A 57671-nucleotide genomic window follows, 5' to 3' on the forward strand; every position below is an offset into this window, starting at 1 on the left:
CCCAGGATCAGCCCCGAGGTCGGGACCCCGGTCCCGGCCGTGACCAGGACATGAGCGGGGCTCCCGGCCTGGTTGACCGAGGTGCCGCGGAGCTGGCGGACGGCCTCGGCGATGCCGTTCATGCCGTGCAGATAGGCCTCGCCGAGCTGGCCACCGTGGGTGTTCAGGGGGAGGGTGTCCGCGGCGACGAAGTCCGAGGCCTCGCCCGGGGCGCAGAAGCCGAACTCCTCCAGCTGCATCAGCACGAAGGGAGTGAAGTGGTCGTAGAGGATCGCGACGTCGATATCGGCGGGGGCAAGGGCGGCGGTGCGCCAGAGCTGGCGGGCGACCACGGTCATCTCGGGGAGGCCGGTCAGGTCGTCGCGGTAGAAGCTGGTCATCTGCTCCTGGGCGCGGCCCGCGCCCTGCGCCGCGGCCGTGACCAGCGCCGGCGGGTGGGGCAGCGCGCGGGCCCGCTCGGGCGAGGTCACCACGATCGCCTGGGCACCGTCCGTCTCCTGGCAGCAGTCCAGCAGCCGCAGCGGCTCCACGATCCAGCGGGAGGCGGCGTGGTCGGCGAGGGTGATGGGCTTGCGGTAGAAGTACGCGGCCGGGTTGCGGGCGGCGTGCCGCCGGTCGGTGACCGCGACCGGGCCGAAGGCGTCCGGGGTCAGCCCGTAGGTGTGGAGGTAGCGCTGGGCGGCCATCGCGACCCAGGAGGCGGGGGTGAGCAGGCCGAAGGGGAGGTTCCAGCCGAGCGCCGCGCCCTCCGCGGTGGGCTCCCGCTGCTGTACGCCGGAGCCGAAACGGCGGCCCGAGCGCTCGTTGAACGCGCGGTAGCAGACGACGACTTCGGCCAGGCCGGTGGCGACCGCCAGGGCCGCCTGCTGGACGGTGGCGCAGGCCGCTCCGCCCCCGTAGTGGACCCGGGAGAAGAAGGACAGCTCGCCGATGCCGGCCGCCTGCGCGACGGTGATCTCGGGGTTGGTGTCCATGGTGAAAGTGACCAGGCCGTCGACGTCCGCGGGAACCAGCCCGGCGTCGTCCAGGGCGGCGCGTACGGCCTCGACGGCGAGCTTCAGCTCGCTGCGGCCGGAGTCCTTGGAGAACTCGGTCGCGCCGATCCCGGCGATGGCGGCCCGGCCGCCGAGGGAGTCGGAGCGGTGGACGCTCATGCCGTGCCCTCCGGGAGGCTGACGGTCACCGTGCCGGTGACGTGGTGGCCGATGCCGTTCGCTCCGACGATCCGCACCACCGCAGTACCGTGCGTCACTTCGGTGATCGTTCCGCTCAACACCATGGTGTCGCCCGGATAGTTGGGGGCGCCGAGCCGGATGGCGACCTTGCGCAGGGTGCAGCGCGGCCCGAAGTGGTCGGTGATGTAGCGGCCGACGAGTCCGTTGGTGGTCAGGATGTTCATAAAGATCTCCGGGGAGCCCTTTTCCCGGGCCGCCTCGGTGTCGTGATGCACGTCCTGGTAGTCGCGGGAGGCGATCGCCCCGGCGACGATCAGGGTGCGGGTGAGGGGGATGGTGAGCTTCGGCAGCTCGTCACCGGCCTTCATCGGGCCTCCTTCCGGTCTCCTTCTCCTTCTCCTTCTCCTTTGGGTCTTCGCCGCCCCTAGGTGGTGATGTCAGCAACTCCCCCAATTCGTCCAGGATTTCGGCCCCAGACCCCAGATACCCGGCCAGCTGTCTGCCCCACAGGAAGTGCCGGTGGACGGGGTGGTCGACGTCGGCGCCGATGCCGCCGTGCAGATGCTGGCCGGTGTGCACGACGCGGGTGCCCGCCTCGGATGCCCACCAGGCGGCGGTCAGCGCATGCGGCCCGGCGTCCAGGCCCGCGTCCCGGCGCCAGGCCGCCTCGTAGGCGGTGACGCGGATGGCCTCGGTGTCCATGCAGGCGTCGGCGGCGCGCAGTTGCACACCCTGGTTCGTGGCGAGCGGGCGGCCGAACTGCTCGCGGGTGGTGGTGTGGGACACCGCCCGGGCCAGGGAGCCGGCGCAGACCCCGGCCTGGAGGCCGGCGAAGGCGGTGCGGGCCAGGGCCAGGACGTCGGCGTAGGGGGCGGTGTGGGTGTCCGCGTGGGTGTCGGCGTACGTGGCCTGCGGCCGGTGGGAGGCGGCCCGCCGGTGGGAGGCGGCCCGCCCGTTCAGGCCTTCGGCGAGGGCGTCGTCCAGGGTGAGCCGGCCCGCCGACCACGGGGCGGTCGTCTCGACCGGTTCCCGCCGCACCCCGGCGTCGTCGGTGCGTACGAGCCACAGCGTCCGCGCCGTCCCGTCCGGCACCAGTACATGGGTGGCCTCGCGCAGCCACGGCACCACGGGGACGGTGCCGGTCAGCCGCGCCGTACCGTCCGCCGTGCGCTGCTCGGCCCGTACGCCGCCGCGCCGCGCCGGAAACGCCCCGGTGGCGACCGCGTCGCCGTCCCGCAGCGCGGGCAGCAGCCGCGCCCGCTGTTCCGGGCCGCCGTGCGCACCGATCGCCAGCAGTCCGTACACACAGGTCGCCGCGAACGGCACCTGCGCCGTCGTGCGCCCCTGCTCCTCCAGCATCAGCACGAGTCCGAGCAGGCCGGTCTCCTCCACCGCGCCCGGCAGACCTGCCGCGCACAAGGCCTTCCACAGCGTGGCGTCCGTGCCGCCGCCGCAGACGGCGAGGCGCTCCGGCGTGGACAGGTCGCCGAATATCTGCGCCGCCAGCTCGCGGGCCGCCGCCTGCTCCGGCGTGGGAGTGAAGTCCATGTCACCCCTCACCGCCCTCTGCCGCGCGGAAGACCGGAAGCTCCAACTCCTCGTCGGCGCGCAGGAATTCGAGCTGTACGGGCGCCCCTATCCGCACCTTGTCGGCGGGGACGCCCACGACATTGCTGACGATCCGCACCCCCTCCGCGAGCTCGATCAGCCCGACCGCGTAGGGACCGGGCCCGTCCGGGTGGGGGCCGGGCCCGTCTGCGTGGGGGCTGGGCGCCTCTGCACGGGAGCCGCCGGGGGCATGCGCCTGAGGGCCGGGCCCATCCGTGTCGGGGCCGGGCCCGTCCGTGTCGTGCTCGGGCACCGTGAACTCGGGCACCGTGGACTCGGGCACCGTGGACTCGGGCACCGTGAAAGCAGGGAAGGACGGGTGGTGCATCACGACGTAGGAGAAGACCGTTCCCGCGCCGCTCGCCTCGACGGTGTCCCACTCCGCTGACCCGCAGGCATTGCACCCCGGCAGCCAGGGGAAACGCAGCGTCCGGCATTCCGTGCAGCGCTGGATCAGCAGCCGATGCCCGGCGACGCCCTCCCAGAAGCCGGCGTTGTCGCGGTTGACGACGGGACGGGGCCGTCGGGCCCGGGGCTGCTGGGATGCTTCCGGCTTCTGGGGCACATGCCCCTTCTGGAGCACATGCGCCTTCTGGGATGTCTGCGCCTGCTGGGATCTCTGCGCCTGCTGAGGTGCCCGTACCCGCCGAGGTGCCCGTACCTGCTGAGGCGCCTCCACCTGCTCGTCCGTCTTGGGGCCCCGTGCCGCCGGGGCGTACTTGAGGACCCGGAAGCGATGTGTGCCGGCCGGTTCGCCGTTCGCGCGGATATCCATCCGCGTCGTAATGAAGTGCCCCGTCCCCAGCTTTGTGGTCTTGCGCTCCGATACCGACTCGATCACCGCGTCGAAGGTGATCCGGTCACCGGGGCGCAGCGTCTGCAGATACTCCTGCTCGCAGTCGGTAGCGACGATGGAGGTGTACCCGGCGCCGTCCAGCAGTACGGACAGTTCGCCGTACGCCCCCGAGCGGTCGGTGTGGCCGGAGAGGCCGCCCATGGTCCAGGCCTGCAGCATGGCCGGCGGGGCGATGGCGTCCGGCCCCCGGTAGGCGGGGTTGGTGTCGCCCACGGCCTCGCACCAGTGCCGGATCATCGGCTCGTTGACCAGGTCCTTTCCCACGCCGGCGGTCCCGGTCGGCCGGCCCTCGTAGGCCTTGAGCTGCTCGTGGGTGAGCTGCACCGCGCTCATCGCCGCCCCCTCCGCATCCCCAGCCGCATCGTCGCGACGATCTCCCGCTGGACCTCGCTCACTCCGCCCCCGAAGGTGTTGATCTGCGCCGCGCGGTTCATCCGCTCCAGCTCGCCGCCCCCGAAGGCGCCCGGCGATCCGGCCCGCACCAGGGCGGCATGGCCCACCACTTCCTGGCACATCCGGTAGACCTCGACGGCGCTCTCCGTCCCGGCGAACTTGACGCCGGCGGCGTCGCCGGGCCCGAGTGTCCCGGCGCCCACGTCATCGACCAGCCGCCAGTTCAGCAGCCGGGTGGCGGCCAGCCGGGCGTGCGCCTCGGCGAGCCGGGACCGCACCCATGGACGGTCGGCGGGCCGCTCACCGGTCTCCGCATCCGGCGTACGGGCATGAGCCAGCGCGGCCTCGAAGGCATCCTCGGCCTGCATGCCGATGGCGGCCAACGCCACGCGCTCATGGTTGAGCTGATGCGTGATCAGCTTCCAGCCGGCGTTCTCCTCCCCTACGAGATTCCCGGCCGGGACGCGGATGTCGTCGTAGTAGGTGGCGGTGGTCGTCAGCCCGCCGACCGTCTCGATCGGTATCCAGGAGAAACCGGGGGCGTCGGTGGGCACGAGGATGATCGAGATGCCTTTGTGCTTGGGGGCGTCGGGGTCGGTGCGGCAGGCGAGCCAGATCCAGTCGGCCCGATGGGCGTTGCTGGTGAAGCTCTTGGCACCGTTGATCAGCCAGTGGCCGTCGCCACCGCCCGCCCCACTCGTCGCGCCTCTCGTAGCGCCTCTCGTAGCGCCTCTCGTAGCGCCTCTCGTCGCGCCGCTGGTCGTGGCTCTCGCCGTGCCTCTCGTCGCGCGGGTGCGGAGCGCGGCGAGGTCGGTGCCGGCCTCGGGTTCCGTATAGCCGATCGCGAAGACGAGCTCACCGCTGAGGATCCGCGGCAGGAAGTAGTCCTTCTGGCGCCGGGTGCCGTATTTCATCAGGGTCGGGCCGACGGTGTTGAGGGTGACCATCGAGACCGGGGCGCCCGCGCGGTACGCCTCGTCGAAGAAGACGAACTGTTCGTCGGGGCCGCGGCCCCGCCCTCCGTACTCGGTCGGCCAGCCCAGTCCCAGCATGCCGTCGGCGCCGATCCGGCGGAGCACCGCCCGCTGCTGGACGGGGTCCTCGACCGGCCCGTCCGGCAGTACCTCGCGGAAGTACGAGCGGAGTTCGGTGCGCAGCTGCTCCTGGCGCGCGGTGGGGGCGAGGTGCACGTCGGCGGCTCCCCTTCTGGTGGCCGTACGTCCGGTGCGCAGGGTCCCGGCGGACGAACGCAGGGTCCCGGCGCATGAACGAGCGAGCGGGTTTCTGACTGTCCGTCAGAAACCCGCTCGCTGTCAAGGTCGGCGCAGTGAACCCCGGAGAAGCCCCATTCTCTCCGTACCGCCCTGACGTATCACCCCTCGGTCAGTCGCCGCGTCCCCTTGCGGCGGGCCGGGTCACCAGAGGTTGGTGAAGTTGACGGTGGCGTTGGTCTGGTCGATACGCGTGGGACCGGAGCCGTTCACGCTCGCGGTGTTGTTCTGATTGGAGGCACCGGCACCATTGGCGACTTGCTGGCCGGTGGTCGAGTTACCGAAGTTGCTGCCACCGACACCGGTTCCCGTCTGGCTCGTCGCCGCCGAGCTCGACCCGCCCGTCGCAAAGCCGCCGTTGTCGGCCTGCGCCACGCCCGTGAAGAGTGCAGCCGCGAAGGGCAGTGCGGCACCAATGGCGATGACGCGGGCGGTACGGGTACTTGCCATGTCTCTTCCTCCTACGGAACACGACTACTGGATCACTTGGGTCGCTTGGATCGCTTGGATCGCTTGGATCGGTCGGGTTGCTTGGATCGCCGGACCACTCGGATCGCTTGGGTCGCTTGGGTCGCTTGGACGTTCAGGTCGTTCAGATCGTTCAGATCGTTCAGGTCGTTCAGATCGTTCAGATCGCTTGTATCGATGGAACTCCGCTTGCTCACCGGGCAGTTGGCCGACCACCGCGATGCTTGCTTCGACGTCGTGCACTCAGGCTTGCCCATGAATCCCCGGCGAACCCGCCACGAAGAGGCGATTCCCCCGCAAGCATGAGGGACCCCGGGTAAACCCCGGCCGTCGCACGACCTCCCCACCAGCAGCCCCTGCCGACACAGCACCCCGCCACGACCCGCCCTCCACGCGCTCCGCGCGCCCCACGCGCCCGGCCGCCGCAACCGGCGCACAGGCCGGTTCCCGCACGCCCCCCTTCCCTTCGTCGAACATTCGTACGAAACTAGATCCATGGCCTTGCACCGCCGCCATGGACGCCCCACCGGAACACCGACCGGCAGACCGGCCGGCCCGCCGCACACCGGCACACCGGCCCGCACACCAGCAGACCCACCGCACACCGGCACACCGGCCTGCACACCAGCAGACCCGTCGAACGCCGGGACACCCACCGGCCCGTCGACGGAGGGCCGGCCCGAGCCGCCACCCCTCGGCCTCCTCCGCCCCACCGGGTCCACCGGGTCCACCGGATCCACCGGATCCACCGGATCCACCGGATCCACCGGGCCTTCCGGACCCACCGGGCCTTCCGGACCCACGGATGCGCACGCCGCCGCCCTCGCCCATGCCCTCCTTGCCGCGGAGCGCGGCTACCCCGTCTTCCCACTGACCCGCAACAAGCTTCCAGCCCTCCGGTCCCCGCACCGCGGGCATCCCGAGGTCCCGCCCTGCCGCGGCGAGTGCGGCCGCCTCGGGCACGGCGTACACGACGCGAGCACCGACCCCCTCGCCGTCCGCCGTATGTTCGCCGCCGCCCCTTGGGCCACGGGCTACGGCCTCGCCTGCGGGCGGCCCCCGCACCACCTCATCGGCATCGACCTCGACACCAAACACGGCGCCGACGGCCTGACCGCCCTCCGGTTCCTCGCCGAACAGCACGACTTCCCGATCCCGCCCACGGTCACGGTGCTCACCCCCAGCGGCGGCCGCCACCTCTGGCTCACCGGCCCGCCGTCCCCCGTCATTGCGAATTCGGCCGGCCGGCTCGCGCCCGGCATCGATGTCCGCGGCGCGGGCGGCTATCTCGTGGGCCCCGGCTCACTCACCGTCCACGGGCGCTACGCCCTGGCGCCGGACGCACCGCAGCGCCCCGCCGCCGTGCCGGATGCCCTGCTCGCGCTCCTCACGGCCCCGCCCCCGTCCGCCCGCCGCGAGCCCCCGACCGGCGTCCCGCCCCAGCCCGCCGCGGCGCTCGTACGCTTCGTCCGCACCTCCCCGGCCGGTCAGCGCAATGCCCGCCTCTTCTGGGCCGCCTGCCGAGCCGACGAGTCCGGCCTCGGCCAGGAACTCGCCGCCCGGCTGCTGGAAGCCGCCCGCCACACCGGCCTGTCGGCCCAGGAGGCACGCGCCACAATCGCCTCGGCGGCCCGCCACCGGCAGGAGGGAGGCCGGCGCGGGAGCCCGTAGGGGAAGGAACCGGGCGCAGGAGCCCGTAGGGGAAGGCAGGGCATCGGGAACCCGTAGGGGAAGGCAGGTAACGGGAACTCGTAGGGGAAGGCAGGTGTCGGGAACCCGTAGGGGAAAGAAGCCGGGCGCAGGAGCCGTAGGGGGCAGCGGAGGGCCGATAAGGGCAATCGAGGCGATAGGGGCAGAGGGAGGGGCGGGCACCGAAGGACCAAAAGCTCAGCTGCGGCGACGACGCGCCTCGATCAAGAACCGGGCCGTATGCGCCACGAACGCCCCCTCCGCACGGATCACCTCATCCAACTCCCGCAAGCGCTCCCGGTATTGCGCAACCGTGAACCCGGGAACCATCCACACCACCTTGCGCAGGAAGTAGATGACCGCCCCGATGTCGAAGAACTCGGTCCGCAGCGACTCCGCGCGCAGATCGACCACCTCCAGGCCGGCTGCCTCCGCCGCCCGGCGCGCATCCTCGGGGTGACGGGCCCGCCGGACGTGCTCCGGCTGCGGCCCCAGAAAGTACTCGACCAGCTCGAACACGCTCGCCGGTCCGACCTGCTGGGAGAAGTAGGTACCCCCCGGCCGCAGCACGCGGGCGACCTCCTCCCACCACACGGTCACCGGATGACGACTCGTCACCAGATCGAAGGCCGCGTCACCGAACGGCAGCGGCGGCTCGTCCGCGTCGGCCACCACCACCGCGCCCCGCGGGTGCAACAGCTCCGTGGCCTTGGCGACATTCGGCGGCCAGGACTCCGTCGCCACCATCACCGGCGGTAGCTCCGCCGCCCCGGCGAGCACCTCACCGCCACCCGTCTGGATGTCCAGCGCCGCCGACGCCCGCGCCAACCGCTCGCTCATCGCCCGCTGATAGCCCCACGAGGGCCGCTCTTCCGTGGCCCGCCCCGCCAGCCACGAGAAGTCCCACCCCTCGACCGACACGGCATCGGCTTCGGCAACCAGCTCCTCAAATGATCGCGTCATCCCCCCACTCTCAACGCCGAAGGACCGCCTGGCCAACGATTTACTCCCGGCCCCCCGCCCCGCCCCCCGGCTTCCGCCCCCGATCCCGACCCCGCCCCCGGGCCCCATCCCGGCTAATCAACCACCACAAATTCGAGCTCCGGCCTATCCCACCTCACCACCGGCGGGTTCGCCGGCACCGTTCCGACCGGCCTGGCGCCCACACTGCGGTAAAAGCCCTCGGCAGGCGGATGCGAAACCACCCGCACCTTGTCGATCCCGGCGCTTCGCGCCTCACCCCGCATGTGCTCCACCAGCCGGCGCCCGATGCCGCGCCCCTGCGCCTGGTCCGACACGAACATCAAGTCCAGCTCGGCCGGCTCCACCATCAGCGCATAGAACCCCAACACCCGCTCGCCACCACCGCCCTCAGCGCCCTCAGCGCCCTCACCGGGCAACTCTTCCACGGCGACAAAGACCCGATGCGCCACGATGTAATCCGGCCCCACCCGATACCCCTCGACCATCGAGGAATAGGGCCCCTCATAAGCCCGAGATCTTCGCACCAGCCGAGTGAGCCGCCCCGCATCCCGCTCCTCGGCCCGCCGGATCAACACATTTCCCCGCCGGGCGCCGCCTGCTACCCCCGTCCGCCACGCACCCACAGTGACCTCTGCCCCCTTCCCGCATCTCGACTGGAATACCATTCCATTTCCCACTGCCACTCTACCGCACAAGGCAAACGGCAAACTCTGTTACCGCACTCTCCAGAATTCCCCTGCAGCGAATGAATAAGCCAGGAATTTCCGCCATTCCCGCTCAGGAATCACCTTCAGGAATCACCTTAAGGAATCGCCTTCAGGAATCACCGCCCCGAGGGGTCCGCGCCCGAAGAACCAGGCCTCGCCACCTCACGTTCGATCCAGCGGCAGATCACGCCCACCACATACGCACGCTCCGCACGGCTCAGCTCCCGCCCCTTGGGGATCTGGTGCCAGCGCTGGAGGCAGCTACGGCAGCACGTCGCGGTCGCATGTTGCGCGACGAATACCGGGTGGCCGCGGTAGGGGGTCTGCTTGCCGTCCTTGTAGGGCTCGGCCGGTGCCAGCCGCTTGGCAATGAGGTCGTAGGCATGCCACCGCATCGTGGACGGGCCGCTCAACTCGGCCGTGGCCCGCTCACGGCCGCGCAGCTGAAATTTCGCGCGAAACGGATGCCGCGCAAGGGCGTCCAGTCGTTGGTCAAGCGAGCCGGGCAACGGATCAGACATCGTTCACCGAAAGGTTCCCAGGAAAGACGGCACTCCCCTCGATCCTACGACCGAGGTCGCGCGAATTAACACATCCGGAGAAGCAGCGCCAGGAGCAGCCCCAGGAACAACGCCCCCGACGCACGAGGCGACAACCGGTGCCACTCGTGACCGCACCCTTAAATCGGGCGACGGTACACCCACCGAGTAGATCTACGACTCACGAATGAGCCTGAAGAGCAGCCCTGACCTTCTCCCTGATCCCTCGTTCCCCTACGACAAGGGAGACAGAACCTTCAGCGCTCGCCGGCTTGATCACATCAAGCGACCCCCGATATTTCGAGGCCTTGGAGAGGTCAGGGGAAAAGAACTTCACGACCATCGCATCCTTTCCGCAGGAAAGAGCTGCCCAAGTGCCACCCGACCCCGTAGCCGAAGATTCCGAGTAGGGCCCATAGGGGAGACGTTCATCCCCCTGACTGCCGTCCTTCGACCGTGCGTCGATCAGGTGAAGGGAAAGATTCCTCTGGTCGCCCTCACGAGTCGTCGCCAGACCGCATTTCCGCCCCGCGACGTACACGATGATCCGGTCGGGCCCGTTGCGAACTTCCCCGATCACCCTCCGCTTCTCCGGTCCGGTCGAGCCGTCCTGCTCGGAGAGCGGGTCGTCCGGCAGATCGACCGCTGGAAGCCGAAACAGACTCGAAGCCTCGGCGGCAGAGGACGTGCGGCGAGCAGAAGGATTACTTTCGCCCTCCCCTGAAGTGCATGCGACACAGGCAAACAACACGGCAGAGCCGATAACCGTATGTCGGGTCAGACGCCTCATCGGCGAACCCCCATCGCGCTAGACGTCATCTCACCTTTCCCACCGCTCCGGCCCCGGGCCTCACCGCTACTGTTCCCCGCCCACGCCGCCCAGACAACACCCCGGCCCGGTGCGCGACGGGGCTGCTGCTCAACGTCTCCGGCCGGACCAAGGCCAGGCAAGGCCAGGACGATGGGACCCGGCCTCATCACGGAGACCGGGATGTACCGGCCCGGTGGCCGCACCGTCGACGAGCTCCCCCCGGTTCGTCAGCCCCGTGGTCCGCGCTGCTGCAGGTAGAACTGGGCGGTTCCCTCCACTCCCATGTACGGGAGGTGCATGATCCTCCCGTCCTCCTTGTCGATGACGGCGCATCCCACCGCGGGCGGCGGCTGCGAGGGGTTGGCGGCAGGCGGGAACTGGTCCGGCAGGATGATGTACCCGTGGCTGAATTCCCGGGCGATCAGCTGCCCTGCACTGCCGTCCGGCCGACGCCAGCCGTAGTGGGGGCGAGCCATTTCCACGGCCTCCTCCGGAGTCCTGGGGCCCACGGGTGCGGGGGTGTTCATATTGCTCTTCAACGCTCCCAGTGCCTTGTTCAGGTGCGCACTCTGCGTGCCGAAAGTCGGCGCAACACTTTTCATGTCCTCCGGGTGCACGGAGAACTGGCCGTTCTCGGCCACCAGGCCAATCCCTTCTTCCGGACGGATGCCAAACGGCCAACCTAAGGCACGTTCCTTTGCGCTCCTTGCGCTCCTTGCGCTCCTTGCGCTCCTTGCGCTCCTTGCGCTCCTTGGTCAACCCGTGACTCCTGATGGTGGTAAATCGACGAGTCCAGCCGACGTGCCGGCCGGAGCCGACCCAGGCCACGCCCGCCTTGGCGCACGAGGTCGCCCTGTACAGGAGCGACGGACGGCCCAAGGCCCCGACGGCGAGCCGCACCACGCTCTCGGACACACGGTGAGAAACGAACGTACTTTTGAAGCTATCCGGATGCTCCGTTGACCATCTCCGGCTGATCTTTTGAAGGTCCTGCGGGGGCGGCACCGATGCATCGAGCGGGTCTTCTGCCACACCCGTGCCGGCCGGAACGGCCACACCCGGCCGAAGGCGGTCAGCCGCGGATCAACGAGGCTGAGGAATGAAGGCGGCGCTGACCGGGAGGTCCCTGTTCAGAGGCCGTTTCTCTGCGGAGGCTGTGGGATGTGAACCCCCGGTGACCTTGCCGCCACGACAGTCCGCAAGAGCGTTCCGGCTACCGGCACGACCAGCGCGCCGACCCGCGACCATCGACCTGGCGATGGCCAACTTGGCGCCGCTGGCGTGCACATGGTCCACAAGGGGGCCAGGGGACGGAGGGACCCCTGGAGAGGGATACCGACACTGTCCGGCGGGGGGGGCGACCTCATCGCCCGTTCCGGAGCCAGAACCTGAAGAGCGCTTCAGAACTTCAGGCTGTGTTCAGGTTCGGGTCGGCACTGTGGTGAATGTCGGAAGGGCGCGACAGGGCCCGCCGACAGGAACGAAACCGCAACACGATCCGGAGGAACGTCCCCATGAAGGCCACCGCCAAGCGCACGCTCGCCCCCCGCGCCGTCGTCCTCGCCACGGCCGCCGCCGTCGCACTGATCGGCGGCACGGGTGCCGCGACCGCCTTCGCGGACGACGACGGCCCGGCCCCTCACTCCTCGGTCCAGCTCTCGCAGAACGAGCGCCACCTGGACGACACCGCCAAGGACCGCGCGCAGGTCAAGGCCGACAAGATCAGCCAGTCCGAGGCCACCGCCAAGGCTCTCAAGGCCGTCCCCGGCACCGCGACCGCCGCCGAAATCGACAACGCGGACCGCGACGGCTCCCTCATCTGGGAGGTCGACGTCCTCGGCAAGGACCACAAGAGCCACGACGTCACCATCGACGCCGGCAACGGCAAGATCCTGAACAAGCACACCGACCGCGACGACGACGCCGCCCAGGACGCCGCCGAGACCCAGGCCCTGGTCAAGGCCGACAAGATCGGCCACGACAAGGCCACCGACAAGGCATTGAAGGCCGTCCCCGGCACCGTCGTCTCCTACAGCCTCGACGACAACGACCGCAACGGCTCCGCCGTCTGGGAGGTCGACGTCCTCGGCAAGGACCACAAGAGCCACGACGTCACCATCGACGCGGCGAGCGGCAAGGTCCTGGGCCAGCACGTCGACCAGGACGACAACGACGACCATGGCGACGACGACTGATCAGGCTTCAGGCTTCAGGCATCAGGCTTCTGGCATCAGGCATCAGGCATCAGGCATCAGCCGCCTGCCTGAAGCCTCCCCCAGAGCCCGAAGGAACCGCGCCCGCCACTTCCCGGCGGACGCGGTCCCGTCGTGCATGCGGCGGTGCAGCGCGTGAGGGCAGAGCGGACTGCCGGGAACCGTGGGCGTGCACGGTCGTTGTTGTCAGGTGCAGATGTCAGGCAGGCCGAGGCACGATGGCCAGCGCGCGGTAGTCGTACCCATCCTGTGTGAAGCCGGGGGCTTCCCATGCGAGGTCGACTTGCTGTCCGGGCGACAGGGTGCGGAAGCCGGCCATCCGGATGTCGGAGAAGTGCCCAAAGCAGCCGCCGGGTGTCTCAGGGGAGTCGAGCACGCCCCAGCCTTCCTCGTCACGCCACTCGCGGACAGTCGCAGTCACCATGGGCGAAACCCTAGGGGCGCTATCGGCGCCGGTGCGTACTCCGCCCACCGCGGCCGTCCGGTGTTCCCCGTGGTTTCCCGTGGTTTCGCGTGGTTTCCCGGTAGTTCGGGCACGGCAAGGCACGGTGACCACTGAATCCGTCGATCAATCACCAGCGACGGCGGAGATCTGGTAATCAAGGCCTGAATCAGGCGGGCCGCATTGCAGGATCTCTTCCACTGCGGTCCAGACGTCGAGAGGTACGTCGTAGCAGTAGGTCATCCACGGATCGTCGGAATCAGGGGTGATCACCTCGCGCAGCTCGATGATTTGCTCCCGGCTGACGGCTCGCTGCGTACGCAAGAACTCGTCCCGCTTGCTGAAACCGTCCAAGGACCAAACAACGTGCGGCTCTTCCCTGTCCATGGTCTCAGCGTACGAGTCCAGCCAGTACCTCCTGCGACAGACCACAGCGGCATGGTCGCAGTGCTCGCAGCCGCTCCAAAGGGGGCTCGTAGGGCGGCTGTTGGCCTGTCACGCCCACCGCAGATGATCTCACCCCCGGGCGTTGAGGGTCATGAACGACCGCCGCTCGATGAAGCGGTGGAAGGCCGGCTGCACCTCACCATCCACGAGCTCGGCGCCACACATGTACAGCTCGGGTCGGTCGGACAACAGCTCGAAGTCCCGCATGGCGTCCTCGAAGCGGCACAGCACCCCTGGCTCGGCGGCCGAGTCGATGACGAGGACATGGGTATGCAGGGCCAGGGGCGTCTGCCGGGCCCATTGCACAACTGCATCATCCGAGACGCCGTCCAGCGTCAGCGAGCAGTGCGGCAGACCGCGCCAGTCGATCCCGCCGCCTGTCCACGGGAGCGCGCTGAGATACGCATCGAACTGAGCCGACACGAGCACGGACTGCGGTGCCGCACCATGCTCCTGGAGCCAGGGCCCGAGCTGGTCTATGCGCATGCCCAAGAGGCTAGGTCAGCCGACTCACACCCCACCTTGCCTTCCGGTGCTGGACCTCAACGGATGCGAGATCCCATAGCGGGCTGGGGTGCGCTGGCGTCCACTTGCGGGCCGAGATCCAGCGCGACCTGTGCGTCGCCCGGCTCGCCGGCAGCGGCCACGCGGTGGATCGCCACGTTCGTCGGGCCGAAGGCCGTCCACATGTGGTGGGCGTCCATGCCGAGCCGGGAAGCGGCGGTTCCAGCACCTGGGGAACTCCTGAGCCGTCCCTCGGTCTTCCGCTCGGGCCGCGGCCATCGCCCTGGTGAGGAACAGCGTCCCGTGGAGGGACAGGTACGCCGGTGTCGCCCCCAGCCGTCGGCCACGGGCACACGACTCGTGGGACACGCAACGGCCCCCGACCGGGAAATTCCAGGTCAGGGGCCGTCTACCTGCGGAGGCTGTGGGATTTGAACCCACGGTGACGTTGCCGCCACGACAGTTTTCAAGACTGTTCCCTTAGGCCGCTCGGGCAAGCCTCCCCGCGGCACCGCAGCGCGCGGGGCGCGTGGGTGTCGCGGGATCAGACTAGCGCGTCACTTGTCGCCTGTGCGCTGGCCCAGGGTGACCTGGGTGGTGCGCTCCTTGCCGCCGCGCTTGTACGTCAGGGTGACCTGGTCGCCGGGCTTGTGCTGCCAGATCTCGCTGATGAGGGTGGGGCCGCTGTCGACCACCGTGTCGTCGAGCTTGGTGATGGTGTCGCCGGGCTTCAGGCCGGCCTTGTCGGCGGGGCCGTTCGGGGTGACGGCATCGGAGCCGTTGTTGCCGGTCCGGGCGATGGTCGCGCCGTTGCCGGTGTCCCGCATGCCGACCTGGACGCCGATCTGGGGGTAGACCGGCTTACCGGTCTTGATCAGGTCCTGCGCCACCCGTCGCGCCTGGTCGATGGGGATGGCGAAGCCCAGGCCGATGCTGCCGGACTGCTGGGACTCGCCGCCCAGTCCGCCGCCGTTGCCGGCCGACTGGATGGCGGAGTTGATGCCGATGACGTTGCCGGCGGCGTCCATCAGCGGGCCGCCGGAGTTACCGGGGTTTATCGAGGCGTCCGTCTGCAGGGCGCTCATGTACGAGGCGCTGGTGCCGCCGCCGTCGCTGGAGGCCACCGGGCGGTCCTTGGCGCTGATGATGCCGGTGGTGACCGTGCCGGACAGGCCGAAGGGCGCGCCGATGGCGATCGTGGCGTCGCCGACCTGCACGTGGGAGGACTTGCCGAGCGGGAGCGGGTTGAGCGGGGCGCCGGAGGTGTTCTTCAGCTTGATCACGGCGACGTCGTAGCCCTGGGCACGGCCGACGACCTCGGCGTCGTACTTCTTGCCGTTGGAGAACGTCGCGGTGAGCTTGCCGCCGTCGGCCGCGCTGGCGACGACGTGGTTGTTGGTGAGGATGTGGCCCTGCTTGTCGTAGATGAAGCCGGTGCCCGTGCCGCCGTCGCCGGTGGCACCCTGCGCCTCGATCGTCACGACGCTGGGCAGCGCCTTCTGCGCTATCCCGGAGACGGAAGTGGGCTTGCGGTTCAGTGCCCCGGGGTCGCCGGACGCGGAGACCGTCGTCGAGTCGCTGTCGCTCTGGCCGGCGGCCCAGAAGCCGATGCCGCCGCCGACACCGCCGGCGACCAGCGCGGCCACCAGGACGGCCGCGATCAGGCCGCCGTTGCGCCGCTTGGGGGCGGGGCTGGCGGTCGTGCCCCAGGGGTCGCCGCCGCCACCGTAGGGCGGCTGCTGGCCCCAGCCGCCGGCACCGGCTCCGGGGCCGGCCGCCGAGTAGGTGGGGAACTGGCTGGTCCGGTCGGCCGCCGGGTCGTCGCCGGGGTGGCCGTAGCCGGGCTGCGGGAGCCGTCCGTCGCTGTACGGCGGCATCCGGCCCGGTTCGTCGTAGCCGGCGCCGGCGGCCGAGGTGACGGTCGGTGCGAAGTCCGGCGGCGGGGGTGCCACGGGCGGGACGCCGGGAGTCCGGGCGCCGGAGGCGGACGCGGAGGCGCTGTCCGGCTGCGGCCCGGTCGGCGGCTTGGCCTCCGACGGGACGGCGGCTCCCTCGTTCTCGGTGCTCACAGCTCTCTCCTCAGCTTCACGACTGTCGGCGCCCACGGCCTGGCAGGAGGGTGTCCTGTCCGCCCTGTGCCTCAGCCAACGCTGAGGGTCCGGGGCGGGCCGTTTCTTCCGGGGCTTGCGGTTCGGCCGGACCCTGGGGGGTGCGTCCGGGTGGTGCGGTACGGCGGGCCGTGCGGTCCGCCGGGTGGTGCGGTTCGTGCGGTGGGAGGCCCGCGGGCCTCCCGGTCGTCTCTTGCGGTCCGGCGGGCCCGGCGGGCCCTCCGGTCGTGCGGCTCCCCCTTGCCGGTCGGGGGACCCGATACTCCAGCATCAAGGATCCGGGCAGTACGGGCGAGTCCCGGTCCGCAGATCGGAGTCCGCGGATCAGGTCCGCGGGCCATGATCTGCAGGCCCGGCCCGCACATCCCGGCTGTCGCGAGTCCCGGCCCGCAGGTCCGGTCGGCGCTACGGCCGGACGGTAGGGGCGAATCTCCCTTCCAGCCTTTCCCACCGCGCGTCAGAGCGCCGTAAGCCAAGGCTGTGACTGTCACCTCATCCTTTATGCCGGACAAAACCGGCGCATCCCCGGTTCCGCACCTCGGGGTACGCGCCCGGCGGCCCGGCGACGGTGGATGGCACGATAACGCGGTGACCTATGCACGCCCCGCCCAGGACGGCCGTCCGGGCCGTCCCGCCATTTCCGTCGTCGCCCACCGCGGTGCCTCCGAGGACGCCCCGGAGCACACCCTCGCCGCCTATCGCAGAGCGATCGAGGACGGCGCGGACGCCCTGGAGTGCGATGTCCGGCTCACCGCGGACGGCCACCTCGTGTGCGTCCACGACCGGCGGGTGAACCGCACCTCGAACGGGCGCGGCTCGGTCTCCGCCCTCGAACTCGCCGACCTGGCCACGCTCGACTTCGGCTCCTGGAAGGACGACGGGTCCGCGAACGAGGCACCGGACCGGCAGCACGAGGACCCCGAGCGGACCTCCGTACTGACGCTGGAGCGGCTGCTGGAGCTGGTCGCCGACGCCGACCGCCGGGTCGAGCTGGCCATCGAGACCAAACACCCCACCCGCTGGGCCGGGCAGGTGGAGGAGCGGCTGGTCGAGCTGCTCGCCCGCTTCGGGCACACCGAACCGGCCACCCGCACCGACGGGACCTCTCCGGTCCGGGTGATGAGCTTCTCGGCGCGCTCGCTGCACCGCGTCCGGGCCGCGGCGCCCGGCATTCCCGGCGTCTACCTGATGCAATTCCTCACTCCGCGGCACCGCGACGGCCGGCTCCCGCCCGGCGTCGGCATCGCCGGCCCCGGGATGCGGATCCTCCGCGCGCACCCCGAGTACGTCGCCAGGGCGCACCGGGCCGGCCACCGGGTGCACGTCTGGACCGTCAACGACACCGAAGATGTCGAGCTGTGCCGGGAGTTGGGCGTGGATGCGGTCATTACGAATCGCCCCAAACAGGTGCGTATACAACTCGGCCTTGGCTAAAGCTCCTCACAGGGTGTGCACCGGCGCATTCGGGCCGTATTCGGTTATGTCCAGTGCGTCACTGTGTGCGGCTTGGCCGGTTTCCGGTCCAGTCCATTGGGGCATTCATCCCGTGGCGTGGGGCAAAGGAGGTCTCGGGGGTGGCGTTGGTGGTGGCACAAGAGGTGCCGACGTCGTCGATCATGGCCGTACCCCATGGTCCAGTGGGTGTGGGCATGGCCAGGCGACGCATGCGTGAAGAGCTGTTGGCAAGTGGTGTTCAGGACAGCGTCGTCGATGACGCGGTGCTCGTCCTGTCGGAGCTGTTGAGCAATTCGTGTCGCCATGCGCGTCCGATATACGAAAACGGATCACCGGGTTCCGTAATGCCCGACGCAAAGGACACCCCCTCGGCATCCGTGCGGGCATCCTGGCGTATCGATGCGCAGGGCCGGCTGACCGTTGCGGTCACGGACGGCGGCGGTCCGACCCGCCCCCTTCCGGCCACTCCGTCGGTCACCGCACGCGGCGGCCGCGGGCTGGCGATCATCCGGTCGCTCGCCAAGGACTGGGGTGTCCGCGACACGGTCACCGGCGAAGTCACGGTCTGGGCGGCCCTCTCCCTTCAAGGCGCGTTCGCTACGCGCGTGGACCTGTTGCCCGATCTGCCGCCCTCGCTCACCACGGGCGCGGGCGCGGGCGTGAGCAACGGGCGGCCGCTGGGGCCGGCCTTCCCGGAATTCGACGACCTGACGTAGCGGCAGGCGGGGCACGCCGATGCCCGGCGGCTACGGGGCGCGTCCGGCCGGGACACGGCACCGGGACATACGCGGCGGCCGGGCATGACACGGCCCGGTACGCAACCGAGCGCGACCGCGTAAGCGATCCTCTAGGCTCGCGCAGATACGCGTCCGTACGCCCAGGATCGACCAGGAGACACCGTCGCCATGGCCAAGAAGCGCCGTCCCCAGCCCCAGGCCGCAGCACCGCAGACCAAGGACGGGGAGGTGCCGGTCGTCGGCGCTCGTGAGCCCTGCCCGTGCGGCTCCGGCCGCCGGTACAAGGCCTGTCACGGGCGACAGGCGGCGCATGCCGCCACCGAGCTCGTGCAGCGCCCCTTCGAGGGCCTGCCCGGTGAGTGCGACTGGGTGGCCCTGCGCGAGCTGGTGCCCGCCGCCACCGCCGAGTTGACGCTGAAGGGCGGGCTGCCCGAGGGCGTCCCGTCCGTGACGCTGGCGACCGTGCTGCCGATGGCGTGGCCCGCGCTGCGCCGCGACAACGGCGCGGTGCTGCTCGGCCTGCAGAACGACACCGCCTCCGGCGACCTCAGCCGCGACCTCGCGGACACCCTGCAGCGCGCGCTGGCCACGGAACCCGGCCACCCGGTCGCCGCGGAGCGGCACTCCGCCGACGGTCCGCGGCTGCAGGATCTGCTCGACCCGGACGCGGCTTTTGAGCCGACCGTCCACACCGGCTTCGAGTTCTGGGTGGAGAACGCCGAGAACGCCACCGGCGAGGTCGCCGCCTCTCTGGAGCGGGCCAACGCGGCGGCCGTCCCGACCGCCCGGATTCCCGGCCTGGAGGGCGCGTACTGGTGCGAGGCCCCGGAGAAGAACCATCTGCGCTGGGTCACCGCGCACCCCGAGGAGCAGCTGCTGGACGCGCTCGCCCGGCTGCACGCGGCGGACGCCGCCTCGCTCGGTGAAGGCACCCGTCTGGTGGGCTCGTTCCGCGCCCACGGCCTGGTCGTCCCGGTCTGGGACCTGCCCTCGGAGATGGGCGCCGACGAGGTCGCCAAGCCGGCCGCGGCATTCGCCGAGCGGCTGGCCGAGGCCCTGGCGACGGACACCCCGCTGACCCCCGAGGAGCGCCGGGCGCGCGGCGGGCTCACCAACCGTCAGGTCACCCTGAGCTGATCGTGGCGTCCTCGACCGTGGTCCGGACACACCGGGGGACCCCAGGCGTGACACCCGTCACAACTCCCCGTACCTGCCGGTAAATAGGCGTCCGGAATTCCACGATCGAATTTGCGAACCGCCGATCTCTTGTTACGGTTCTAGAAGCCCGGTCGCTGGTGCATCCCCCGTCGCCAGCGACCGGGCGCTTCCATGTCCGGAACCAGGCATTCCGCTTGGCTCGGCCGGCCCTCGGCGGCCCGCACTCTCAGTGCTCCGAACCGCTGCCCGCCACGGACGAGTTGCTGCCGGACCGCAGCAGCAGCCGCTTCCCCGCCGCGTCGGCGATCTCCGCCACGGCCGCATACGGCGGCCGGCTCCGGTGCACGGTCGGGGCGGCAGGCGTCTCGCACACGCCCGGCGCACCACCCGCCGCCACCTCGCAGTTCACCTGGACGGTCCTGCCGTCCGGCCGCAGCAGCGTCAGTACGGCGCGGAGCCGGCCGCCGGTGCGGTTGCGGTAGTACGTACGCCCCCAGGTGACACCGTCCTCGGCGAGCACGCAGGTCTGGGCCGTGACCCCCTGGGGAGCGGCGAGTTCGGGGCCGCAGCGAGAGGTGCGGCCGGAGAGGTGCGGCAGGCCGGGGCGGTCGGAGGAGCCGGCCTGCCTCCTGGAACCGACGGCGGCAGTGAGGGGAGCCTTGCCCGACTTGGCGGCGTTATCGCCCCTGTTTCCCTTTTCTTCCGAGGAGCTATTTTCGGCCTTGGCTGCCTCCCCGGATCCCGCTCCCGGAGGCGAGGTGCCGGCCGGGCCGGCCATCGCGGCGCCCAGTGGCACGGCGATGGCGAGCAGCGCCGTGCCGGCGAGCCCGATCATGCGGATTTTCTGCGCACGCTGCATGGGCCCCACCTGCACTTGAGATGCCGCTGACGACGGCTTGACGGTGGGCCGAACCTATCGGCCGACGGGGGTGCGCCCGGACACCCGGACGCCCGTTTCCCCGAGAGACCGGGGGAGGTCGCACCCGTACGGGTGATCCGCTGCGGGTCGTTCCTTCCGTCCGTCCCTCATCCGTCCACGCGGGCCCGCACACGCCCGTCCGTGCCTCATCCGTCCACGCGGCCCCGCATGCGCCCGCCCGTCCCTCATCCGTCCACGCGGCCCGGCATACGCCCGCCCGTCCCTCACTCGCCCCCGACAGGTACCCGCACAGCACAAGGGCGCCCGAGTACGCATCGGGCGCCCGGAGCATCGGCGAGCGTCAGTACGCGAGCCGGCTGCCGCCGTCCGGGGAGCCGGTGCTCGCCGTGACCAGCGCGTCCACGATCGTGGCCACCTTCGGCAGCCAGGGCGCGGCCGGGGTGACGGCCGGCGGCCGCTCCCAGCGGACCCGGCCGGCGCCGATCTGGGAGGGCGGGAGCACCACATAGCCGCCCTCGCCGTGGAACCGCAGCGAGCTGGGCACCCAGTCCTGGGAGTGCAGCAGTTCACCCAACTCCGGCAGGCCGTACGGCGATACGAGCAGCGACCAGCGGGTGGGCGTCGCCACCACGGGGCCGAGGCGCACGCCGAAGTGGTCCAGCGCCGCCAGGGCACGGGCCCCGGCGACCGCGGGCAGGCTCACCGCGCAGGGCGCGCCGCCGCCGGTGGCCAGCACGACCGGGGCATCGGGGCGGTTCGTCCACCACCAACGCACCATCCGGGCATCGGTGGTGGCCGCGAGCAGACCTGGGTCGAAGGGGTGCGCGCCGGGCACCACGCAGTCGGGGTCCGGACAGCTGCAGCGACGCGTGATCCGCTCGCCGAGGCCGAGCAGGGCACCGGCCGGCTGCCGGCCGGCGGACCGGAGTCCCACACCGGGAAGTACGGGCCACTGCCACTCGGTGGCGTAGTGGAGCGCCGCACCGAGCTGCACCGGCTTTCCGCCGCGCCGGAACAGGAGCTTGCGTCGCCTTCCGAGGATCTCGCGCATGAGCGCTCGTTCCTTTCCGTTAACGCCGAGGGCTTTGTCCATCGCACTGCATGGCACTACATGGCACTACATGCCGGGTTCACCATCGTTTCGCGCCGTGCCGCTTCATGCCGTTGTGGGGCGTGTCCTGCGGCCCGGCCGGGGAAGCCCGGGGTCGATCGGCATCGATCACGCCACGTGGTCACTGGTCACCGCGTGCACAAGGCAGCGCATCACGTCGTACGCCGAGCGTGAAGCATGGCGAGGGGTGGCGCGCGATGGCGCTTGCGCTTCCGTGGTGCAGTCCCCGCCTCTTGGGAGTGCGTCGCGGTCGTCGGCTTGTTAGACGCCGGTGCCCGCCGGAGAGTTCCGGTGCGGCGCCAACTGACCCCGCACCTTTCCGAGTACGTACCCGCCACTGTGGTGATGACGCGCTGCTGATCGCCGTCAGTCGACCTCAAATTGACGTTCGGGGGGCTTTTTTCAGGCCAATCTACAGACCTCGTTGACACCACAAACCCCATGGGGACAATGCTGGACATCGCATCGCTGCTCCGTGTACATGTGGAGGCATTAATAGCGGAGCAGCATGACATGGGGGTTTGCGATGCTATTGAGGAAATTGAGCGGCCAACCTTACCGCACAACATCACTCAACAAAATGCCGCACTCCCTACCAAAGAGCGGCCTGACCTGCAGTAATGTCTGGTACGACGATAGCCGTCGGCCATGACCGCCCCTCACGTGCCGAAAGTGGCTGGAATCGAACCAGCCCTTCCCGCCCCCGCGCACACTGTCGACCCGCACGGGCCGAAAGTCCCCTCGGGATCCTCTGTCGGCGCCCCGTCCGACGCCTCGCCGGACGGGTCGTCAGACGGCTTGTCCGACACCTCTGCGGGCGCCTCCCCGGGCGCCCCACCCGATGCCGCGCCCGACATCTCCGTCGTCGACCAACTCGCGGCGGTCCAGGACCGGCTGGCCGGCTGGATCTCCGACCTCAGCACCCTGCACGACCTGACCGAACAGCTCGCGCGCACCCGTACGCTGGAGGACGCCCTCCACGAGCTGCTGCGCGCCGGCGCCTCCCTGGTCGGGGCGCGCCGCGGTCTGGTCGTCCTCGCACCGTCCGACGGGCTCGGCCCGGAGACCACCGTCGGCCTCGGCCTCGGCCACGCCGAGATCGGTCATATCGAGACCATCCCGCGCCGCGCCCTGTCGTACGCGCGGATACTGGACGGCCTCCCGGAGCGGGCCACCGGCGACGACACCCGGACCGGCCCGCTCGACGACACCCGCCACCCGACGCGCGGCGAGAGCCGTGCGGCCGGCCCCTGCAACGACGTCTCGGCAGGCCCCTGCACCGAGATCGCCGAACCCGACATCCCCGGTGAGAAGGACCTCGACCCCCGCCTGCGCGAGGTCGCCGCCCGTCTCGGATACGCCGCGAGTTATGCGGTCCCGCTCTGCGCCGAACCCTTCGGCAGGACCGGCGCCGCGGTCTGGCTCTACGACGAACCGGCCGAGCCCACCGCACGGCAGCGCCACCTCGTCGGCCTCTACCGCGCGCACGCCGCCGAGCACCTCGCCCGCCTCCTCGAACTCCACCGCAGCCGGCGGGCCACCGAGACCCTCCGCGAGGAGCTGTTGCCCCACCGGCTGCCACGGATCCCCGGCGTACGCCTCGCGGTGCGGCACGGCAGCGGGCCGCGCGGCGGCGGCGACTGGTACGACGCGCTGCCGCTGCCCGACGGCGCCCTGGGCCTGGCCGTCGGTTCGGTGACCGGCTCCGGGCCGAGTGCGGTGGCGGCCATGGGGCGGCTGCGGGCGTCCCTGCGCGCCTACGCCGTCATGGAGGGCGAGGATCCGGTCGCGGTCCTCTCGGACCTCGAACTGCTGCTCCGGCTGACCGAGCCGGCCCGGAGCGCCACCGCGCTGTTCGCCTTCACCGAGCCGCCGCCCGGCGCGCCGGGCGGGCCGCCGGTGCCGCCGGGCGGCATCGCCGACCCCTTCGCCCGCAAGCTGCTGCTGGCCGGGGCCGGCCACTGCCCGCCACTGATCCTCGGCGATCTGCGGACCGAGTTCGTGGAGACCTCGCTGTCCGCGCCGCTGGGCATGCTGGCCTGCTGGGAAGCGCCGAGCGTGGAGATCGAACCGGCCGGCGGCGAGACCCTGCTGCTCTACAGCGACGGGCTGCTGCACCGCACCGGCGAGACCATGGACCGCGCCTTCACCCGGTTGCACGCGGCCGCCGCGGGCGTTCCCAGGGCGAGCCGCCATGATCCGGAAGCGGTCGTCGATCACATCGTCCGCGCGATGCTGCCGCAGGGTCTGGACGATCCGTCGTCGGAGGAGGACGTGGTGCTGCTCGCGGCGTACTTCGAGGAGTGAGGAGTAGGGCCGGGCAAGGACCGGGCCGTGGCCGCACCGCACCGGGCACTCCACCGGGCACCGCACCGGGCAGGGAACGCTGCGCACGGCGGGCACGGAGCCGCACGCCGGGGCGTACGGCGAATCGTGCGCCGAAACGTACGCCGGATACACCGGATATCGGACACCTGGCGCCGGTCCTCGGAGTCGTACGCCGCCCGTCCTCCCCGTGGGTGCCCCGTGTCCGATAGCCGCGGTGCCGGCAAGGTCACGCCTTTCTGCCCCTGGACCGCTTTCGATCCGCACATACGATGGAAGGCGGTTCAGTCTTAAAAGGAGGCATTGTGACCGACGAGCTCACGCCGGAGACCCCGGACGAGGACGAGCAGCCGATCAAGCAGCGCAAGAACGGCCTTTACCCGGGTGTCTCGGATGAGCTCGCGGAGAACATGAAGGGGGGCTGGGCCGACACCGAGCTGCGTGATCTGCAGCCGGTCGAGCAGGCCCCGAACGCCGCCCGGCGCCGCGCCGCGCTGTCCGCGCGCTTCCCCGGTGAGCGGCTGGTGATCCCGGCGGGCAACCTGAAGACCCGCTCCAACGACACCGAGTACGACTTCCGTGCCTCGACGGAGTACGTCTACCTCACCGGCGACCAGACCGACGACAGCGTCCTGGTCCTGGAGCCGACGAAGGACGGCCACGAGGCGACGATCCACCGGCTGCCCCGCTCCGACCGCGAGAACGGCGAGTTCTGGCTCGACGGCATGGGCGAGCTGTGGGTCGGCCGGCGCCACAGCCTCGGCGAGGCCGAGGCGATGCTCGGCGTCCCGTGCAAGGACGTACGCGAGCTGGCCGGCGCGCTGAAGGAGGCCACCGGCCCGGTCCGCGTGGTGCGCGGCCATGACGCCGGTATCGAGACCGCGCTGACCGACAAGGTCACCGCCGAGCGCGACGAAGAGCTCCGCGTCTTCCTCTCCGAGGCGCGCGCGGTCAAGGACGCATTCGAGATCGGTGAGCTGCAGAAGGCCGTCGACTCGACGGTGCGCGGCTTCGAGGACGTCGTCAAGGTCCTGGACAAGGCCGAGGCGACCAGCGAGCGCTACATCGAGGGCACGTTCTTCCTGCGCGCCCGCGTCGAGGGCAATGACGTCGGCTACGGCTCGATCTGCGCCGCGGGACCGCACGCCACCACCCTGCACTGGGTCCGCAACAACGGCGAGGTGCGCTCCGGCGATCTGCTGCTGCTGGACGCGGGTGTGGAGACCACCAGCCTCTACACCGCGGACGTCACCCGCACCCTGCCGGTCAACGGCCGCTACACCGACCTCCAGCGCAAGATCTACGACGCGGTGTACGAGGCGCAGGAGGCGGGCATCGCGGCGGTCAAGCCGGGCGCGGCCTACCGCGACTTCCACGACGCGGCGCAGCGGGTGCTCACCGAGAAGCTGGTGGCCTGGGGTCTGGTCGAGGGCCCGGTCGAGCGGGTGCTGGAGCTGGGGCTGCAGCGCCGCTGGACCCTGCACGGCACCGGCCACATGCTCGGCCTGGACGTCCACGACTGCGCCGCGGCCCGCACCGAGAACTACGTCAACGGCACGCTGGAGCCGGGCATGGTGCTGACCGTGGAGCCCGGTCTGTACTTCCAGGCGGACGATCTGACGGTGCCCCAGGAGTACCGCGGCATCGGCGTCCGGATCGAGGACGACCTCCTCGTGACGGACGACGGCAACCGGAACCTGTCGGCCGCGCTGCCGCGGCGGTCGGACGAGGTCGAGGCCTGGATGGCGGCGCTGCTCGGCAAGTAGCCGCACGGCACGGAGCGGTGCTGCACGGGGCGGTGCCGCACGGGCGGGTGCCCTGTGCGCAGCGCCCGTTGCACCGTTCGTTCTCCGTCTCCCGGTGGCGTCAGCTGCCGGGAGACGGGTCGTTTGCGGGGCCGTCGTCCTTGCGCCCGTACGCACCGGCCCGGGCGGCCGCCCAGACGGCGGTGGCGGCGGATGCGGCGAGGTCCCGGTCGACGGGGCGACGGGCGATCAGAATCCGGTAGTAGAAGGGTGCGCCGAGCGCCGACATCACCTTCTCCGGGTCGGTGTCCGCGGGAAGTTCGCCGCGCTCGACGGCCCGCTCCACCATCCGCCCGGCCAGCGCCAGCCGTTCGCCGAAGAAGGTCCGCAGCACCGCCGCCGCCTCGGGGTCCCGGGCCGCGGCGGAGACCACCGCCTCGATCAGCCGGCGCATCCGCGCCTCCCCGTAGAAGGCGGCTATCGAGCCGGCCAGCGCCTGCAGGTCCCCGGGCAGGGTGCCGGAGTCCGGCAGCGGCACATCCGAACTCAGGTCGGTCAGCAGGTCGCACACCAGGCCCTCGGCACAGCGCCAGCGGCGGTAGAGCGTCGCCACATGAATTCCCGACCGCTGCGCGACCCTCTCCATGGTCAGGTCGGCGAAGCCGCCGGCGCCCAACTCCTCGAACACGGCGGTCAATACGGCTTGGCGGGTGCGGGCGGTACGACCGCCGGGCCTGGTCTCGCCCGGGGCATGGTGCGCTGTCGTCACGACGGCTCCGTATTGCAGTGCGGGTTCACGCCAAGTATTGTCCGGGAAAGGTTAACGCGAGCAACTTCGTGTTAGCCATGGTGCGCGCTGGTCTCGTAGGGACAGGGGACGCCGCGGGGGAGGTTCTCTCACCGCGAGACCGCGCTGCCCACCTCGCACAAAGGGCGAATTCCAGCCAGTTTTACGACTGCTGATGTCAGCCCGGATTGACACCTCATACGTGGACATCCCGCACGCGGCCGCCGCCCTGGGCACCCCCGAGGTACCGAGCCCGAGCCCGGGCCGCTGACTCACTCCCCCGCCGACGGGCGGATCCCGTCCACCCGCCGAGCCCCCTCGGCCTCCTGGACTCGTCCTACGACGCCATCGGCAGCGCCGCCCCCTCGCGCCATTTGAGGATCTTGTCGAAGCTGACGACCGCGCCGGGGCGGCCCGTGCGGTTGCGGTAGCGGACGTGGTCGGTGAGGGCCTCGATCAAAAAGAGCCCCCGGCCGTCCTCGGCAAAGGCGGGAGCCTGTGCGGGGGTGGGCACGGGGGCCGGCGGGAGGGCCCGGTCCGCGGCGGTATGGGGTGGGGCGGGGGGTGCGGGACAGTGGCGGAACCCGGGGCCCGAGTCGGTCACTTCGATGCGGCAGGTGTCGCCGTCGATGAAGGCCGTGACGCGGTAGTCCTCGGTGGCGGCGTCACCGCCGTGCTCGACGGCGTTCGCGCAGGCCTCGGAGAGGGCCACCGCAAGGTCGTAACAGATGTCCGGGTCGACGCCCGCTGTCTCCATCGTGCCCAGCAGCAGACGACGGGCCAGCGGCACGCTCGCAGCCTCACGCCGCAAATGGAGTGACCACCAGATGCTCATCGCTCCAGCCTCCTGGCCGCGGCTCGACATATCGATACCTATTGCCGCGCCGCATGGTCCGTAAGCATGTCCGGGACGTGATACCGCCCATTCGGCGGATGCGAAGAGCGAGCGCATCGGTGTAGGCGGAGCGCCTGCTATGCGCTGCCGCGCGCCCCGCCGGGCTCCCTGGACACCGGGCGGGGCGCCTCCTCGGCGCGCCCTGCCGTAGGTGGCAGGTCGGGCCAGTGGGATGATGGCGCGGCCATGACTCCACCGCCCGCCTCCACAGCGCGCGCAGCCGCCGATCTTCGGCTGTTGAGGGCCGCGGTCTTCACCGCGGTCTGTGTTGTGTTGTCCGCGGGCGGGCACATCGCCGCCTCGTGCGCCACCGTCCCGTTGTGGACGCTGGGCGTGGCGGCGGCCGTGGTCTTCGCGGTCGCGGCACCACTGGCCGGGCGGGAGCGCTCGCTGCCGGGGATCGCCGCCGCTCTGGCCGTGGGACAGCTCGCCTTGCATGCGCTGTTCGCCTGGGGCCAGCGTCCGATGCCCGCCATGGTGCGGGGCGGAGGAGGCGGAACCAGAGGAAGCGGCTTCGGTACCGGCAGGCTGTCCGACCGGGCGGCCGAGGCCCTTGCCCGGCATCTGACCTGCGGGCTCGACAGCGGCCGGGTGGACGGCGCGCAGGCGCGCCGGATCCTCGGTTCGGGTGGCTTCGATACGGCCTCCGCAGCCGGGATGGCCCCTCCGGCAGGGGTCGGCCCGGCCGGTGGCACGGCCGGCGGCGCGACCGCCGCCGACCCCGCGATGACGCATGGTCTGCTGCCGTCGCTGCCCATGCTGCTGGGGCATCTGCTGGCCGCGCTCGCGGTCGGCTGGCTGCTGCGGCGGGGCGAGGCGGCCCTGTGGCGGCTCGTCCGGCTGTCGGCTCCGGCGGCGTACGAGATCGCGGTGCAGGCACTGGTCGGCGTGGTGCGCGGGGCACTCGCCCTCGCTCGCGCCCTGCTCACGGGCCTGGGAACGGCGCACGATGAAGCGCTGCGCGCCCCCGTTTCGTACGGGGATGACAAACCCGGCCCGAAGAACGTCGCACTCCACCACAGTGTCATCAGGCGAGGACCCCCCGCCCCGGCCCCCCTCGCCCTCGCGGCCTGACGACGCGAAGCACGCTCCCACAGGACGGGTACGGGCTTATGCGCCGTCGTCGCACGCGCGCCACCTGCACCGTCACCCGTACCTCTCTCCTTCCTGTGGAGTGTTTCCCGATGTCGAAGAACTCGAAGATGGCGAAGATGTCGCAGCAGCAGTCGGACACGTCGCACACGCGCCGGCTCGCACGGCGGCTGCCGCTGGTGGGCGCCGCCGCGGCCGGCAGCGTGCTGCTGCTCGCCGGCCCGGCCTTTGCGCACGTCAGCGTGCAGCCGTCGGGTACGGCCGCCAAGGGCGGCTATGCGACCGTCAACTTCAAGGTGCCCAATGAGAAGGACGATGCCTCGACGGTGAAGCTCGAGGTGACGCTGCCCACCGACCACCCGCTGGCGTCCGTGATGCCGCAGCCGGTGCCCGGCTGGAAGATCTCGGTCACCAAGGCCAAGCTCCCCAAGCCGATCGAGATGGAGGGCGAGAAGATCACCGAAGCGCCCTCGAAGATCACCTGGACCGCCGACGGCAAGGGTGTGGAGCCCGGCCAGTTCCAGCAGTTCCCGCTCTCCGTCGGCCAGCTGCCCAAGGACACCGACCAGGTCGTCTTCAAGGCCCTCCAGACGTACGACAACAAGGAAGTCGTGCGCTGGATCGAGCCGACGAAGGAGGGCGCCCCGGAGCCGGAGAACCCGGCCCCGGTCCTCAAGCTCAGCGCGGCCGAGGAGGACGGCCACGGCGCCGCCGGCGCGGACGAGAAGAGCGGCACCACGACCGGCATGAAGGCCACGGCTGCCACCGCGGACGCGTCCGGCAGTGACACCACGGCCCGCGTCCTGGGCGCCGTCGGCATCGTCGTCGGCATCATCGGAGTCGGCTTCGGTGTGTTCGCCGGCCGGCGCCGCAGCGCCTGACCACCGGCGGGGGCCGGCGCCCGAACCGTGCCGGCCCGCCCACCCCCTTCCCGGACAAACCGGATTTCCCAGACACAGGATTTATCTGCAATGCACAGAAGGACCCTGCTCGCGTCCGCCCTGGCTGCGGCCGCGGCTTTCAGCCTGACCGCCTGCAACGGCGATGACAGCAAGCCCGCCGCCGAGGTTTCCGGGGGCACCGCGGCCAAGCCGATCGTCACGCTCGACAGCCCCATGGAGAAGCCGGACCTCGTCCTGACCGACACCGGCGGCAAGAAGTACGACCTGCTGGAGAAGACCAAGGGCCACCCGACGCTGATCTACTTCGGTTACACCAACTGCCCGGACGTCTGCCCGCTGACGATGGCCAACATCGCGGTCGCGGTGAAGCAGCTGCCGCCGGCCGAACGCAAGGACCTGCGGGTCGTCTTCGTCACCTCCGACCCGGAGCGGGACACCCCGGCCGCGCTCAAGAAGTGGCTCGGCGGTATCGACAAGGACTTCACCGGTCTGACCGGCACGTTCGACACCATCCAGGCCGGTGCGCGCAGCGTGAACATCGGGATCGAGAAGCCGGTCAAGAAGAAGAACGGCGATGTCGTCTCCACCCATGGTGCGCAGGTGCTGCTGAGCTCCCCCAAGGACGACAAGATCCACTGGATGGGCATGCAGGAGGCGACCTCCGACAACTACACCAAGGCACTTCCGAAGATCGTCAAGGGGCAGAACCCGTGAACCGCCGCACCACCCTCGCCGCCGCCCTCGCCCTCACCGCCTCTCTCGCCCTGGCGGGCTGCGGCGGCGCGGACGGCGCACCGCAGCTCAAGGTCGCCGCCCCGTACATGCCGCAGCCGGTCGACCAGAACATGGCCGGCGCGTACTTCACCGTCAAGAACAGCGGCGGCACCGCGGACAAGCTCACCTCGGTCACCAGCGACCTGTCCAAGGACATCACGCTCCACAAGACGGTCGGCACCAAGATGGAGCAGGTCAACTCGCTGGCGATACCGGCGGGCGGCGAGCTCCGGCTCAGCCGTGGCGGCAACCACCTGATGTTCATGGGGCTGAAGAAGAAGCCGGCCGAGGGCGACAAGGTGACCATCGAGCTGCACTTCGCCACCGCCGAGCCGATCAAGGTGACCGTTCCGGTCAAGGCCCTCACCTACGCACCGAAGAAGTAGCCGGAGACCGAAGCCGGGCACCCAAGCCGGGCACCGAAGCCGGGCACCGAAAGAAGCAGCAGGAGACCGAAGAACCGCACAGGCCGTACGGACCACCGCACCGGCCGTACGGAAAACGGGAGTAAGGGGAGCGATCACTATGGTCACCACCGGGCTCGGGCCGCGACGGTCCGCCGTGCTGCGCCTGCTGGTCGTCGCGGTGGCGCTGGCCGGCGCGCTGATCGGCGGGCTCGGCGGCGCCGCCCCGGCCTCGGCGCATGCCGCGCTGACCGGGAGCACCCCCGTGCAGGGTTCGGTGGTGGACCACGCCCCCGAGCAGGTGACGCTCACCTTCTCCGAGGGCGTCGCGATGGGCGACAACTCGATCCGGGTGCTGGATCCGCGGGGCAAACGGGTGGACCGCGGCAAGCTGCGCAACCTGTGCAGCGACAGCATCGTCAAATACGGCGCGGGGCTGCCACCGGGGCTCGGCAACGGCACGTACACCGTCACCTGGCAGGCGGTCTCCGCCGACAGCCACCCCGTCTCCGGCGCCTTCACCTTCTCGGTCGGCGCGCCCTCCAAGGCCAGCGCCCCGGTACCGCAGCAGCAGGCCGGCGGCGGTCTGGTCGGCGCGCTCTACGGCGTCGCCCGCTACCTCGCCTACGCCGGGTTCGTCCTGCTCGTCGGCGGCGCAGCCTTCGTGGTGGCCTGCCGCCCGGCTGCCGCCCTCGTACGGTCCGTGCAGCGGGTGGTCGTCCAGGGGTGGGCGCTGCTGGCCGGCACCACCGTCGTGATGCTGCTGCTGCGCACCCCGTACACCGGGTCCGGCGATCTCGCCGATGTCTTCGACCTCGGCGGCCTCCAGCAGGTCCTGGTCACCAAGCCGGGCGCGGCGCTGGTCTCCCGGCTGCTGCTGCTCGCCGCCGCGGCGCTGTTCGTGGCGGTGCTCTTCGGAACGTATGCGCGGCTGCAGGAGCCCGCGGAGGAGCGGGCCGGGCAGCCGGCCGAGGAGCAGGAGGCGAGCGCATCGGGCGGGGCGGGCGCACTGGGCGGGGCGAGCGGCGGAGCCGGGGATACCGGTGACGCCGGGGAAGGGAACGCCGGCGAAGGGGACGCGGCCGCCGGAGAGAAGGACGCGGAGGGTGCCGGGCAGCAGGCCGTGGACGCCGCCGGCCTCGCCAGGCAGCGCAGGGATCTCACCTTCGGGCTCGCCTTCGGCGGTGTGATCGTCGGCGCCGGGCTCGCTTCGACCTGGGCGTTGGCCGAACACGCCTCGACCGGTCTGCAGTCCGCGGTCGCGATGCCGGTCGATGTGCTGCATCTGCTCGCGGTCGCCACCTGGCTCGGCGGGCTCGCGACGCTGCTGGTGTCCCTGTACTGGGGACCGCCCATCGAGCGGACCGCCGTACGCCGCTTCTCGCGGATCGCGTTCGGCTCCGTGCTGGTGCTGGTGGCCACGGGCGTCTATCAGTCCTGGCGGCAGGTCGGCAGCTGGCGTGCGCTGACCGACACCACGTACGGGTGGCTGCTGCTGCTCAAGGTGGGCCTGGTCGTGGTGCTCGTCGGGATCGCCTGGGTGTCGCGGCGCTGGACGGGACGGCTGACGGAGGTGCGGGCGGCCGGGGGCCGGTCGGCCGAGGGCACGTCGTCCGAGGCCCAGGTGCCGCAGGCCGACGAGGGCACTGCGGCGGAGAAGGACAGCGAAGCGGAGAAGGCGGCCGTCGGCGTCTCGGCCACGGCCGGCGCGGCCACCGCATCGGCTCCTCCCGCCGGTTCGGCTCCTTCTTCTGCTGCTTCGGCTTCGGCTTCGGCTGCCGCTGCCGCTCCCGCGCAGAGCCCCGACAAGACCGCAGGAGGCAACCCGGGCCAGGCCACGGACCGGAACCCGGGCCAGACCCCGGACCAGACGCCGGACCGGGCCCCGGACGAATCCCCCGACCCCGCCCGAGCCGCCCAACTCGCCCGTCAGCAAGCCGCCTTGCGTACCGCCCGTACCAAGCGGCAGCGCGATGCCGATCCGGAGCGGCTGGCGCTGCGCCGGTCGGTGCTGGCCGAGGCGTCGGTCGCCGTCGTCCTGCTCGTGGTGACCACGGTGCTGACCGCCACCGAACCGGCCCGTACCGAAGAGGCGGTCAAGGCCACCTCGGGCGGGCAGTCCACCGCGGCCAACCAGCCCCAGGTGCTGAGCATCCCGTTCGACACCGGCGGCCCGGGCGGCAAGGGCACCGCCCGCCTCGACCTCGACCCGGGGCGCAGCGGCAGCGCCAACGCGCTGCGGCTGCGGATCTCGGACCCGTCGGGCAAGGCGGTCGACGTCCCCGAGGTGAAGATCTCCTTCACCCAGAAGGCCAAGAAGATCGGGCCGCTGCCGGTCGTCCCGAAGCACCTCGGCAAGGGCCACTGGCGGGCGGACGGGGTGCAGCTGCCGGTCCCCGGGCAGTGGCAGCTCTCGCTGCTCGTACGGACCTCCGACATCGACCAGGTGACCGAGACCAAGAACGTGAAGATCGGCTGATGAGCAAGCAGACGTCCAGCAAGAACGCGCCCGGGAAGAAGACGCCCGGAGAGAAGGCCCCGGGCGCGCGGTCCGCCGGGGCGGGCAGCGCAGCGGGCGTGCCCGCACCGGCCGCCGCCCCGGCGCCCGAAACCGGCAACTCCCCCTCCTCTTCCCCCTCGCCCTCGCCCTCGCCCTCGCTGGAGCTCTCCCGTCGCCGGCTGCTCGGCACCGTCGGCGCGGCGGGCGCGGCCGGGCTGGTGGTCGGTGGGGCCGGCGGCGCCATCGGGGTCGCCGCCGCGCAGGCCGGCTCGCAGGACGCTGCCGCCAAGGCCGTGACCAGCATCGGATCGACCGAGGTTCCGTTCCGGCCGGCACGCGCCGGGCAGCAGGCGGGGATCACCACCCCGCTGCAGGCCACGGGGCATCTGGTCGCCTTCGACCTGGCGCCGGACGCGGACCGCAAGGCCGCCGCCGCGCTGCTGCGCCGCTGGTCGCGGACGGCCGAGGAGCTGATGGCCGGGCGGACCCCGGATGCCGACACGGGGGTCGCGCTCGACGCGGGCCCGTCCTCGCTGACCGTCACCTTCGGCTTCGGCCACAGCTTCTTCGGCCGTACGGGCCTGACGAAGCGGCGCCCCGTACAGCTCGACCCGCTGCCCGACTTCTCGGCCGATGCGCTGGACCCCGAGCGCAGCAACGGAGATCTGTGGATACAGATCGGCGCCGATGATGCGCTGGTCGCCTTCCATGCGCTGCGCGCGCTGCAGAAGGACGCGGCCGGCAGCGCGCGGCTGCGCTGGCAGATGAACGGCTTCAACCGCACTCCGGGCGCCACCGCACACCCGATGACCGCGCGCAATCTGATGGGCCAGATCGACGGCACCAACAACCCCAAGCCGTCGGACCAGGACTTCGACGAGCGGATCTTCGTGGGGCGGGACGCCGACCAGGCCTGGATGCACGGCGGCTCGTACGCCGTCGTCCGCCGGATCCGGATGCTGCTGGACGACTGGGAGAAGCGTTCGCGGCACGAACAGGAGCGGGTCATCGGGCGCCGCAAGGACAGCGGGGCGCCGCTGACCGGCGGCTCGGAGACCACCCCGATGCGGCTGGAGGCGAGCGGTCCCGACGGGCTGCCGGTCATCCCGGCCAATGCGCACGCACGGATAGCGGCGCCGGAGTCCAACCAGGGCGCGGCGATGCTGCGCCGCCCGTTCTCCTTCCACGACGGCTTCCGGAAGGACGGCGCCCCGGACGCCGGGCTGCTCTTCGTCTGCTGGCAGGCCGACCCGCTGCGCGCCTTCACCCAGGTCCAGCGGAAGCTGGACCGCGGGGACGCGCTGTCGCGGTTCCTGCGGCACGAGGCCAGCGGGCTGTACGCGGTGCCCCCGGCGGCCGAACCGGGCGACTACGTGGGCCGGCCGCTGCTGGAGGGCTGAGGAAACCGGCCGCTGCCGGAGTCCGAGGAAGCCGGCCGCTGCCGGAGGGCCGGGGACCCGGGCCGGGGCGGGCGGCCCCCCGGGGCCGGCCCCCCGGAGAAGTCCCGCCCGGGTTCCGCGGGGCTGGGTATCGTGGCAGGACAGGGAGAAGATCGGCGGGGTGCCCCCGCAGTGACGCGAGGGAGTCCTTATCCATGTCGGCCAGCCGCTATACCTACCTCGGCCCCGAGGGCACGTTCACGGAGGCCGCGCTGCGCACGCTTCCCGAGGCGGCGCCCCGCGAGCTGGTGCCGATGGTGTCGGTGCCGGCCGCCCTGGACGCGGTGCGCGCCGGTGAGGCCGCCGCGGCGCTGGTGCCGATCGAGAACTCCGTCGAGGGCGGGGTGACCACCACCCTCGACGAACTGGCCTCCGGCGAGCCGCTGATGATCTACCGCGAGGTGCTGCTGCCGATCGCCTTCGCGCTGCTCGTCCGTCCCGGTACGGTGCTCAGCGATGTGAAGACGGTGACCGGGCACCCGGTCGCCCAGCCGCAGGTGCGCAAGTGGCTGGCGGCCCAACTCCCGGAGGCCGTATGGGAGTCGGCGGCCTCGAATGCCGACGGCGCACGGCTGGTGCAGGAGGGCCGCTACGACGGTGCCTTCGCGGGCGAGTTCGCGGCGGCGACCTACGGCCTGGAGCCGCTGGTCACCGACATCCATGACGCGCAGAACGCGGCCACCCGCTTCGTGCTGGTGGGCCGCCCGGCCCGGCCCGCGGCGCCCACGGGCAGCGACAAGACCTCGGTCGTGCTGTGGCTGGCCGAGGACCACCCCGGTGCGCTGCTCGAACTGCTGCAGGAGTACGCGGTGCGCGGGGTGAGCATGATGCGGATCGAGTCCCGGCCGACCGGTGAGGGCATCGGCCGCTACTGCTTCTCCGTGGACTGCGAGGGGCACGTCACCGACCGCCGGGTCAGCGAGGTGCTGATGGGCCTCAAGCGGGTCTGCCGTGAGGTGCGGTTCCTCGGCTCCTATCCGCGGGCGGACGAGGCGTCGCCGAGCGTGCGGCGGCAGATGACGGACGCGGCGTTCACCGAGGCGTCGGACTGGCTGGCGCGCTGCATGGACGGGCGGGGCTGAGCCGCTTACGGGTGCTCCGCGGCCCGGTGGGCGGGCCCTGCGGAACAGCACGACCTGCAGCTTTGGAAGGGTTGCGGGTTATCCACAAAGTTATCCACAGGGCCGGTTCTCGACCTGTGGGTAAGTCGACACGAGAGTCGGACAGAGTCGACATATCGCCCTACTGACCGCACACCACTCCACAGCACCGCACGTCGGACACCGTCAGCACAATTCACGTGATCAATCCTTTAGGGCGAGGTAATCCCACACGAAAGAGTGCGTGAACGGGGTTTGGACAGGGAATCCATAGCCGAGCATTTCGGGAGCGGAATGATCGACTCCGACTTCCACAGATCTCACACACAGCCTGTGGATAACAATCCCGAAACCCTCGCCCCCTGTGGACAACCGGGGGGATCTCGGGGGATAACCAGGGGCCGCGCCCCGTTCCGACACCCCTCCAGCCCCCGTCCAACTCCCGTTGTCCACACCGTGGATCACCCGGCACCCGGGCCGCGAAAGCCCCATCGCGGACACTGCGAAGATCTCGTGACGGACGCCGCGAAGACCTCCACCGGCCACCGCAAAGGCCTCCGCCGGTCACCGCAAAGGCTCCCGCCCACCGCCGCCGAGGACCCCCTTCCCATCCGCCCACGGCACGGAATACGCGCGAATTGCCCACCCGTTTTCCCTCCCCTGACCCTAGGGGAATAAATTGCCCAAAACGGGCAAAATGACATGCCGGTGAATATCGCGTCGAGGGGCGGAGCGGGGCCCGGTAGCCTGGTGGGGTGATTGACCTTCGCCTGCTCCGTGAGGACCCCGACCGTGTGCGCGCGTCCCAGCGCGCCCGTGGAGAGGACGTCGCACTCGTCGACGCGCTTCTCTCCGCCGACGAGCGGCGCAGGTCGTCCAGCGTCCGCTTCGATGAGCTGCGTGCCGAGCAGAAGGCGCTCGGCAAGCTCATCCCCAAGGCCTCCGGCGACGAGAAGGCCGTGCTGCTGAAGAAGGCCGGTGAGCTGTCCGCCGCCGTCAAGGCCGCCGACGCCGCACAGGACGAGGCCAAGGAGGAGACGCAGGCGCTGCTGCAAAAGCTCGGCAACCTCGTCCACCCCGACGTGCCCGTGGGCGGCGAGGAGGACTTCACCGTCCTGGAGACGCACGGCACGATCCGTGACTTCGCCGCGGAGGGCTTCGAGCCCAGGGACCACCTGGAGATCGGCGAGCTGCTCGGCGCGATCGACGTCGAGCGCGGGGCCAAGGTGTCCGGCTCCCGCTTCTACTACCTCACGGGCGTCGGCGCACTGCTGGAGCTCGCCCTGGTCAACGCCGCCATCGCGCAGGCCACCGCGGCCGGTTTCACGCCGATGCTGACCCCCGCCCTGGTGCGCCCGCGCGCCATGGAGGGCACGGGATTCCTCGGCCAGGCCGCGGAGAACGTCTACCACCTGGAGAAGGACGACTACTACCTGGTCGGCACCTCCGAGGTCCCGCTCGCCGCTTACCACATGGACGAGATCGTGGACGGCGCCAAGCTGCCGCTGCGCTACGCCGGCTTCTCGCCGTGCTTCCGCCGCGAGGCCGGCACCTACGGCAAGGACACCCGCGGCATCTTCCGGGTCCACCAGTTCGACAAGGTGGAGATGTTCTCCTATGTCGCGCCGGACGACGCCCAGGCCGAGCACCAGCGGCTGCTGGACTGGGAGAAGCAGTGGCTGACCGGTCTGGAGCTGCCGTTCCAGGTCATCGATGTCGCCACCGGTGACCTCGGCGCCTCGGCCTCCCGGAAGTTCGACTGCGAGGCCTGGATCCCCACCCAGGGCAAGTACCGCGAGCTGACCTCGGCCTCGAACTGCGACGAGTTCCAGGCGCGGCGGCTCTCGGTCCGGATGCGCGAGACCGTCGACGGCAAGCAGAAGGTCTCGCCGCTGGCGACCCTGAACGGCACGCTCTGCGCCGTACCGCGCACGATCGTGGCGATCTTCGAGAACCACCAGCAGGCGGACGGCTCCGTGCGTGTCCCCGAGGTGCTCCGCCCCTACCTGGGCGGCCGGGAGATCCTGGAGCCCGTCGCCAAGTGAGTCCGTCCGCTCCGCTGTCCTACAAGCTCATCGCGACGGATCTCGACGGGACGCTGCTGCGCCACGACGAGACCGTCTCCGAGCGCACCCGCCAGGCGCTCGCCGCGGCCACCGCGGCGGGTGCGGCGCATATCGTCGTCACCGGCCGGGCCGTGCCCTGGACCCGGCACATCCTCGACGCCCTTGACTACAAGGGCCTCGCGGTGTGCGGGCAGGGCGGGCAGGTCTACCACGCCGGTGAGCACCGCCTGCTGACCTCGGTGACGCTGGACCGCCAGCTGGCCGGTCTCGCGCTGGCCAAGATCGAGGCGGAGGTCGGCCCGCTGCATCTGGCGGCGAGCCGGGACGGTCTGGAGGGCGAGGTGCTGGTCGGCCCCGGCTACCGCGTCCAGGAGGGCCGGCTGCCCCACGTCATGCTGGACGACCCCGGCGAGCTGTGGGCCGCACCGGTCAACAAGGTCTACATCCAGCATCCGGCCCTGGACGACGATGCGCTGGCGCTGGCCGCACGTCAGGTCGCCGGGGATCTGGTAGGCGTGACGGTGGCCGGCGAGGGCATCGTCGAACTGCTGCCGCTGGGCCTGACGAAGGCCACCGGACTGTCGCTGGCCGCCCGCCGGCTGGGCGTCACCGCCAAGGAGACCCTGGCCTTCGGCGATATGCCCAACGACATCCCGATGTTCGCCTGGTCCGCACGCGGTGTGGCCATGGCCAACGCCCATGACGAGCTGAAGGCCGTCGCACACGAACTCACCGCCTCCAACGACGAGGACGGTGTCGCGGTGGTGCTGGAACGGCTCTATCTCTCCTGACTGCCCGGGGCCGGGTCCGGGTCCGGGTCCGGGGGTGGCTCCGCGGGTTCCTCGGTCGGTCGCGCGGGCTGCTTCGTCCGTCGCGCGGGATGCTCGGCGTGCTCCGGTCCTCCGGCTGCCCCCGGGGTCAGCGGCCAGGCCGCAAAGCCCATGGTCAGCGCGATGGCATGGCCGAAGTCGGTGAAGGAGGCTCCGGTCAGCAGCGGGATGGCGAAGAAGATCAGCACCGCGGAGAGATAGCCGTAACGCCAGGGCGGCAGCAGCCGGTAGGTCAGCACACCGGCGGCCGCGGCCAGCCCGTACGAGACCCCGATGTCCACGACATGGGTCATCGAACGCGGCAGCCGGTGGCCCTCGATGGCCAGCAGGACGAGTTCCTGGCTGGCCAGGGTGGCGGCGATATGCGCACCGCCGACGGTCAGCAGCCAGCGCATGCTGCCCAGCCAACGCTCCACGTTGGCATGCACCAACTCGAACATCACCACGTAGAGCAGGAACGACGACGGGCGTTCGATCCAGAAGCCGCTGATGAGCAGCGACGGCAGCGGATGCTCGTTCAGCTCGTGGATGTTACTGCTGGTGCGGTGGACGAGGAACTGTCCCAGCCCCTCGGACGCGGAGGCGATGACCAGGCTGGTGATGCCGATGACCAGCAGCCAGATATGGGTGCCTGGACTGCTGCCAACCCAGTCCTTCACCCAGGTCAGGGGGTTGCCGGGCCACGGCCGGCGGCCGCCGCGCGGCGGCTCCAACAGCGGTCTCACCGTTGGCGTCCGACGGCGGGTGAGGTGGTGAACAGCGGCCCCGGCCCCTTGATGTGCCGGATGCGGGGCGCGCTCTCCATCGCCCGTACGCCGGGCAGCGCCGCGACCCGGGTCGTCAGATAGGTGTAGAGCGCTTCGGTGCCCTGGCACAGCACGGACGCGAACAGGTTGTTCGGTCCGGTGGTGGCGCAGGCGAAGGCGACCTCCGGGTGTGCCGCCAACGCCTCGCCGGCGGCGGCGAGTTCGGCGGGCGCAACGGACAGCCAGAGGGCGACCATCACGCCGTACCCGAACTGCCGCAGGTCGTAGTCGACGTCGTAGTACAGGACACCGTCCGCACGCAGCTCCGCCAGCCGGCGGCGGACGGTGCTGGGCGACCAGCCGGTGACGGCGGCGAGCTCGCCCAGCGGCGTCCGGCCGTCACGGGCGAGCGCGTCGAAGAGCCGGCGGTCGGCGTCGGTGAGCGTCACCGGGGTGGGAGGCAGGCTTGGTGTGTTCGGCGGGTTCGGTGGGTTGGATGGGTTCGGTGGGGTCGGCGGGTTGCGCGGGTTGGGTGGGTTGGGGCTCAGTTCGGCGATCTCTGCGTCGGTGAGTGCCCCGGACTTGCTGATCAGGCCCTGCGGACCGCCGAAGAATTCATGCAGCAGGCAGTGCGCGGTGACGCCGACGACACTCGGGGTGCGCGGCAGCTTCTGCAGCAGCAGCGCATCACTGTGGTCGCTGCTCGGGGCACGGCAGACGGCGGCGATCTCGGTGCCGCCGGACATCAGACTCACCCAGGACGTGTCCGTGCGGCGGGCCAGCGCCTCGGCGACGGAAACGGCGGCGTCCGGCGTGCACTGGACCCGCACCATCCATGCGATGTCGCCCAGCGCCTGCACATCGGCGAGCCCCAGCACCTTGAGCGCGCCGCTGGTGCGGTGCCGGGTGTAGCGGCGGGCGACGGTCTGGTCGGAGACGCCGAGCACGGCAGCGATCCGGCTGAACGGCGCCCGGCCGTCCAGCTGCAGCGCATGCACGAGCCGGCGGTCGAGGGCATCGAAGCCGGCGGGGCCGCCGGGGCTGCCGGGGGCGCCGGGGCTGCCGGGGGCGCTAGGGGGTTGGCCGGTGGCTCTCCCCTGGAACGTTCCGTCAGCCTTCCCGCCGACCTTCCCGCCGGTCTCCCCGTCAGCCTTCCCGCCGGTCTCCCCGCCAGCCTTCCCGCCGACCTTCCCGTCGATTTTCACCATTCGAGGCTAGCGCGTGTCGGATTGCGCCGCCGGGAGCGCGATGGCTGGGAGAGCAGGTGGCGCGGACCGCAGGGTGGCGTCGGCAATACGGGGCGGCGCCGGATGGCGCCGTGTCGGCAACACGAGTGAAGGAAAAAGGGCATGGAGAACGCACCCGAGAGAGGGACCGCGGCCGGCGGACGGGCGGCGGGCGCGGGCGGAGAGCCGGGCCGGAGACCGGCGGACGGTGCGGTGGGGAGGCGGGCCGGGAAGTGGTGGCCGCTGGCCGCCATCACCCTCGGCAACTTCCTGCTGCTGGTCGATGTGACCATCGTGAACACCGCGCTGCCCCGGATAGCCCACGGCCTGGGCGCCTCCTTCACCTCGCTCCAGTGGGTGTTGGACATCTATGCGCTGGCGCTGGCCGCGCTGCTGATGGTGGCGGGCTCGGCCGCTGACCTCTTCGGGCGGCGCCGGCTGTACGTGGCCGGGCTGGTCCTGTTCGCGCTCGCCTCGCTGGCCTGCGGTCTGGCCCCGGACGCAGGCGTCCTGGTCGCGGCCCGCGCCGTCCAGGGCGTGGGCGCGGCGGCCATGTTCGCCACCAACACCCCGCTGCTGATGGCCGCCTATCAGGGCCGGGACCGTGGTGTGGCCTTCGGCATCTGGGGCGGTACCAGCGGTGCCGCGGCCGCGATCGGCCCCGTACTGGGCGGGCTGCTCACCGAGTACGTGGACTGGCGGGCGATCTTCCTGGTCAATCTGCCGCTGGTCGCCGTTGCGGTGTGGATCACCCTGCGCCGGGTCGGGGAGTCGTACGGTGGCCTCCCCCAGCCTCGAACGAACCCGGCCGCGGGGACCCCCCTCGCCCGTATCGACTGGCCGGGTGCCGCATCCTTCACGGTGTGCGCGGGCGCGCTGACGTACGGGCTGATCCGCGGCGGCGAGGAGGGCTGGACGGAGTACGGGACGCTCGCCTCGCTCGTCGGCGCGGCGCTCGCGCTGCTGGTCTTCCTGGTCGTCGAGCGGCGGGTGGGCCGGCCGCTGCTCGACCTCCGGCTGCTGCGCCGGCCGTCGTTCGCGGCGCTGATGGCGGCGGCGCTGCTGCTGCAAGCCGCGGCGTTCCCGTATCTGTCGTTCGTGGGGCTGTGGGTGCAGAACGTCGTGGGCCTGAGCCCGGTGCAGGCGGGTCTCTCGGTGACGCCGATGGCGCTGATGTCCCTGCTGGTCGGCTCGCTGGGCGGCCGGCGGCTGCAGCGGATGGCGCCCCAACTCCCGGTCGGTGTCGGCCTGTTGCTCGTGGGAGCCGGGGCACTGGTGTCCTGCGCGCTGCTGGACGACGACTCCGGCTGGGCGTCGCTGGTCCCCGGGCTCGCGGTGAGCGGCCTGGGCATCGGGATGGCGATGCCGGTCCTGGTCTCCGCGGCGCTCGGCGCGGCGCCCCCGCAGCGGGCGGGCATGGCGAGCGGCGCCGTGAACACCTTCCGCCAGCTGGGCTACGCCCTCGGTATCGCGGTCCTCGGCACCGTCTTCGCCACCGCGCTGCGCGACACCGCACGGCCCGGCGCCTCCCGTACGGCCACCGGGTCCGCCTATGTCACCGGGCTGACGGACATCATGCTGATCTCCGGGGTGGTGGCCCTGGCGGGCGGGCTGCTGGTCCTTGCGGTGGTACGGCGCGAGGAGAGCGGCGACGGTCCGGCCGGCCCGTCCGCGGAGGACGCCGCGGCGGCTCCGGTGCGGGAGGGTGCGCGAGCGGGGGCGTAGCCACGGCGGAGCACGCCCCTGTGCGGGTCGGCACCCGGAACCGTACGGCCGTAGATGGTTCCGGGTTGCCGCCCTGGGCCCTGTGCCGATCTTCGCCGCGCCTCACACCCAAGTCAATCCTCTGACTTCCTTCCAAATCCCTTAGCAATAGCTTGTGTTGAGGACTACCGTACGTGGGTGACCCTCGATGATCTGCGCGTCTTCGTGGCCGTGTGCGAGGCGGGCAGCCTCAGTGCCGTCGCCCGCGATCTCGGCTGCACCCAGTCGGCCGTGAGCCAGCGCATCAAGCGCCTCGAACGGGAGGCGGGCAGCAGACTGTTGGAACGCCGGCCGCGCGGGGTGGCGCCCACCCAGGCGGGCCGGATCCTGCACCGTGCGGCGGCGGACGGCATCGGCGGACTGGATCTGGCGCTGCACCGGCTGGCCGATCTACGCGCGGGCGACGGCGGCACGGTCCGGGTGACCACCGGCGCCACGACCGTCCGGCACTTCATGTCCGAGGCGGTCGTCGCCTTCCGTGCCCACCGTCCGCACGTCAACCTGGAGTTCCGGACCGAGAGTTCCAGCCGCCGCTGTTTCGAGGTCGTCGCGGACGGCAGCTCCGAGCTGGCCTGGATCACCATCGGCCCGCCGGTACCGGGCATCGAGCAGCATCCGGTGGTCCGGCTGCCCTGGGTGCTCGCCGTACGCGCCGATGACCCGCTCGCCGGCCGGGAGCGGATCGAGCCCGAGGAGCTGGCGGGTATCCGGCACATCCGGCTGCCGGAGAACTCCACCTCCCGTATGCGCCTCGACGATCACCTCAGCCACCGGGAGGCCGGCCCCGTGCCGCCCCCGAGCACCACCAGCGTCGCCGACTGGGACACCGCCCTGCTGCTGGCCGAACTCGGCGTCGGCCATGCGGTCGTCCCCCAACTGCCGGGCCTGCACGCCTCCGTCCACCCGGCACTGCGGCTGGTCCCGATCGCCGCGCTGCCCCCACTGGCCACCGGCTGGGCGGTACGCCAGTGGGAGGCGTTGAGCCCGGCGGCGGTGGCGTTCGCGGAGACGGTCACCGCGTGCCTGGACGGGGAAGCGGAGACGGCGCAGACGGTGCAGACGGCGCAGACGGTCACTGCATGCCTCGGCGGCGAAGCGGAGGTGGTCGAGACGGTCACCGCGTGCCCGGGTGGCGAAGCCGAGAGCGTCAGGCCCTGACCACCGGCTCCTGGATCTCGGTGACCCATTTCTCCTGGTCCGGCGGGCACTCCAGGTAGAGCTCGCGGGCATACCCGGCGGAGCGGTAGCCGTTGGCGTCGATCCAGTGCGCGAGATTCTGGGCGGTCGGCAGGATCCGGCTCATCGGACCGTGGTGCACCACCGTGGCGGCGCTGTCGAGGCCGGGGAGGGTGACGACGTCGAAGCCGAGGCCGGTGGGGGCGGGTGTGGCAGAGAGGGCGGGTGTGGCGGAGGGGGTGCCGGGGCGGCCGGCGGGGCCGTCACCTGTGACGCCCGCCTTGGCCAGGGCCTCATGGGTGATCACGATTCCCGCGTGGACGACGATGGCGTCACCGCCGGCGTCGGCCGTTACCCCGGGGCTGGGTCCGGGTTCGGGTCCGGGTCCGGGGCCGGGTTCGGGGTCGGGTTCGGGCCCGGATTCGGATTCGGTCCCGCCTTCCCCCGTTCCCGTCCGCGGACTTCTCGTCCGCTCCGGTGCTGCCGGTGTCGCCGGGGCGTCCGGGGCCTCCTGGGCGCCCGGGGCGTCCGGGGTGTCCGGGGCGTCCTCGTAGTACGCCAGTCCCGGCCCCGCCGGGGTCACCCCGGCGGCCTCCAGCCGTCGGCACAGCTCGCCGTAGAGCGGCTGGATGACCGGCCCGATGTCCTCGGGCCCGTAACTGGCGGCGATCCCGCTCAGCTCCGCGAGCAGCACCGTGTCGGTGCGCTTGACCACCACATCGTCGGCAGACATACGTCCCTCGCTCTCGATCGTCCGGAGCCTCGCCTCGACCTGCGCCAGCCGCGCACCCGCCGCCGTCAGCGCCGCTTCCAGCTCCGTCCGCCGCAGCCGCAACATGCCGCGCAGCTCCGGCACGCTCACCTCCTCGGCCAGAATCGCCCTCACCTGCTGAAGGCTGAATCCGAGGTCCTTGAGCGCGATGATGCGGTTGAGCCGGGCGAGCTGGGCCGCCTCGTAGAAGCGGTAGCCGCTGACGGGGTCGGTACGGGCCGGGCGCAGCAGCCCGATCGCGTCGTAATGGCGCAGCATGCGGGCCGACACACGGCCGTACCGGGCGAAATCTCCGATGCTGAACATGACGCCTTCCAGTGGAGTGCTTTCCACCGTGTCAAGGTCAAGCGCGGCAGGCCACGGGACCCGTCCTTCGCGGACGGGCCGGACCGTCCCGGCGGCCCGGACCGCGTCCCGGTGTCACCACCGCTACACATTCGGTCACCGGGCAGCAGCATCGCGTCAAGTAGCGTCCACAACCCGTCAATGACGCGTCAGTGGTCGGCGGAGTGCCCGGTTCCCCGGGAATAGCGTCAGGGCCGAGCCCCGGCGTACGCGTTTCCCACCGGTCCGGGGCCGAGGTTCTGTCCGAGGAGCAACGCCGTGTCCCACCTTCTGTACGCGGAAGATCCCGAGCCTGCCGAACGTGTCCCGGCCGGGCTTCTCTTCGTCCCTGTCCGGTCGGGCCCCGCGGGCTGCACCGCCCGCCTGTTCCGTACCCCGCTCGGTGGCCGTACCGCCGTCGGCTTCACCTCGCCCCAGCGACTCGCCGCGGCACTCGGCAGCGATCAGCCCTGGGTCAGGCTCTCCGAGTCCGCGCTGCGTGCGCTGGCCGAACCCGTCGGAGCGACGGCCTTGACCGTCGATCCGCGGTTCGCCCCCGGCATTCCCCGTGGTCAGCATCTACGGGCAGTCTGAGGGAGAGACACTGCCATGAGCCACAGCACACTGCCCCAGACCACTCACCAGACGAGTCACCGGACGACTGACCGGACGACTGACCGAGCGACTGACCGAGCGACTGACCGGACCGGTGCTCCGTCGCCGGCCACCGCCGTGGCGAGCGCGCCACCGGCCGCCACCCCGCCGCCCTCCGCCAACGAGCATCCATCCGCCGGCCGGCTGCTGTCCGCGAAGGAACCACCGTCCGCCGACAAGCCCTTGTCCAGCGCCGTCGAGTTGCTGTCCACCGCCGACGAGCTGCTGTCCACCGCCGAAGTGCCGCCGTCCGCCGACGAACCGTTGTCCATCTGGCCCGGGTCCGCGGCACCGCTCGGCCGCGACGACCTCGCCGTGGGCGGCGTTCCGCTCACCGAGGTCGCCGACCGCTTCGGCACCCCCGCCTACGTCCTGGACGAAGCCGAGGTTCGCCACCGCTGCCGCGCCTACCTTCGGGCCTTCCCGGGCGCCGACGTCTTCTACGCCGCCAAGGCATTCCTGTGCCGCGCCATGGTCCACTGGGTGCGGGAGGAAGGGCTCGGCCTGGACGTCTGCTCCGCCGGCGAGCTGGAGTTGGCCGTCACCAGCGGCTTCCCGCCCGCGCGGATCGTGCTGCACGGCAACGCCAAGAGCCCGGCCGACCTGCGGGCGGCGCTGCGGCTCGGCGTCGGCCGGATCGTCATCGACAGCACCTCGGAGATCGCCCGGCTGGCCGCCGCGATCCCGGCGGGCAGCCGGCAGAAGGTGCTGATCCGGGTCGTGCCGGGCATCGCCGCCGGCGGCCACGCCAAGATCCGTACCGGGACCGACGACCAGAAGTTCGGGCTGTCGCTCGCCGACGGCTCCGCACAGCACGCCATCGCGCGGGCACTCAGCCAGCCCCGCCTCGAACTGGTCGGCCTGCACTGCCACTTGGGCTCGCAGATCACCACCGTCAAGCCCTATCTCTCGGCCGTACGCCGACTGATCGGCTTGCTGGCCCGGATCCATGAGCAGCACGGCATCACCCTGCCCGAGCTGGACCTCGGGGGCGGCCACGGCGTCGCCTACCGGCCCGGCGAGCCCACGCTCGATCTGGCCTCCCTCGGCGACCGGATCCGCGCCGAACTGGCCGGCGGCTGCGCGGCGGCCGGGCTGCCGGTGCCACGGCTCGCCATCGAACCCGGCCGCGCCATCGCGGGGCCTGCCGGTGTCGTCCTCTACCGGGTGCTGTCCGTCAAACGCACCGGTGCGCACACGTTCGTGGCGGTGGACGGCGGGATGAGCGACAACCCGCGGCCGGCGCTCTACGGGGTGCGCTATGCGCCGCGGCTGATCGGCCGCCGCACGTCCGCCGCACCGGAACCGGTCACCGTGGTCGGACGGCACTGCGAGGCCGGCGATGTGCTCGCCGCCGATGTCCGGCTGCCCGGCGACATCCGTCCCGGCGATCTGCTGGCCGTTCCCGTCGCCGGTGCGTACCACCTCTCGATGGCCTCCGGCTACAACCTCGTCGGCCGGCCACCGGTCATCGCCGTCGCCGAAGGGCACGCCCGCCTTCTTGTACGGCGCGAATCCCTCGCGGACATCCAGGAGCGGGACATCGGGCTGTGACGCCGGGAGGGCCCGCCGCGCCGCGTCCCCGCCTCCCGCGGGCGCCCGGCGGGCCCTCACCGAGCCTTCACGGGGCGGCCTGATCGAACCCGTCGGCCCGGCCTCGGCCCCCTCCCCTCTGTGGCTTGGGCACTTGGGCGTTGGCCCTTGGCCCTTGGGCCTCGGGCCTTGGGCCTCGGGCCTCGGGCCTCGGTTCCGGCGGGTTCCCAGCTGTCGCACACCTCGGATTCCCTTGCATCCCTCACGCCCCTCACATCCCTCACGTCCCTCACATCCCTCACGCCCCTCGCCTCCCTCCCTCCCCTTCCCTGACTTCCCTCACTTCCGTGTATGGTGAATGCATCAGTTGTAGGATGACCGGGCAAGAGCGCGGATCTGGACCGGATCGGATCGGGCATGGCACTGCAGGCAGCGGGGCGGCAATCCCTCGTGGACACCGTCGTCGAAGCCCTGCGGTCCCAGTTGACGGCCGGGGAGTGGCAGGTGGGGTCCCGGATCCCCACCGAGCATGCGCTCGCCGAACAGCTCCAGGTCGGCCGTAACACCATCCGCGAGGCGGTACGGGTGCTCGTACACGCCGGGATGCTGCGCTCACGGCAGGGCGAAGGCACCTTCGTCGTCTCCACCACTGACCCGGGCGACATCATGCGCGGCGTCCAGCGGGCCGGAATCCGTGACGTACTGGAGCTGCGCATCGCACTGGAGGCGGAAGCGGCCCGACTGGCAGCGCTCCGCCATCTGCCCGCCGATCTGGAGCGGATGCGGGCGGCCCTGGACGCTCAGGCCGAGCTGGCGGACGCGGAGGGACATCCCGACGCCGACAGCCTGGAGCTCTACGCCGATCACGACATCGCCTTCCACAAGGCCGTCGTCGAGGCCGCGCACAACACCGCGCTGACGGCGACCTACGGCTGGTTCAGCAGCTCGGTACGGGAGTCGCTGGTCAACTATCTCGGCGACCGGGCGATGCCGAAGATCGTGCACGGCGATCATGTCGCGGTTTTGGACGCGATCGCGGCGGGCGACCCGGAGACCGCTCAGCAGGCCATCCGCGAGGTGCTGGAAAAACCGAAGCGGGCGGTGGAGAACCTGCTGGCCGGCCGCTGACGCCCTCGCTCGCTTCCGTCTTTGCCGAATTGCCGCTTCAACTCCCTTCCCCGAACGCACACCACCCTTGGCGAGGTACGCACGTATGGCAGGGCCCAGGTCCGAAGCAACCTTGATCGACGCCGAGGAAGACCTGGTCGCGACACCGCCGGTCGCCACGGCCCGCCGGCGCCTGCGGGCCCACCCGGCCCTGCTCATGGCCGGAATCGTGCTTGCCGCGGTCAATATGCGGGCGGCGCTGGCCGGGGTCTCGCCATTGCTCGGCGAGATCGGCCGGCACTTCCAGCTGACCGCGACGGCCAGCAGCCTGGTGACGACGATTCCGCTGATCTTCATGGGCCTCGGTTCGATCGTGGCACCGAAGCTGGCACGCCGGTGGGGCACGGAGGCGGCGCTGTGCGGGGCACTGGTGGCCCTGTGCGGCGGCATCGTGCTGCGGATCGCCCCGCCGGTGGTCGCGTTGTTCGCCGGGTGTGCCGTGGTCGGTACCTCCATAGCCCTGCTGAACGTGCTGATGCCGGGCCTGATCAAGCGGGACTTCCCGGAGCGGGCCGCGGGCATGACGGCGCTGTACTCGACCGCGATGATCCTGGGCGCGACGGTCTCGGCCGCCTCCGCGGTCCCGCTGGAGAGCGCGCTCGGCAGCTGGCAGGGCGCGCTGGTCTCCTGGTCACTGCCGGCCGCCGTCGCCGCGGTCGTCTGGATTCCGCAGACGCTCATGGCCCGGCGCGGCACCCGCCACGGCGCGGCCGCGGCCACCCCTCTGCACGTCGGCGAGGACGGGCCGAGGTTGAGCCGTTCCCCGCTGGCCTGGCAGGTCACGCTCTTCATGGGCTCGCAGTCGCTGATCGCGTACGTGTCCATCGCCTGGATGCCGACGATCTTCACCGACCACGGCATGGGCAAGGGTGAAGCGGGCCTGGTCTTCGCCTTCAGCACGCTGCTGCAGATGGTCGGTTCGTTCATCGTGCCGATGCTCGCGGGGCGAATGCGGCGTCAGCGGCTGCTGGCAGTGGCCGTGTCCGGGCTGATGGCCTGCGGCATCAGCGGACTGCTGGTGGCGCCGGTGGCGGGCGCCTGGTTGTGGGCGGCGCTCCTCGGCGTCGGGCAAGGCGGTGCACTGGGCCTGGCCCTGACGATGATGGTGCTGCGCTCCGGCGATGCCCACACCGCTGCCCGCCTCTCCGGTATGGCCCAGACCGGCGGGTACCTCCTGGCGGCCGCCGGCCCCCTCGTCCTGGGGGCCGTCCACCAGGCCACCCGCGGCTGGACCGTCCCCCTTGTGCTGCTGATCGCCGTCTGCGCCGGACTGGCCCTGGTGGGCGTGGGTGCGGGGCGGGACCAGCGGATCGGAGCACCGGCCGTCCGGTGAGGAAGGCGGGGTGAGGAAGGCGGGGCGGGGGCGTAAGGGCAGAGGGCCCGGCGTAAGGAAAGAGGGCCCGGCGTAAGGGCACACGGCCGGGGGCCCTCAAGGCCCGAGGTCGTGGCGGGCTGGGGCCGGGCCGCCGGGAGGGAGCTGGGGCGGGGACCATCGGGTGGTGGGGTGGGACCGGCGGAGCTGGGGTGGGGCTGCCGGCGGAGTGCGGCAGGCCGCCATCGGGCTGATGCGGCGGCCTGGCCCTCGTCCCGGTACCCACCGGGGTGTGGCCGGTGGATGGCGAGCTGGTGAATGATCTCCGCCGTCGGCGGAGATCCGGGGAGCAGCCGCCACGCGCTCCTTCGGTCTCGCTTACCGTGCCCCCATGAGCGATGTTGAGCGCACCGTTCGCCGGTCAGGACCGCGGCTCTCCCGCACCAGCCGGCTCATCCTCGTAGCGGTGCTGTGTGTGCTGGTCGTCCTTGCCGTTCTGCTGCTTCCGCGGCTGCTGCGCGGGTTGCGGCCCGGGCAGACCCTGACCGTCCCGGAGGGGCAGCGGTCCTCGCAGATCTACGCGGCCGCCGACAAGGCCCTGCACCGTCCGGCCGGGTCCACCGCGAAGGCCGCCAAGAGCGCGCATCTGGGACTGCCGGGCGAGGCGAAGGGCAACCCCGAGGGCTATCTCTTCCCGGCGACCTATCCCCTCGACTCGGACACCACCCCGGCGTCGCTGCTCGGCTACATGGTCAAAACCGCCAAGCAGCGGCTCGCCGCCGACGGCATCGCCTCCTACCGGACGGTCGTGATCGCCAGCATCGTGCAGGCCGAGGCGGACCGGCCGGCCGATATGGGCAAGGTCGCCCGGGTCATCGACAACCGCCTTGCGCACCACATGCCGCTGCAGATGGACTCGACGATCAATTACGCGCTGGGCCGCAGCACCCTCCGCACCAGCCACGCCGACACCAGGACCAAGAACCCGTACAACACCTACCGGTACCCGGGCCTGCCGCCGACGCCGATCGACAATCCCGGGGCGGACGCGCTGAAGGCGGCCGGCGCGCCGCCCGCGGGCGACTGGCTCTACTTCGTCACCGTCAAACCGGGCGACACCCGCTTCACCGCCGACTATCAGGAGCATCTGCGCAACGTCCGGGAGTTCAACGGCCGGCAGGCGAGCGCCGGGAGTCGCGGTGGCGGTAGTGGTGGCGGTGGCGGTGGCGGTGGCGGTGGCGGGGCTTAGGACGTCCCCTCCCGCGCCCGCTGCCCTCCGCCCACGCCGTGCCCGGACGTCATTACTCCTCGCCGGCCAGGGTGAGCGCCTTCAGACGGCGGGCGGCATACCAGGTGGCGGCGACCGTGAGTGCCACCAACAGGCCGACCGCGAGCGGGAGTTGGACATCAGAGGTGATCGCGCCCTCCGCGGCCGCCTTCTGGCCGACCGCCAGCGCCCACTGCTGGACGCTGAGCGTCTTCGCGCCCGGGACGAGGGTGCCGACCAGCGCCTCCCAGACCAGGGCGTAGACCAGGCCGAACACGACGGCGTGCCGGGTGATCGTGCCGAAGAGGAGGAAGAGGGCGCTGTAGGCGACCGACGCGATGGCCGCCGCCACGGCGTAGCCCACGGCCATCTGCTGGCTGTTGCCGTTGAGGAGGAAGCCGGCGAGCAGCACGGGAAGGGCGGAGAAGGCGACCGTGACGCCTATCGCGACCAGGAGTTTGGTGAAGATGATCGTCGGCCGGGACACCGGCTTGGCGAGGAGGTAGACCACCGAGCCGTCGTCGATCTCCGGGCCGATCGCGCCCGTACCGGCGATGACACCGATCAGCGGCACCATCGTGCCCAGCGCGAAGCCGCCCAGGATGCCGCCGGCGGTGGAGTCATCGGCGCCGGTCAGCGTACGGACGGCCACCGCGAGCGCCACCAGCAGGGCGGGCAGCGCGAAGAGGATCAGTGCCCGGCGCCGGCCGAGCAGGGCGCGGTAGGTGAGCCGGGCAACGGTCGGGTGGAAGAGTGTGGCCTTGGGCGCGCCGGGGGGCGCGGCGGGGGCCGTCGGAGTGGTCGTGGACATGCGTCAGGGCTCCTTTCAGGGCCTCAGGCCGCTACGAGGTAGGAGAAGACGGATTCCAGCGACTCGTCGGAGGGCGAGACCGTCAGAAGGCGGATGCCGTGGTCGCGGGCCACCCGCGGCAGGAGTTCGGTGAAGCGGCCGAAGTCGACCGCCTGGATGCGCAGCGCGCCTTCGGCGAGGTCCACCTCGATGCCGGCCGTCGAGGGGTCGGCGATCAGCGCACCGGCCAGTGCCCGGTCGTTGTCGGACCGGACCAGATAGCGGTGCGGGCGGTCCGTCATCAGGCGGCGGATCTTGCGGAAGTCACCGGACGCGGCATGCCGTCCGGCCACCACCACCTCGATGTGCGAGGCGAGTTGTTCGACCTCTTCGAGGATGTGCGAGGAGAACAGGACCGTACGGCCCTGGTCGCCCATCTGCCGCAGCAGCTCCATCAGCTGCATCCGCTGGCGGGGGTCCATGCCGTTGAACGGCTCGTCGAGCAGCAGCACGGACGGGTCGTGGACCAGCGCGGAAGCCATCTTCACGCGCTGCCGCATGCCCTTGCTGTACGTCGAGATCTTGCGGTCCTGGGCGTACTCCATCTCGACGGTGGCCAGCGCCCTGGCCGCCTCCGCCCGGCCGAGTCCGTGCAACTCCGCGTTGGCGAGGACGAATTCGCGCCCCGTGAGGAAGTCGTACATCGCCTCGCGCTCCGGGACGATGCCGATGTGGCGGTAGATGCCGGCGTGACGCCAGATCGTCGTCCCGTCGAGGGTGACCGAGCCGTTGGAGGGCGCGAGGAAGCCGCCCATCATGTTGATGAGCGTGGACTTGCCTGCGCCGTTGGGGCCGAGCAGGCCGGTCACGCCGGGACCGATGGTCATCGTGATGTCGTTGACGGCGACGACGTTGCCGAACCAGCGCGAGACATGGTCGATGGTGAGAGTGCTCATGGGCGCAGCCCATTCCTTAGGAGGGTGGTGGTCGGGCCGGGGGCGCCGGCCGGTGGGAGCCGGCGGCGCGGGGCGGTCACAGTCCGGCCTTCCGGTAGCGGCGCATCAGCAGGGCGTAGCAGCCGGCGATGACGGTCAGGGTGACGAGGAGATACACGAATCCGGCACCGGTCGACGGCGCCACGCTGTTGGGGAAGGAGCTGGTGCCGCCGAGGAAGGCCGACTGCACACCGTCGATCAGCGTGATGGGGGAGAACAGCCCCAGCCAGCCGACGGCGGCCTCGTTGCCCTGCATGAAGGCGATCCCCTGGACGGCGGTCACCGCACCGTACGGAATGGTGAGGACGGCGATCACGGCGGCGACGCCGAAGCCACGGCGGGGCGTGACCGCCGAGACGACCAGGCCTATCCCGGCGAACAGCAGCGAGAGCAGCACCACGGCGACCAGTCCTTGTGCCAGCCCCTTGGTCTGGTCGACGAAGTCCAGCTTGGCCAGCAGCGCGCCGACGTAGAGGACCAGCAACGGGGCGCCGGTGAGGATGAGCAGAGCGCCGGCCATCGCCGCGAACTTCGATGCCACGTAGTCGCTGCGCTCGATGGGGCGGGAGAAGTACAGCGGGATGGACTTGAAGCGCAGGTCGCGCGAGACCGACTGCGGGGCCTGGGAGGCCAGATAGAGGCCGATGACGGCCTGGAGGTAGACGGCGTAGCCGGAGTAGCCGACCGGGAGGCTGCGGGCCTTGGTGAACACCGCCACCGCGACCATGATCGCGGCGGGCAGGCACATCACCGCGAAGAGCAGCATCGGCAGCACCTTGCTCTTGGCCGAGCGGCCCAGACCGTAGGCGCCGCGCAGGCTCTGCGAGAAGAGCGACCGGCGGGCGTAGGCGCGGCCCAGGCGGGGGCCGTCGTAGTGGCGGTAGCCGATGTTGTGGATGTAGGCGCCGCCCGGTGCGGCGGATGCGGACGTCGCGGGCGCGGACGTCGTGGGCTCAGGCGACATCGTGGGCGCCTCCGTCCTGGGTGGCATACGGGGCGCTCGGGGCGCCTGCGGTGGCGGGGGTGGCGTGCGCCGCGTCCGCATCGCGGAAGACCTCGGCGATCTGGTGCCGGCGCTGTTCCATCCGGATCAGGCCGAGCCCGAGCCCGGCGACGGTGTCCCGCACCAGGTCGTAGGTCTCCTCCCCGGCCGCCTCGACGTACAGGAGGTGCCCGGCGGAGGCGAGGCTTTCCGAGCCGGCGGCGCCGGTGGTGACCGTGGCTCCGGCGGCGGCCAGGGCCGCGCGCAGCGCCGCGGTGCCGTCCGGATGGGCGTCGGTGTCCGTGACCTCGACCGCAAGCGTGGCCGTGACCTGTGTGAATTCATCGGTCGAGGAGGAGCGCAGCAGTTTGCCGCCATCGATGACGACGACATGATCACAGGTCCGCTCCAGCTCACCGAGGAGGTGGGAGGTCACCAGGACGGAGATCCCGAAGTCGGTGTGCACGCGCCGGATCAGGCCGAGCATCTCGTCCCGCCCGGCGGGGTCGAGGCCGTTGGTGGGCTCGTCGAGGAACACCAGCTGCGGGTCGTGGACCAGCGCCTGGGCCAGCTTCACCCGCTGCTTCATGCCCGTGGAGTAGCCGCCGATGGGGCGGTAGCGCTCCTCGTAGAGGCCGACGTGGCGCAGGGTGTCCGCGGTGCGCTCACGGGCGGCGGCCGGTGGCAGTCCGGACATCCGGGCCATGTGCACGACGAATTCGGTGGCCGAGACGTCCGGGGGCAGGCAGTCGTGCTCGGGCATATAGCCGACCCGCTCACGGATGGTGCCGCCGTCCTTGGTCACATCCAGGCCGAGGACATGTGCGGTCCCTTCGGTGGCCGGGGCCAGCCCGAGAAGGATCTTGATCAGGGTGGACTTGCCGGCACCGTTGGCACCCACCAGGCCCGTTACGCCGGGGGCGATGTCAAGGGAGAGCCGGTCCAAGGCGGTCACCCGCGGGAACCGCTTGCTCAGGCTTTCGGTCACGATCACAGTCACGTCATCGACGGTAGTGGCACCGGCCACACCGGTCGTCAGACCAGACGGTGGGATGTGCCTCCCCCTGCGGTATTACGTGCCCGTAGGGGTCTCCTGCTCCGAGTGGCCATGGCGTCGGGGTCGCGGCGCATACCCGACGGCCCCCTTGACGCGGCCGTCGGCCATTGTCACATTCATCGGTGGCAGGTTACGGGCACGTACCGCGATGCACCGCTCACGGACGGACGGTTGACGATGGCCTCAGTCACCTCGGCGACCCCACCAGGAGCCGGAGAACTCACCGCCGGGCTAAGGGGGTTCAGAGAGGTCCAGCGGCTCGCGTACGACTGCGCCGAGGCGGTGGCCGCCCAGCTCGGGCCGGGGGTCACCGAGCGGGAGGCGGCGCGAATGCAGCGCGAGTGGCTGCGCGAGCGCGGGGTGCGGGACTGGTTCCATCTGCCGTTCGCCTGGTTCGGCGACCGCACCGCCTTCGTCAACTTCCGCCTGCCGCTGCAGTTCTTCCCGACCCACCGCGCGCTGGAACCGGGGATGGCCTTCATCCTCGACATGGCGCCGGTTCATCGGGGCTTCACGGCCGACATCGGCTACTCCGGCTGCCTCGGGCTCAGCCCCGTGCACGACCGGCTGCTCGCCGACCTCGAAGCGCATCGGCAGCTGATCCTGCGCGAGGTGCGCGAGAGGCGCTCGCTGCGGGAGATCTACGAGGACGTCGACCGGCTGATGGTGCGGCAGGGCTACGCCAACCGCCACCGTGCCTACCCCTTCGGCGTCATCGCGCACAAGGTCGACCGGGTCCGCCGGCGCAGCTGGTCACCCACCCTCTTCGGGTTCGGCACCCAGGCCCTCAAGGGCCTCGCCTCCGATGCGCTGCACGGCCACCGTGAGGGTTGGTCTCCGCTGTGGAGCCCCTACGCCTTCTCCGACCACCCGCCGCAGCCGGGCCTGTGGGCGGTCGAACCCCACCTCGGGTTCCGGGGAACGGGCGCGAAGTTCGAGGAGATCCTGGTGGTCACGGACTCCAAGGACCCGCAGGAAAGTGCCTTTTGGCTGGACGACGATCTGCCGCATGTGCGGCGCTGGCAGGAGGAGAAGGCAGCGTGAACACGGGACGTGGTCGGGGAAAGGGAGAGCGACAGGGACCGGGACCGGGACGGGGACAGGGACCGGGACGGAGGGAAGGACAGGGGCAGGGATCTGCGCGGGAGCCCGGACAGGCGCCCGTAGGGGGTGAGGGACGCGGGCGGCGAGCCGATCGGGACCCGCGAACGGGGCGGGTACAGCAACCCGGGGCCGGAAACGGTGCGGGGCTCGACGGCGCGCGGGAGCGCTGGGTGCGGACCGGTGGCATCGAGCTGTGCGTCGCCGAACTGGGGGATCCGGCACAGCCCACGGTGATGCTGGTGCACGGCTATCCGGACAGCAAAGAGGTGTGGTCCGAGGTCGCCCGCGGCCTGGCCGACCGGTTCCATGTGGTGCTCTACGACGTCCGGGGCTGCGGCCGGTCCACCGCTCCGAAGCCGCTGCGCGGCGGCTTCACCCTGGAGAAGCTGACCGACGACTTCCTGGCCGTCGCCGACGCCGTCAGCCCCGACCGCCCGGTTCACCTCGTCGGCCACGACTGGGGCTCGGTCCAGGCCTGGGAGTTCGCCACGGTGCGCCGTACGGAGGGCCGGATCGCCTCCTTCACCTCCATGTCGGGCCCGTCCCTGGACCACTTCGGCCACTGGATCAAGAAGCGCATGGCGCGCCCCACGCCCCGGCGCGCCGCCCAGCTCCTCCACCAGAGCGCCAAGTCCTGGTACGTCTACATGCTGCACACGCCCGTGCTGCCCGAGCTGGCGTGGAAGGGTCCGCTCGGCAAGCGCTGGCCTCGGATCCTGCAGCGCCTGGAGAAGGTACCGGGCGGTGACTACCCGACCGCTTCCCTGCCGACCGATGCCGCCCACGGCGCCTGGCTCTACCGCGACAATGTTCTTCCCCGGCTCCGCCGCCCGCGCAGCGACGCCTATGCACACTGCCCGGTCCAGCTGATCACCCCGACCGGCGACGCTTTCCTCTCCCAGCGGCTGTACGACGACCTGGAGCAGTGGGCGCCCCAGCTGGTGCGCCGCACCCTCCCGGCCAAGCACTGGGTACCGCGTACCCGTCCCGACCAGCTCGTCTCCTGGATCGGTGCGTTCGTCACCGCCAAGGAAGAGGGGGATCCGGCAAAGCAGGTCGTGGCATCCGGCCCGCATGCCGACCGGTTCGGCGGTCAGCTGGTGCTGGTGACCGGCGCGGCCGGCGGCATCGGCCGGGCGACGGCGTTCGCCTTTGCCGAGGCCGGCGCGCTGATCGTCGCCGTGGACCGGGATGCCGAGGGCGCGGCGCGGACCGCCGAGATGTCCCGGCTGATCGGTGCACCAGACGCCTGGGCGGAGGTCGCCGATGTCTCGGACGAGGCGGCGATGGAGAAGCTCGCCGACAAGGTCGACACCGAGTACGGCACCGTCGACATCCTGGTGAACAACGCCGGCATCGGCCTGTCCGGCTCCTTCCTGCAGACCAGTGCCGAGGACTGGAAGAAGGTGCTGGACGTCAATCTGTGGGGCGTCATCCATGGCTGCCGGATCTTCGGCAAGCGGATGGCACACCGCGGACAGGGCGGCCATATCGTCAACATCGCCTCGGCCGCCGCCTTCCAGCCTTCGAGGGTGCTGCCCGCCTACAGCACGTCCAAGGCGGCCGTCCTGATGCTCAGCGAGTGCCTGCGTGCCGAACTGGCCGGTCAGGGCATCGGCGTCTCGGCCATCTGTCCGGGGCTGGTCAACACCGGTATCACCGCCACGGCTCGCTTCACCGGTGTCTCGGCCGACGAGGAGAAGCGCCGCCAGGCCAAGGCCGCGTGGATGTACGGGCTGCGCAATTACCCTCCGGAGAAGGTCGCCGACGCCATTCTGCGTGCGGTGGTCCGCAACCAGGCGGTGGTACCGGTCACCCCCGAAGCACGCGGCGCCCATCTGATGGCCCGCTTCGCCCCGCGCGCGCTGCGCGCCCTTGCCCGCTTCGAGCCGCGGCTGTAGCGCCGGACGCCCGGCCGGCATCCGCGGCCGGGCATCCGGCCCAGGTCCCGGCGCGTATCCCCGGCCGGGCCCGGTCGGAGCCCAGGCTCAGACGAGGCCCAGGCTCGGTTCGGGCCCAAGCCCGGTCGGGGCCCAAGCCCGGTCGAGGCCCAAGCCCGGTCGGGACCCAAGCCGCATCCGCCGCCGTACGGCGTGCCCGGGGGAACCGAATACACTTCCGGCCGCCCCTGGCTCTGCCACACGGGCCACGGCGGGCGCGGTGGGCCGCACGGCCCACTCGTGCACGCGGCCCTCCGTAGTACGCGGGCGCTTCCGGCCGTCTCCCGGACCCCTCTCGTAAGGAGCACTTCAGTGACCGAGCAGCCGCCGACGGGCGAATACCGCATCGAGGACCTGGCGCACCTCAGCGGCGCCACGGTCCGCACGATTCGCGCCTATCAGGACCGCGGGCTGCTCCCCCGTCCCGAGCGCCGGGGCCGGGCCAAT

51 protein-coding genes, 1 tRNA gene and 1 pseudogene (2 of these 53 cut by a window edge) are annotated in these 57671 nt (G+C 71.3%); 26 read left to right on the top strand and 27 right to left on the bottom strand.

From position 1 onward, the window contains the following. The 6 genes from ACF088_RS16740 to ACF088_RS16765 form a co-directional block, all read right to left on the bottom strand. Nucleotides 1-1154: the 5' portion of a lipid-transfer protein gene (locus tag ACF088_RS16740; protein WP_392376498.1), read on the bottom strand. The gene continues 13 nt to the left of window position 1, outside the view; the window shows 1154 of its 1167 coding nt (coding positions 1-1154); the start codon lies at nt 1152-1154; its stop codon lies beyond the left edge, outside the window. Beyond that, nucleotides 1151-1543: a MaoC family dehydratase gene (locus ACF088_RS16745; protein WP_392376499.1), complete on the bottom strand. Its 393-nt coding sequence runs from the start codon at nt 1541-1543 to the stop codon at nt 1151-1153. Before ACF088_RS16745 ends, ACF088_RS16740 begins: the two co-directional genes overlap by 4 nt. Beyond that, nucleotides 1530-2723 (bottom strand): acyl-CoA dehydrogenase family protein, encoded by a 1194-nt coding sequence (locus ACF088_RS16750; protein WP_392376500.1) that lies wholly within the window; start codon nt 2721-2723, stop codon nt 1530-1532. The genes ACF088_RS16745 and ACF088_RS16750 overlap by 14 nt, the downstream gene beginning before the upstream one ends. A gap of 1 nt (nt 2724) precedes the next feature. Further along, nucleotides 2725-3972, bottom strand: a complete 1248-nt coding sequence (locus ACF088_RS16755; RefSeq protein ID WP_392376501.1) for a bifunctional MaoC family dehydratase N-terminal/OB-fold nucleic acid binding domain-containing protein — start codon at nt 3970-3972, stop codon at nt 2725-2727. Continuing rightward, entirely contained in the window at nt 3969-5222 is a 1254-nt protein-coding gene (locus ACF088_RS16760; RefSeq protein WP_392376502.1) for an acyl-CoA dehydrogenase family protein, read from the bottom strand. Before ACF088_RS16760 ends, ACF088_RS16755 begins: the two co-directional genes overlap by 4 nt. Before the next feature lie 225 nt (nt 5223-5447). Further along, entirely contained in the window at nt 5448-5753 is a 306-nt protein-coding gene (locus ACF088_RS16765; protein WP_392376503.1) for a hypothetical protein, read from the bottom strand. Between the two features lie 837 nt (nt 5754-6590). Here ACF088_RS16765 and ACF088_RS16770 point away from each other — a divergent pair. Further along, nucleotides 6591-7442, top strand: a pseudogene (locus ACF088_RS16770) (bifunctional DNA primase/polymerase); the annotation flags it as partial. A 216-nt stretch (nt 7443-7658) separates the two neighbouring features. Here the strand turns inward: ACF088_RS16770 and ACF088_RS16775 are convergent. The 5 genes from ACF088_RS16775 to ACF088_RS16795 form a co-directional block, all read right to left on the bottom strand. Then, nucleotides 7659-8423 carry a class I SAM-dependent methyltransferase gene (locus ACF088_RS16775; protein WP_392376504.1) on the bottom strand — a complete coding sequence of 255 codons (765 nt, stop codon included), beginning with the start codon at nt 8421-8423 and terminating at the stop codon, nt 7659-7661. A gap of 113 nt (nt 8424-8536) precedes the next feature. Next, on the bottom strand, nt 8537-9019 hold the full coding sequence (locus ACF088_RS16780) for a GNAT family N-acetyltransferase (protein ID WP_392376505.1): 483 nt from the start codon (nt 9017-9019) through the stop codon (nt 8537-8539). 248 nt (nt 9020-9267) lie between these two features. After that, complete coding sequence (locus tag ACF088_RS16785; RefSeq protein ID WP_392376506.1) at nt 9268-9672, bottom strand: DUF4186 domain-containing protein; 405 nt, start codon at nt 9670-9672, stop codon at nt 9268-9270. A 199-nt stretch (nt 9673-9871) separates the two neighbouring features. Then, entirely contained in the window at nt 9872-10480 is a 609-nt protein-coding gene (locus ACF088_RS16790) for a hypothetical protein (RefSeq protein ID WP_392376507.1), read from the bottom strand. Nucleotides 10481-10728: 248 nt separating this feature from the next. Further along, nucleotides 10729-11142, bottom strand: a complete 414-nt coding sequence (locus ACF088_RS16795) for a hypothetical protein (RefSeq protein WP_392376508.1) — start codon at nt 11140-11142, stop codon at nt 10729-10731. An 873-nt stretch (nt 11143-12015) separates the two neighbouring features. Here ACF088_RS16795 and ACF088_RS16800 point away from each other — a divergent pair. Next, nucleotides 12016-12696 (top strand): PepSY domain-containing protein, encoded by a 681-nt coding sequence (locus ACF088_RS16800; protein ID WP_392376509.1) that lies wholly within the window; start codon nt 12016-12018, stop codon nt 12694-12696. 217 nt (nt 12697-12913) lie between these two features. Here the strand turns inward: ACF088_RS16800 and ACF088_RS16805 are convergent, their stop codons facing one another. From ACF088_RS16805 to ACF088_RS16825, 5 genes are all read right to left on the bottom strand, one after another. After that, nucleotides 12914-13138, bottom strand: coding sequence for a cold-shock protein (locus ACF088_RS16805; protein ID WP_392376510.1), 225 nt, complete (start codon nt 13136-13138; stop codon nt 12914-12916). 144 nt (nt 13139-13282) lie between these two features. Next, nucleotides 13283-13543: a hypothetical protein gene (locus tag ACF088_RS16810; protein WP_392376511.1), complete on the bottom strand. Its 261-nt coding sequence runs from the start codon at nt 13541-13543 to the stop codon at nt 13283-13285. 129 nt (nt 13544-13672) lie between these two features. Then, nucleotides 13673-14089 (bottom strand): hypothetical protein, encoded by a 417-nt coding sequence (locus tag ACF088_RS16815; protein ID WP_392376512.1) that lies wholly within the window; start codon nt 14087-14089, stop codon nt 13673-13675. Between the two features lie 434 nt (nt 14090-14523). Beyond that, a tRNA-Ser gene (locus ACF088_RS16820) sits at nt 14524-14610 on the bottom strand. A gap of 54 nt (nt 14611-14664) precedes the next feature. Next, the gene (locus ACF088_RS16825; protein ID WP_392376513.1) at nt 14665-16176 is read right to left on the bottom strand and encodes a S1C family serine protease; all 1512 of its coding nucleotides are present in this window, start codon (nt 16174-16176) and stop codon (nt 14665-14667) included. A 627-nt stretch (nt 16177-16803) separates the two neighbouring features. On the opposite strand from ACF088_RS16825, the gene ACF088_RS16830 reads away from it, so the two are divergent. The 3 genes from ACF088_RS16830 (at nt 16804) to ACF088_RS16840 (ending at nt 19544) form a co-directional block, all read left to right on the top strand. Beyond that, the gene (locus ACF088_RS16830) at nt 16804-17649 is read left to right on the top strand and encodes a glycerophosphodiester phosphodiesterase (protein WP_392376514.1); all 846 of its coding nucleotides are present in this window, start codon (nt 16804-16806) and stop codon (nt 17647-17649) included. Between the two features lie 53 nt (nt 17650-17702). Further along, nucleotides 17703-18386: an ATP-binding protein gene (locus tag ACF088_RS16835; RefSeq protein ID WP_392376515.1), complete on the top strand. Its 684-nt coding sequence runs from the start codon at nt 17703-17705 to the stop codon at nt 18384-18386. Nucleotides 18387-18575: 189 nt separating this feature from the next. Then, nucleotides 18576-19544 carry a DUF5926 family protein gene (locus tag ACF088_RS16840; protein ID WP_392376516.1) on the top strand — a complete coding sequence of 323 codons (969 nt, stop codon included), beginning with the start codon at nt 18576-18578 and terminating at the stop codon, nt 19542-19544. A gap of 247 nt (nt 19545-19791) precedes the next feature. On the opposite strand, the gene ACF088_RS16845 is transcribed toward ACF088_RS16840, so the two are convergent. Continuing rightward, nucleotides 19792-20424, bottom strand: a complete 633-nt coding sequence (locus ACF088_RS16845; RefSeq protein ID WP_392376517.1) for a hypothetical protein — start codon at nt 20422-20424, stop codon at nt 19792-19794. A 361-nt stretch (nt 20425-20785) separates the two neighbouring features. Then, a complete protein-coding gene (locus ACF088_RS16850) occupies nt 20786-21496 on the bottom strand; it encodes a bifunctional DNA primase/polymerase (protein WP_392376518.1) in 711 nt (236 codons plus the stop codon). A gap of 708 nt (nt 21497-22204) precedes the next feature. On the opposite strand from ACF088_RS16850, the gene ACF088_RS16855 reads away from it, so the two are divergent. Then, complete coding sequence (locus tag ACF088_RS16855) at nt 22205-23863, top strand: PP2C family protein-serine/threonine phosphatase (RefSeq protein ID WP_392376519.1); 1659 nt, start codon at nt 22205-22207, stop codon at nt 23861-23863. A 323-nt stretch (nt 23864-24186) separates the two neighbouring features. Then, the gene (locus ACF088_RS16860; RefSeq protein ID WP_392376520.1) at nt 24187-25647 is read left to right on the top strand and encodes an aminopeptidase P family protein; all 1461 of its coding nucleotides are present in this window, start codon (nt 24187-24189) and stop codon (nt 25645-25647) included. 100 nt (nt 25648-25747) lie between these two features. Here ACF088_RS16860 and ACF088_RS16865 read toward each other — a convergent pair whose 3' ends face one another. Continuing rightward, the gene (locus tag ACF088_RS16865; protein WP_392376521.1) at nt 25748-26395 is read right to left on the bottom strand and encodes a TetR/AcrR family transcriptional regulator C-terminal ligand-binding domain-containing protein; all 648 of its coding nucleotides are present in this window, start codon (nt 26393-26395) and stop codon (nt 25748-25750) included. Nucleotides 26396-26750: 355 nt separating this feature from the next. Continuing rightward, the gene (locus ACF088_RS16870; RefSeq protein ID WP_328385627.1) at nt 26751-27248 is read right to left on the bottom strand and encodes an ATP-binding protein; all 498 of its coding nucleotides are present in this window, start codon (nt 27246-27248) and stop codon (nt 26751-26753) included. 246 nt (nt 27249-27494) lie between these two features. On the opposite strand from ACF088_RS16870, the gene ACF088_RS16875 reads away from it, so the two are divergent. From ACF088_RS16875 to ACF088_RS16915, 9 genes are all read left to right on the top strand, one after another. Next, on the top strand, nt 27495-28382 hold the full coding sequence (locus ACF088_RS16875) for a hypothetical protein (RefSeq protein ID WP_392376522.1): 888 nt from the start codon (nt 27495-27497) through the stop codon (nt 28380-28382). Nucleotides 28383-28519: 137 nt separating this feature from the next. Beyond that, complete coding sequence (locus tag ACF088_RS16880; protein ID WP_392376637.1) at nt 28520-29281, top strand: YcnI family protein; 762 nt, start codon at nt 28520-28522, stop codon at nt 29279-29281. 90 nt (nt 29282-29371) lie between these two features. Continuing rightward, nucleotides 29372-30016 carry an SCO family protein gene (locus ACF088_RS16885; RefSeq protein ID WP_392376523.1) on the top strand — a complete coding sequence of 215 codons (645 nt, stop codon included), beginning with the start codon at nt 29372-29374 and terminating at the stop codon, nt 30014-30016. Further along, nucleotides 30013-30462: a copper chaperone PCu(A)C gene (locus tag ACF088_RS16890; protein WP_392376524.1), complete on the top strand. Its 450-nt coding sequence runs from the start codon at nt 30013-30015 to the stop codon at nt 30460-30462. The genes ACF088_RS16885 and ACF088_RS16890 overlap by 4 nt, the downstream gene beginning before the upstream one ends. A 139-nt stretch (nt 30463-30601) precedes the next feature. Continuing rightward, nucleotides 30602-32959, top strand: a complete 2358-nt coding sequence (locus ACF088_RS16895) for a copper resistance protein CopC (protein ID WP_392376525.1) — start codon at nt 30602-30604, stop codon at nt 32957-32959. After that, nucleotides 32959-34380: an iron uptake transporter deferrochelatase/peroxidase subunit gene (efeB, locus tag ACF088_RS16900; RefSeq protein ID WP_392376526.1), complete on the top strand. Its 1422-nt coding sequence runs from the start codon at nt 32959-32961 to the stop codon at nt 34378-34380. Before ACF088_RS16895 ends, efeB begins: the two co-directional genes overlap by 1 nt. 194 nt (nt 34381-34574) lie before the next feature. Next, nucleotides 34575-35501, top strand: coding sequence for a prephenate dehydratase (pheA, locus tag ACF088_RS16905; protein ID WP_392376527.1), 927 nt, complete (start codon nt 34575-34577; stop codon nt 35499-35501). A gap of 773 nt (nt 35502-36274) precedes the next feature. Then, nucleotides 36275-37564 (top strand): serine--tRNA ligase, encoded by a 1290-nt coding sequence (gene serS, locus ACF088_RS16910; protein ID WP_392376528.1) that lies wholly within the window; start codon nt 36275-36277, stop codon nt 37562-37564. Then, nucleotides 37561-38376, top strand: a complete 816-nt coding sequence (locus ACF088_RS16915) for an HAD family hydrolase (protein WP_392376529.1) — start codon at nt 37561-37563, stop codon at nt 38374-38376. Before serS ends, ACF088_RS16915 begins: the two co-directional genes overlap by 4 nt. On the opposite strand, the gene ACF088_RS16920 is transcribed toward ACF088_RS16915, so the two are convergent. Then, the gene (locus ACF088_RS16920) at nt 38364-39083 is read right to left on the bottom strand and encodes a rhomboid-like protein (RefSeq protein WP_392376638.1); all 720 of its coding nucleotides are present in this window, start codon (nt 39081-39083) and stop codon (nt 38364-38366) included. The genes ACF088_RS16915 and ACF088_RS16920 overlap by 13 nt on opposite strands. Nucleotides 39084-39136: 53 nt before the next feature. Next, a complete protein-coding gene (locus ACF088_RS16925) occupies nt 39137-40159 on the bottom strand; it encodes an Lrp/AsnC family transcriptional regulator (RefSeq protein ID WP_392376639.1) in 1023 nt (340 codons plus the stop codon). 351 nt (nt 40160-40510) lie between these two features. Between ACF088_RS16925 and ACF088_RS16930 the strand changes: the two genes are divergently transcribed. Both ACF088_RS16930 and ACF088_RS16935 read left to right on the top strand, forming a co-directional pair. Next, nucleotides 40511-42112 carry an MFS transporter gene (locus ACF088_RS16930; protein ID WP_392376530.1) on the top strand — a complete coding sequence of 534 codons (1602 nt, stop codon included), beginning with the start codon at nt 40511-40513 and terminating at the stop codon, nt 42110-42112. A gap of 177 nt (nt 42113-42289) precedes the next feature. Continuing rightward, nucleotides 42290-43309 (top strand): LysR family transcriptional regulator, encoded by a 1020-nt coding sequence (locus ACF088_RS16935; RefSeq protein ID WP_392376531.1) that lies wholly within the window; start codon nt 42290-42292, stop codon nt 43307-43309. Here the strand turns inward: ACF088_RS16935 and ACF088_RS16940 are convergent. Beyond that, the gene (locus tag ACF088_RS16940; protein WP_392376532.1) at nt 43299-44405 is read right to left on the bottom strand and encodes a MerR family transcriptional regulator; all 1107 of its coding nucleotides are present in this window, start codon (nt 44403-44405) and stop codon (nt 43299-43301) included. The two genes, ACF088_RS16935 and ACF088_RS16940, sit on opposite strands and share 11 nt — an antisense overlap. Before the next feature lie 297 nt (nt 44406-44702). Here ACF088_RS16940 and ACF088_RS16945 point away from each other — a divergent pair, with 297 nt between their 5' ends. The 5 genes from ACF088_RS16945 (at nt 44703) to mltG (ending at nt 50338) form a co-directional block, all read left to right on the top strand. Continuing rightward, entirely contained in the window at nt 44703-45017 is a 315-nt protein-coding gene (locus ACF088_RS16945) for an SAV_915 family protein (protein WP_392376533.1), read from the top strand. 15 nt (nt 45018-45032) lie between these two features. Then, entirely contained in the window at nt 45033-46631 is a 1599-nt protein-coding gene (gene lysA, locus ACF088_RS16950; RefSeq protein WP_392376534.1) for a diaminopimelate decarboxylase, read from the top strand. A gap of 396 nt (nt 46632-47027) precedes the next feature. Then, nucleotides 47028-47738 (top strand): FadR/GntR family transcriptional regulator, encoded by a 711-nt coding sequence (locus ACF088_RS16955; protein ID WP_392376535.1) that lies wholly within the window; start codon nt 47028-47030, stop codon nt 47736-47738. Between the two features lie 85 nt (nt 47739-47823). Beyond that, nucleotides 47824-49110 carry a CynX/NimT family MFS transporter gene (locus tag ACF088_RS16960; RefSeq protein ID WP_392376536.1) on the top strand — a complete coding sequence of 429 codons (1287 nt, stop codon included), beginning with the start codon at nt 47824-47826 and terminating at the stop codon, nt 49108-49110. A gap of 370 nt (nt 49111-49480) precedes the next feature. Beyond that, nucleotides 49481-50338: an endolytic transglycosylase MltG gene (mltG, locus tag ACF088_RS16965; RefSeq protein WP_392376537.1), complete on the top strand. Its 858-nt coding sequence runs from the start codon at nt 49481-49483 to the stop codon at nt 50336-50338. Between the two features lie 52 nt (nt 50339-50390). On the opposite strand, the gene ACF088_RS16970 is transcribed toward mltG, so the two are convergent. From ACF088_RS16970 to ACF088_RS16985, 4 genes are all read right to left on the bottom strand, one after another. After that, a complete protein-coding gene (locus ACF088_RS16970; RefSeq protein ID WP_392376538.1) occupies nt 50391-51167 on the bottom strand; it encodes an ABC transporter permease subunit in 777 nt (258 codons plus the stop codon). Nucleotides 51168-51190: 23 nt separating this feature from the next. Beyond that, nucleotides 51191-52102 (bottom strand): ABC transporter ATP-binding protein, encoded by a 912-nt coding sequence (locus ACF088_RS16975; RefSeq protein WP_392376539.1) that lies wholly within the window; start codon nt 52100-52102, stop codon nt 51191-51193. Between the two features lie 76 nt (nt 52103-52178). Continuing rightward, a complete protein-coding gene (locus ACF088_RS16980; protein ID WP_392376540.1) occupies nt 52179-53105 on the bottom strand; it encodes an ABC transporter permease in 927 nt (308 codons plus the stop codon). Continuing rightward, nucleotides 53095-54150 carry an ABC transporter ATP-binding protein gene (locus ACF088_RS16985; protein ID WP_392376541.1) on the bottom strand — a complete coding sequence of 352 codons (1056 nt, stop codon included), beginning with the start codon at nt 54148-54150 and terminating at the stop codon, nt 53095-53097. The genes ACF088_RS16980 and ACF088_RS16985 overlap by 11 nt, the downstream gene beginning before the upstream one ends. 207 nt (nt 54151-54357) lie before the next feature. Here ACF088_RS16985 and ACF088_RS16990 point away from each other — a divergent pair, with 207 nt between their 5' ends. From ACF088_RS16990 to ACF088_RS17000, 3 genes are all read left to right on the top strand, one after another. Beyond that, nucleotides 54358-55224 carry a M24 family metallopeptidase gene (locus ACF088_RS16990; protein ID WP_392376542.1) on the top strand — a complete coding sequence of 289 codons (867 nt, stop codon included), beginning with the start codon at nt 54358-54360 and terminating at the stop codon, nt 55222-55224. Nucleotides 55225-55454: 230 nt separating this feature from the next. Continuing rightward, on the top strand, nt 55455-57185 hold the full coding sequence (locus tag ACF088_RS16995; protein WP_392376543.1) for an SDR family oxidoreductase: 1731 nt from the start codon (nt 55455-55457) through the stop codon (nt 57183-57185). A gap of 351 nt (nt 57186-57536) precedes the next feature. After that, nucleotides 57537-57671 carry the beginning of a MerR family transcriptional regulator gene (locus ACF088_RS17000; protein WP_392376544.1) on the top strand. 1053 nt of this gene lie beyond the right edge of the window, so only the first 135 of its 1188 coding nucleotides appear in the window; its start codon is at nt 57537-57539; its stop codon lies beyond the right edge, outside the window.

The organism is Streptomyces sp. NPDC015125, assembly GCF_043080045.1.
Taxonomy (GTDB): domain Bacteria; phylum Actinomycetota; class Actinomycetes; order Streptomycetales; family Streptomycetaceae; genus Streptomyces.

Coding starts and splice junctions, on each gene's coding strand:
- ACF088_RS16805 (WP_392376510.1), bottom strand. CDS start 13,138: ATGGTGACTGCGACTGTCCGCGAGTGGCGTGACGAGGAAGGCTGGGGC.
- ACF088_RS16855 (WP_392376519.1), top strand. CDS start 22,205: ATGACCGCCCCTCACGTGCCGAAAGTGGCTGGAATCGAACCAGCCCTT.
- ACF088_RS16960 (WP_392376536.1), top strand. CDS start 47,824: ATGGCAGGGCCCAGGTCCGAAGCAACCTTGATCGACGCCGAGGAAGAC.
- ACF088_RS16875 (WP_392376522.1), top strand. CDS start 27,495: ATGACTCCACCGCCCGCCTCCACAGCGCGCGCAGCCGCCGATCTTCGG.
- ACF088_RS16755 (WP_392376501.1), bottom strand. CDS start 3,972: ATGAGCGCGGTGCAGCTCACCCACGAGCAGCTCAAGGCCTACGAGGGC.
- ACF088_RS16775 (WP_392376504.1), bottom strand. CDS start 8,423: ATGACGCGATCATTTGAGGAGCTGGTTGCCGAAGCCGATGCCGTGTCG.
- ACF088_RS16845 (WP_392376517.1), bottom strand. CDS start 20,424: ATGCAGCGTGCGCAGAAAATCCGCATGATCGGGCTCGCCGGCACGGCG.
- efeB (WP_392376526.1), top strand. CDS start 32,959: ATGAGCAAGCAGACGTCCAGCAAGAACGCGCCCGGGAAGAAGACGCCC.
- ACF088_RS16745 (WP_392376499.1), bottom strand. CDS start 1,543: ATGAAGGCCGGTGACGAGCTGCCGAAGCTCACCATCCCCCTCACCCGC.
- ACF088_RS16815 (WP_392376512.1), bottom strand. CDS start 14,089: ATGCGCATAGACCAGCTCGGGCCCTGGCTCCAGGAGCATGGTGCGGCA.
- ACF088_RS16870 (WP_328385627.1), bottom strand. CDS start 27,248: ATGAGCATCTGGTGGTCACTCCATTTGCGGCGTGAGGCTGCGAGCGTG.
- ACF088_RS16940 (WP_392376532.1), bottom strand. CDS start 44,405: ATGTTCAGCATCGGAGATTTCGCCCGGTACGGCCGTGTGTCGGCCCGC.
- ACF088_RS16765 (WP_392376503.1), bottom strand. CDS start 5,753: ATGGCAAGTACCCGTACCGCCCGCGTCATCGCCATTGGTGCCGCACTG.
- pheA (WP_392376527.1), top strand. CDS start 34,575: ATGTCGGCCAGCCGCTATACCTACCTCGGCCCCGAGGGCACGTTCACG.
- ACF088_RS16930 (WP_392376530.1), top strand. CDS start 40,511: ATGGAGAACGCACCCGAGAGAGGGACCGCGGCCGGCGGACGGGCGGCG.
- ACF088_RS16895 (WP_392376525.1), top strand. CDS start 30,602: ATGGTCACCACCGGGCTCGGGCCGCGACGGTCCGCCGTGCTGCGCCTG.
- mltG (WP_392376537.1), top strand. CDS start 49,481: ATGAGCGATGTTGAGCGCACCGTTCGCCGGTCAGGACCGCGGCTCTCC.
- ACF088_RS16750 (WP_392376500.1), bottom strand. CDS start 2,723: ATGGACTTCACTCCCACGCCGGAGCAGGCGGCGGCCCGCGAGCTGGCG.
- ACF088_RS16970 (WP_392376538.1), bottom strand. CDS start 51,167: ATGTCCACGACCACTCCGACGGCCCCCGCCGCGCCCCCCGGCGCGCCC.
- ACF088_RS16990 (WP_392376542.1), top strand. CDS start 54,358: ATGGCCTCAGTCACCTCGGCGACCCCACCAGGAGCCGGAGAACTCACC.
- ACF088_RS16975 (WP_392376539.1), bottom strand. CDS start 52,102: ATGAGCACTCTCACCATCGACCATGTCTCGCGCTGGTTCGGCAACGTC.
- lysA (WP_392376534.1), top strand. CDS start 45,033: ATGAGCCACAGCACACTGCCCCAGACCACTCACCAGACGAGTCACCGG.
- ACF088_RS16850 (WP_392376518.1), bottom strand. CDS start 21,496: ATGCGCGAGATCCTCGGAAGGCGACGCAAGCTCCTGTTCCGGCGCGGC.
- ACF088_RS16790 (WP_392376507.1), bottom strand. CDS start 10,480: ATGAGGCGTCTGACCCGACATACGGTTATCGGCTCTGCCGTGTTGTTT.
- ACF088_RS16810 (WP_392376511.1), bottom strand. CDS start 13,543: ATGGACAGGGAAGAGCCGCACGTTGTTTGGTCCTTGGACGGTTTCAGC.
- ACF088_RS16885 (WP_392376523.1), top strand. CDS start 29,372: ATGCACAGAAGGACCCTGCTCGCGTCCGCCCTGGCTGCGGCCGCGGCT.
- ACF088_RS16880 (WP_392376637.1), top strand. CDS start 28,520: ATGTCGCAGCAGCAGTCGGACACGTCGCACACGCGCCGGCTCGCACGG.
- ACF088_RS16785 (WP_392376506.1), bottom strand. CDS start 9,672: ATGTCTGATCCGTTGCCCGGCTCGCTTGACCAACGACTGGACGCCCTT.
- ACF088_RS16955 (WP_392376535.1), top strand. CDS start 47,028: ATGGCACTGCAGGCAGCGGGGCGGCAATCCCTCGTGGACACCGTCGTC.
- ACF088_RS16800 (WP_392376509.1), top strand. CDS start 12,016: ATGAAGGCCACCGCCAAGCGCACGCTCGCCCCCCGCGCCGTCGTCCTC.
- ACF088_RS16980 (WP_392376540.1), bottom strand. CDS start 53,105: ATGTCGCCTGAGCCCACGACGTCCGCGCCCGCGACGTCCGCATCCGCC.
- ACF088_RS16840 (WP_392376516.1), top strand. CDS start 18,576: ATGGCCAAGAAGCGCCGTCCCCAGCCCCAGGCCGCAGCACCGCAGACC.